The sequence below is a fragment of the Clostridium bowmanii genome, from assembly GCF_018861315.1.
Lineage (GTDB): Bacteria > Bacillota > Clostridia > Clostridiales > Clostridiaceae > Clostridium_AD > Clostridium_AD bowmanii.
In genome coordinates this window covers 1-41,404 of record NZ_JAHLDL010000037.1, presented here as the reverse complement: position 1 = coordinate 41,404, position 41,404 = coordinate 1, and the positions used below count along the sequence as shown (strand labels likewise).

Annotated in this window: 33 protein-coding genes; 28 read left to right on the top strand and 5 right to left on the bottom strand. The window is 29.9% G+C overall.

The window, feature by feature from the left end; translation table 11 throughout:
- The 4 genes from KPL51_RS19320 to hfq form a co-directional block, all read left to right on the top strand.
- On the top strand, window positions 1–1,121 hold a 1,121-nt coding region (locus KPL51_RS19320), incomplete at its 5' end, for a MutS-related protein (protein WP_446681742.1).
- 82 nt (window positions 1,122–1,203) lie between these two features.
- On the top strand, window positions 1,204–3,147 hold the full coding sequence (gene mutL / locus KPL51_RS19315; RefSeq protein ID WP_216165204.1) for a DNA mismatch repair endonuclease MutL: 1,944 nt from the start codon (window positions 1,204–1,206) through the stop codon (window positions 3,145–3,147).
- A gap of 14 nt (window positions 3,148–3,161) precedes the next feature.
- Window positions 3,162–4,100, top strand: coding sequence for a tRNA (adenosine(37)-N6)-dimethylallyltransferase MiaA (miaA, locus tag KPL51_RS19310; protein ID WP_216165201.1), 939 nt, complete (start codon window positions 3,162–3,164; stop codon window positions 4,098–4,100).
- An 82-nt stretch (window positions 4,101–4,182) separates the two neighbouring features.
- Complete coding sequence (gene hfq / locus KPL51_RS19305; protein ID WP_216165198.1) at window positions 4,183–4,431, top strand: RNA chaperone Hfq; 249 nt, start codon at window positions 4,183–4,185, stop codon at window positions 4,429–4,431.
- A 107-nt stretch (window positions 4,432–4,538) separates the two neighbouring features.
- Here hfq and KPL51_RS19300 read toward each other — a convergent pair whose 3' ends face one another.
- Window positions 4,539–4,925: a thioesterase family protein gene (locus KPL51_RS19300; protein ID WP_376770105.1), complete on the bottom strand. Its 387-nt coding sequence runs from the start codon at window positions 4,923–4,925 to the stop codon at window positions 4,539–4,541.
- A 210-nt stretch (window positions 4,926–5,135) separates the two neighbouring features.
- Here KPL51_RS19300 and KPL51_RS19295 point away from each other — a divergent pair, with 210 nt between their 5' ends.
- From KPL51_RS19295 to KPL51_RS19205, 19 genes are all read left to right on the top strand, one after another.
- The gene (locus tag KPL51_RS19295; RefSeq protein ID WP_216165195.1) at window positions 5,136–5,558 is read left to right on the top strand and encodes a VOC family protein; all 423 of its coding nucleotides are present in this window, start codon (window positions 5,136–5,138) and stop codon (window positions 5,556–5,558) included.
- A gap of 323 nt (window positions 5,559–5,881) precedes the next feature.
- A complete protein-coding gene (gene sigY / locus KPL51_RS19290; RefSeq protein WP_216165193.1) occupies window positions 5,882–6,412 on the top strand; it encodes an RNA polymerase sigma factor SigY in 531 nt (176 codons plus the stop codon).
- A complete protein-coding gene (locus KPL51_RS19285) occupies window positions 6,413–6,820 on the top strand; it encodes a DUF5345 family protein (RefSeq protein WP_216165191.1) in 408 nt (135 codons plus the stop codon).
- On the top strand, window positions 6,820–7,038 hold the full coding sequence (locus KPL51_RS19280; protein WP_216165189.1) for a sigmaY antisigma factor component: 219 nt from the start codon (window positions 6,820–6,822) through the stop codon (window positions 7,036–7,038). Before KPL51_RS19285 ends, KPL51_RS19280 begins: the two co-directional genes overlap by 1 nt.
- A gap of 211 nt (window positions 7,039–7,249) precedes the next feature.
- The gene (locus KPL51_RS19275; protein ID WP_216165187.1) at window positions 7,250–7,456 is read left to right on the top strand and encodes a PLDc N-terminal domain-containing protein; all 207 of its coding nucleotides are present in this window, start codon (window positions 7,250–7,252) and stop codon (window positions 7,454–7,456) included.
- Window position 7,457: 1 nt separating this feature from the next.
- A complete protein-coding gene (locus KPL51_RS19270; RefSeq protein WP_216165210.1) occupies window positions 7,458–8,384 on the top strand; it encodes an ABC transporter ATP-binding protein in 927 nt (308 codons plus the stop codon).
- Window positions 8,371–9,126, top strand: coding sequence for a hypothetical protein (locus KPL51_RS19265; protein WP_216165185.1), 756 nt, complete (start codon window positions 8,371–8,373; stop codon window positions 9,124–9,126). Before KPL51_RS19270 ends, KPL51_RS19265 begins: the two co-directional genes overlap by 14 nt.
- 610 nt (window positions 9,127–9,736) lie before the next feature.
- Window positions 9,737–10,789, top strand: coding sequence for a hypothetical protein (locus KPL51_RS19260; protein WP_216165182.1), 1,053 nt, complete (start codon window positions 9,737–9,739; stop codon window positions 10,787–10,789).
- Window positions 10,790–10,827: 38 nt separating this feature from the next.
- A complete protein-coding gene (locus tag KPL51_RS19255; protein WP_216165179.1) occupies window positions 10,828–12,000 on the top strand; it encodes a hypothetical protein in 1,173 nt (390 codons plus the stop codon).
- A gap of 10 nt (window positions 12,001–12,010) precedes the next feature.
- Entirely contained in the window at window positions 12,011–14,698 is a 2,688-nt protein-coding gene (locus tag KPL51_RS19250) for a GAP1-N2 domain-containing protein (protein WP_216165176.1), read from the top strand.
- Window positions 14,699–14,730: 32 nt separating this feature from the next.
- Complete coding sequence (locus KPL51_RS19245) at window positions 14,731–15,705, top strand: hypothetical protein (RefSeq protein ID WP_216165172.1); 975 nt, start codon at window positions 14,731–14,733, stop codon at window positions 15,703–15,705.
- A gap of 16 nt (window positions 15,706–15,721) precedes the next feature.
- Window positions 15,722–17,491, top strand: coding sequence for a vWA domain-containing protein (locus tag KPL51_RS19240; RefSeq protein ID WP_216165170.1), 1,770 nt, complete (start codon window positions 15,722–15,724; stop codon window positions 17,489–17,491).
- A gap of 60 nt (window positions 17,492–17,551) precedes the next feature.
- The gene (locus KPL51_RS19235; RefSeq protein ID WP_216165167.1) at window positions 17,552–20,956 is read left to right on the top strand and encodes a tubulin-like doman-containing protein; all 3,405 of its coding nucleotides are present in this window, start codon (window positions 17,552–17,554) and stop codon (window positions 20,954–20,956) included.
- A gap of 115 nt (window positions 20,957–21,071) precedes the next feature.
- Complete coding sequence (locus KPL51_RS19230) at window positions 21,072–23,417, top strand: hypothetical protein (RefSeq protein ID WP_216165164.1); 2,346 nt, start codon at window positions 21,072–21,074, stop codon at window positions 23,415–23,417.
- A gap of 19 nt (window positions 23,418–23,436) precedes the next feature.
- Entirely contained in the window at window positions 23,437–24,708 is a 1,272-nt protein-coding gene (locus KPL51_RS19225; protein ID WP_216165161.1) for a vWA domain-containing protein, read from the top strand.
- Window positions 24,709–24,790: 82 nt separating this feature from the next.
- Window positions 24,791–25,429 carry a hypothetical protein gene (locus KPL51_RS19220; protein ID WP_216165158.1) on the top strand — a complete coding sequence of 213 codons (639 nt, stop codon included), beginning with the start codon at window positions 24,791–24,793 and terminating at the stop codon, window positions 25,427–25,429.
- 43 nt (window positions 25,430–25,472) lie between these two features.
- Window positions 25,473–26,756, top strand: coding sequence for a TRAFAC clade GTPase domain-containing protein (locus tag KPL51_RS19215; protein ID WP_216165155.1), 1,284 nt, complete (start codon window positions 25,473–25,475; stop codon window positions 26,754–26,756).
- A gap of 1 nt (window position 26,757) precedes the next feature.
- Window positions 26,758–28,509 (top strand): GAP1-N2 domain-containing protein, encoded by a 1,752-nt coding sequence (locus KPL51_RS19210; protein ID WP_216165152.1) that lies wholly within the window; start codon window positions 26,758–26,760, stop codon window positions 28,507–28,509.
- A 30-nt stretch (window positions 28,510–28,539) separates the two neighbouring features.
- Window positions 28,540–29,271 (top strand): TraX family protein, encoded by a 732-nt coding sequence (locus KPL51_RS19205; protein WP_216165149.1) that lies wholly within the window; start codon window positions 28,540–28,542, stop codon window positions 29,269–29,271.
- A 119-nt stretch (window positions 29,272–29,390) separates the two neighbouring features.
- On the opposite strand, the gene KPL51_RS19200 is transcribed toward KPL51_RS19205, so the two are convergent.
- The gene (locus KPL51_RS19200) at window positions 29,391–32,954 is read right to left on the bottom strand and encodes a S8 family serine peptidase (protein WP_216165145.1); all 3,564 of its coding nucleotides are present in this window, start codon (window positions 32,952–32,954) and stop codon (window positions 29,391–29,393) included.
- A gap of 167 nt (window positions 32,955–33,121) precedes the next feature.
- On the opposite strand from KPL51_RS19200, the gene KPL51_RS19195 reads away from it, so the two are divergent.
- Entirely contained in the window at window positions 33,122–34,057 is a 936-nt protein-coding gene (locus KPL51_RS19195; protein ID WP_216165142.1) for a DUF4003 family protein, read from the top strand.
- Between the two features lie 118 nt (window positions 34,058–34,175).
- Here KPL51_RS19195 and pdaA read toward each other — a convergent pair whose 3' ends face one another.
- Window positions 34,176–35,000, bottom strand: a complete 825-nt coding sequence (gene pdaA, locus KPL51_RS19190) for a delta-lactam-biosynthetic de-N-acetylase (RefSeq protein ID WP_216165207.1) — start codon at window positions 34,998–35,000, stop codon at window positions 34,176–34,178.
- Window positions 35,001–35,228: 228 nt separating this feature from the next.
- On the opposite strand from pdaA, the gene KPL51_RS19185 reads away from it, so the two are divergent.
- Together KPL51_RS19185 and yfcE are read left to right on the top strand one after the other, a co-directional pair.
- Window positions 35,229–36,731 (top strand): S24 family peptidase, encoded by a 1,503-nt coding sequence (locus tag KPL51_RS19185; RefSeq protein ID WP_216165139.1) that lies wholly within the window; start codon window positions 35,229–35,231, stop codon window positions 36,729–36,731.
- A 56-nt stretch (window positions 36,732–36,787) separates the two neighbouring features.
- Window positions 36,788–37,330 carry a phosphodiesterase gene (yfcE, locus tag KPL51_RS19180; protein WP_216165136.1) on the top strand — a complete coding sequence of 181 codons (543 nt, stop codon included), beginning with the start codon at window positions 36,788–36,790 and terminating at the stop codon, window positions 37,328–37,330.
- A gap of 59 nt (window positions 37,331–37,389) precedes the next feature.
- Here the strand turns inward: yfcE and KPL51_RS19175 are convergent, their stop codons facing one another.
- The gene (locus tag KPL51_RS19175; protein ID WP_216165133.1) at window positions 37,390–38,628 is read right to left on the bottom strand and encodes an MDR family MFS transporter; all 1,239 of its coding nucleotides are present in this window, start codon (window positions 38,626–38,628) and stop codon (window positions 37,390–37,392) included.
- Between the two features lie 167 nt (window positions 38,629–38,795).
- A complete protein-coding gene (locus KPL51_RS19170) occupies window positions 38,796–39,599 on the bottom strand; it encodes a hypothetical protein (RefSeq protein ID WP_216165129.1) in 804 nt (267 codons plus the stop codon).
- Window positions 39,600–40,037: 438 nt separating this feature from the next.
- Here KPL51_RS19170 and KPL51_RS19165 point away from each other — a divergent pair, with 438 nt between their 5' ends.
- Both KPL51_RS19165 and KPL51_RS19160 read left to right on the top strand, forming a co-directional pair.
- Window positions 40,038–40,895, top strand: a complete 858-nt coding sequence (locus KPL51_RS19165; protein WP_216165125.1) for a DegV family protein — start codon at window positions 40,038–40,040, stop codon at window positions 40,893–40,895.
- A gap of 406 nt (window positions 40,896–41,301) precedes the next feature.
- Window positions 41,302–41,404, top strand: a 103-nt coding sequence (locus KPL51_RS19160; RefSeq protein WP_216160532.1) for a carbamoyl-phosphate synthase domain-containing protein, incomplete at its 3' end; no start/stop codon positions are given.

Sequence of the window (41,404 nt, the reverse complement as noted above, 5' to 3'; positions counted from 1 at the left end):
ATATTGAAAAACACGTAGAAAGAATGAAAAATACTGCTAAGCTAATATCTGAAATTGATTGTTTAAGCTCCTTAAGTACAATTGCTATTGAAAATAATTATGCCAGGCCTGAAATAAACACAAAGGGCGTTTTTAATATTAAAGGGGGGAGGCACCCTGTAGTTGAGAAAATGATGCCACCAAACACTTTCATAGAAAATGACACATATATGGATACAGTAGATAATCAACTATTACTAATTACTGGACCTAATATGGCGGGTAAATCCACCTATATGCGTCAAGTGGCACTAATAACTATTATGGCTCAAATAGGCAGTTTTGTTCCTTGTGAGTCTGCTGATATATCTATCTGTGATAAGATTTTTACCAGAATAGGAGCTTCAGATGATCTGGCTGCTGGTAAAAGTACATTTATGGTGGAAATGTGGGAAGTTTCAAATATATTACAAAATGCAACCAATAAAAGTCTAGTTTTACTTGATGAGGTAGGTAGAGGTACAAGTACTTATGATGGACTAAGTATTGCTTGGTCAGTAATTGAGTATATTTGCAAAAACTCTAATTTAAGGAGTAAAACCTTATTTGCCACCCATTATCATGAGTTAACAAAACTTGAGGGTATGATTCAGGGAGTTAAAAATTATTCAGTAGCCGTTAAAAAAATTCAAAATGAAATTGTATTTATAAGAAAAATTGTTCCAGGTGGGGCTGATAAATCTTATGGAATAGAGGTTGCAAAGCTTGCAGGTCTTCCAAAAGAAGTAATAAGCAGAGCCAATGAAATTTTAGAAGTACTAGAGAATTTTAATAATACAACAGAAATTGATCTAATACATGAGCAAACTTCAAAGAAGAATCAATCAAATAAAATTAATGATCATAATGAGAAAATAAATAATAAAAGTGCTAAGAGGGATAATGGTAATACCTCAATAAAAGAGGTAGCTGTAACTTATGAATCTAAAATAGCAAAAGATGAAGCCGTTCAAATTAGTTTTACAGACATAGAAAAGGATAATTTTTTAAAGGAAATTAAAGATATAAATATCCTTAATCTTACACCTATGGATGGGTTTAATAAACTTTACGAACTAGTTAAAAGGGCGAAGTCGTTATAGAAATAACGTATTTGATATAGAAAGAGAGAAGTTGCTATATAAGTACCAAGTTGCTATAGAAATACAAAGGAAGTGATTTATTATGAGAATCAATATATTGGAAGTTGAAACGTCCAATAAAATTGCTGCAGGTGAGGTGGTTGAAAGACCTTCATCCGTAGTAAAGGAGTTAGTTGAAAATAGTATAGATGCAGGTGCTAAAAACATTATTGTGGAAATTTTTGATGGTGGTCAGACAAATATAAAAGTAATTGACGATGGATGTGGAATACATATAGATGATATAGAAAAGGCATTTTTGCCACATGCTACTAGTAAAATAAAATACGTTGAGGACATCTATAATATACACACATTAGGGTTTAGAGGAGAAGCGCTGCCAAGTATTGCTTCAGTGTCTCGGACTCTATTAAGTAGTAGAACTAAAGAGTCCTCCTCTGGTAAAGAAATATCCAAGAGCTCTGGGGACATACTTTATGTTAAAGAAATAGGATGCAATGTTGGTACAACCATAGAAGTTAAGGATCTGTTTTTTAATGTTCCTGCAAGACAAAAGTTCTTAAAATCGCCTCAAAGAGAAGCAGCCTTAATATCAGATATTTTGGGTAGACTTGCACTAGCTAACAATGAAATTTCTTTTAAACTAATGAATAATGATAAAAAAGTCCTATCTACCTATAGTTCTACAAATCTTTGCGATACTATTAGATACATATATGGTAAAGAGGTTGTAGATAACATTACAGGTTTTGAAAAATTGGGCGATATAATGTCTGTTCATGGATACGTTGGTAATGCAGTAATAAGTAGAGGAAGTCGAAATAGGCAAAGTATTTTTGTTAATAAAAGATATGTTAAAAGTAGTCTAATTACTGCAGCAGTAGAAAATGCATTTAAATCTTTCTTGACTATAAATAAATTCCCTTTCTTTGTAATATATTTAGACATTTTTCCTGAGTATATAGATGTAAATGTCCACCCACAAAAAACTGAAATTAAATTTCAAGAGGATAAAGATGTATTTAAGTTTGTTTTTGGTGCGGTGCATACGGCAATTGGTGATAGTTTAAGAGAAAATTTCACTGTAGGGGAAGAAAAAGATAATAATGAAAGTTACAGTGCCCCAGAAGTTGAAAAAAATACTTTAAAAAAAGATATTTATGATTTTAACAGAATAGTCATAGATGAAAAAGTTAAAGAAGAGTTAGAAAAGAGTGTCCAAATTCCATTGGATTTTAAATATAAAAAGTTAAACAATGAAACAGATAACTCTATGAAATTACATTATTCAAAGCCCAATGGTGAAATAGTTACAAGGGTTTCACAGGGTGAATCTGCTAATGAATTGGCAGATGAAGATACAACTGAAAATATTAGGGAGAATCATGGGAATAATTATGATGTGAGTAAAGAAAAATCAGCGGATGGGATTTCTAGAATTTCAAAGTTTCCTGAGATAAGAATTATAGGGCAATTTAATAAAACCTATGTCTTAGGTGAAGCATATAATGAGCTTTACCTAATTGACCAACATGCAGCTCATGAAAAAATACTATTTGAAAAGTATAAAAGTGAGATTATAAAGTCAGAGGTGCTATCCCAAATTTTACTTACACCAACTGTAATTGAACTTAGTCATGAAGATTACGCCTACTATAATGAAAATGAAGCCGTATTTAAAAATTCTGGGTTTGATATTATTGAATTTGGAGAAAATACAATAAGTATAAGAGAAGTTCCTATAATACTTGGTAAACCGGATATTAAAAATCTCTTCAATGAGATATTAGATAATTTAAAAAATATGGGTACGGGGAAAACTGAAGAAATTAAATATACCCGTATAGCTACAATGGCATGTAAAGCAGCAGTTAAAGCAAATAATCAACTTTCTGAATTAGAAATGAATAAATTAATTAATGATTTAAGATATATAGATGAACCTTTTACTTGTCCACATGGAAGACCTACGATAATAAAAATTACACTAAATGAGCTAGAAAAGAGATTTAAAAGAATACAATAGAAAAAGGTGACAATATGAAAGATTTATTTATTTTAGCAGGTCCCACAGCTATAGGAAAAACAGAAATCTCTATAAAATTGGCACAAAAACTAAATGGTGAGATTATATCAGCGGATTCAATGCAAATATACAGATCTATGGATGTTGGCTCTGCTAAGATTTCAAAAGCGGAGATGAGAGGAGTTCCTCATCATCTAGTAGATATAATAGAGCCTAGTGAAGATTTTAGTGTGGCAGAATTTAAAGAAAGAGCTGGAATTGCTATTGGAGAAATAACTAATAAAAATAAACTCCCAATGTTAGTTGGTGGAACTGGGTTTTACATAAATTCATTAATATACAACTATAGTTTTGCACATACTCATAAAGATGAACAGTATAGAGAGTATCTTACAAAGCTTGCAGATACGCAAGGTAACGAATATGTTCATAGCTTACTTAAAGATATTGATGAACAGTCCTACAATAAATTATATCCTAATGATTTAAAAAGAGTTATTAGAGCTTTAGAAGTATTTAAAGTAAGTGGTAAACCCATGAGTGATTTTGCATCGCAGCAGAACGTTTTAGATATTCCTTATAATGTATACTATTTTGTGTTAAATATGGATAGACAAAAATTATATAGTAGAATAAATTACCGTGTAGACATAATGATGAAAAATAATTTAATCCATGAAGTTATAAGATTAAAAGAAATGGGTTATAATTCAGATATGCAATCAATGAAGGGTATAGGTTATAAAGAAATACTGTACTATTTAAACAATGAAATATCATTAAATGAGGCTATAGAAATGATTAAACAAGGAAGCAGAAATTACGCAAAAAGACAGCTTACTTGGTTTAGAAAAGACCCAAGAGTAAATTGGATTGATAAAGATGATTTTAACAGTGATGATGAGATTGTAGAGTATATTGCAAGTCAGCTATATTCTATGAAAAAATTATAAATTACTATATTTTCATAAAATTAAAAGGATTTTTAGAACATTTATAGAATATTCTAAAAATATATATTGTGGAGGTGCATCTATGAATAAATCTACGAATAATTTACAGGATATAGTCTTGAATGGAGCAAGGAAAAATAGAATACCAGTTACTTTATATTTGACAAATGGTTTTCAGCTGAAGGGTAATGTAACAGGGTTTGATAGTTTCACGGTGATTTTAAATTGTGATGGAAAACAAATGATGATATACAAACATGCAATTTCTACCATAACTCCATTAAAACCAATAGCATTTAATGACATTTCAGAAGAAAGTCCATTACCTTAATAGGTGGAAATATAAAGAATGAAACATAAGACATAATGCACCCTTGAATTTTTAAGGGTGCATTATGTCTTATGTTTCATTTAATTGCAATGAAAATTCTTTGCAGTTTAACGTGATATTTTTTTAATGAATTCTTTTGAATTTACTATGTACCGTATATGAATTCCCTCACCTATTTTACCAATATCATCATATGCTTCTACTTTGAAAAATAATTTTTTTCCTTCGGTCTTTTCTAATATAGATTCAGCGCTAACCTTCACACCAAGAGGTGTTGCTTTTATATGTTTTACACTAATCTCTATTCCAACTGTTGTGAAACCAGCAGGCAATTCCTTTTGGATACAATTTTTTGCCGCATTCTCCATAAGAGCCGTCATAGCTGGGGTTGCATAAACATCTAAATCTCCAGAGCCATAATAACTTGCTGTATCACTGTTGCCAACAGTTTGTTCCATGGTGAATTTTATGTCTTTATTAAAATTAAATTCCAATTTTATCACTCCCAAATTTGCTTGCTGTTTTTGAACTAGACCAATACTTATTATACTAACATCATTATGAAAATCTATCAAATAATTTACTGGGATAATGACGCAAGATTTTAAGAGTATAGGATAGCAGCTCTAAAAAAATATGAAAAGAAGAAAAAACAGTGATTGTATAAACTTGAAAAAGAAAGTCAAAGAGGAGGAGTTGGGAAAATGATTCAATCAATAGTTCATATAGCACTTGTCGTGGAAGATTATGACGAGGCAATAGAGTTTTATACAAAAAAGCTTAATTTTAATTTAGTTGAAGATACTTATCAGCCAGAGCAAGATAAACGATGGGTGGTAATATCACCACCCGGATCAGTGGGAACCATAATATTACTTGCAAGAGCATCTAAACCTGAACAAGAGCCATTTGTAGGAAATCAGTCAGGCGGTAGAGTTTTTCTGTTTTTAAATACTGATGATTTTTGGAGAGATTATAATGAAATTCTCTCAAGGGGAATAGAATTTGTGAGAGAGCCCAAAGATCAATCCTATGGAATGGTTGCGGTGTTTAAGGATTTATACGTGAACCTATGGGATTTGTTAGAGTTAAATGAAGATCATCCAATTTCAAAACGAATCAAGTAACTGTTGAATTAATACATTGCTTGAGGTTAAAGATGATGATGGTAAATATCAACTAAAAGTTATAAAAGATTATAAGCTCTAGATTTAAAAGGGCTTATTTTTGTGCCTGGATTAACATGAAGACTAGAATATAAAACTGAAACCATAAATAGAAAGGATATGGAATAATGGAGGAAATTAATATGTATGTATATCATTTTTTCAAAAGGAAAAAAGAATTTTAAATAAAAATAGTAAAATAAATTAATATTTATGGATTATAATAAATATAGTGAACTTATTAGTGGAAATTTGCGTTAAAGTATTGCTAGGGGTGATTATTATTGGATGAACTAGAGCTTATTAATAAAGCTAAAGATGGGAATAAAAGTGCATTAAATTCGCTTTTAGTAGATAATATTAATATTTTAAAAGGCTACACTATTAAAATGGTAGGAGATCAGCATTTAGCACAAGATATTATACAGGATACTTTACTTAAAGCTGTGATTAATATAAATAAATTTGAACCTAGAGCAAGATTTTCTACTTGGTTAATAAAAATAGCTACTAATGTTTACCGGGACTATTTAAGAAAGCATAAATCCTATGAATTAATAGAGGAGAGTTTAGCTGATAAGAGCAAACAGGTAGAGGATATTGTAATATCAAATTATGAACATCAAGAAATAATGAAAATAATTTTAAAGTTACCTTATGAGAAGAGGGCTGTATTTATTTTAAAGCACTATTATGGCTACAAATATGAGGAAATATCAGAAATTATGGGTTGTCCCATTGGAACAGTTAGGTCAAGGCTTCATAATGCAATAAAATATATAATATGTGAAATTGAAAGAGAGGAGATTATATAGGTGAGGGATTCTGATAAAATTAAAAACACTATAATTGATGAATTTTATAATGAAGAACATGAAAATAATGATAAAAATGCAAAATGTAGTGATGAATATCGAGATTTTAAAAGTAAACTAAATTCTGTCGGCGAGAAAATGGATTTGCTAAATGAAGATATATTCGATTTTGATATAGATACCTTAAGCATAATAGAGCAAGGGGAGTATATAAGAGAAAATAGTAAGAATAAAAAAGAATTCATTATGTTTATATTATCCGCCACTATAATTCTTTCTTTATGTGCCATAGTCGCTCTTAAAATGGGTCCTAGGATATTTATTATTTCACAGATTATTATAGTTACACTAACTCCTTGGATAATAATACCTGCAATAGCAATTAAAAAAAGGGGAAGTGAAGTTTAATGGACTTTTTAAATAATCCACTATTTATAGCGCTAGCCATAGCCATTCCTATTGTATTAATTCAAGGAACTTGGGTGTTTTATGATGCAAGGCGACGTAAAGAAAAATACTATTGGCTTTGGGGTATTTTTGCACTGTTGAATGCACCAGGTAATCTGCTTATTTATCTATTAGTAACACGAGTAATATTAAATAAGAAAAATAAAGGTAGCAGTTAATTTATTAGCTGTTACCTTTACTTATGTTTTATAGAATATTATAAAACTTGTTTGAAAAATTCAAATTAAGGACAAGGAATTATTTTAACTTAAATTTTTCTAAAGTAAAATGAACTTTTTGATTTTCATTGCGTTAAAGTTATGAAAATATGAAAAGGAGCATAACATTTATTGTGTTATCTTCCTAAATTAATAGAAGGAGGAATAATGCATGTTTGAAGGAATGGCTTTAATAGATTTAATAAAATTACTTGCACCTATAATTGTAATAGAAGTAGGTCTTATGGGTTTCTGCTTGTATAGGTTAACTCAGGATAGAGTGAAATTTTTACCTAAGTGGGTGTGGGCATTAATAATAATTTTTATTCAATTAATGGGGAGCATAGCTTTTTTATTAATAGGAAGAGAGCGTGAATAAGATGCTTAATGTTGTAAACATTAATAAAAAGTATGGGGATTTTGAGGTTTTAAAGGACATATCCTTTGAGATAAAAAAAGGTACAATTTATGGATTTCTAGGGCCTAATGGAGCAGGAAAATCTACAACTATGAATATACTTTCAGGGCTAATTGATTTTAATGGTGGAGAGATATATTTGGATGGAGAGGATTTTAAAAAAAACAAAAGAAGATTATTAAAAAAAGTTGGATACCTTCCACAAAAACCGGTATTTTATAATTACATGAATGCAAATGAGTATCTACATTTTATTGGTGAGATATCTAATATGCCAGAGAAAAATATAAGGGAGAGAACTTTAGAAATTTTAGAAGTTGTAAAGCTCACAGAAGTTGCAAAGAAAAAAATAGGACAATATTCAGGTGGAATGAAGCAACGGCTTGGAATTGCAGTGGCATTATTTAATAAACCCGAAATAGTTTTTTTGGATGAACCCACCTCTGCGTTAGATCCGGAGGGAAGAATGGAAATATTAGAGTTTATAAAAAACTTGAAGTCAAGTGGAACCACTGTTTTTATGTCTACGCATATATTGAGTGATATAGAAAGAATTTGTGACCATGTAAGTATTTTGGATAATGGGCGAATATTGGTATCTGATAATTTAGAAAATCTAAAGAACAAATATATTCAGCCTATATTTGATATTGAGTTTGAAAAACCTCCTGAAAAACTGGACAAAGCTCTTTTAAACTTTAAATGGATAGAGAGTGTCTCGATAAATGCAAATAAGGCTTCTATTTATGTTAAGAATTTAGGAATTGCTAAATCTGAACTTCTAAAATTTCTTGCCCCTAGAGAAAATACTATTTTATCTTATGAAATCAGAAAAAGTAATCTTGAAGATATTTTTATAAGGTTGGTGAATAAAAATGACAACATTTAAGGCTTATTTTAAAAAAGAAATAATGGAATCTAAAAGACAATATAAATATATAATACTTGCTATAGGAATAATTGCTTTTGCTGTAATAAATCCAGTTATGTTAAAGTTACTTCCTAAAATATTGGGACAACAATTAAAAGGAGATTTAAGTTCACTTATTGTTGCTACTCCTAAGGCTGCAATTAATGATTATACTAAGAGCCTTTTTCAAATTGGAACCTTATTCATTATATTTACATTGGGAAGTAATTTAAATGAGGAAATAAATGATGAAAAACTTGTGTTCCCATATTCAAAGGGAAGTAAGCCTGCTGGCATAGTACTGGCTAAAATAATTCATTATACCATTGTGGTAACCATATTAACATTTATAGGATTTTTGACTTGTACTTATTATGGGAGTATTTTGTTTAGGGGAGAAAAGGTTGCTATTTCAGGTGTTATGAATTCAGCCCTCTTAATGTCTATATATTATTTTTTCAATATTACCTTAGTAACATTTTTTAGTAGTATTGTGAAAAAAGGTGTAACAGCTGGTTTTATAACTCTTATGATAACTTTTATAAGCGGTGTATTTGTAAATCTAAATACAATCGGAAAATTTATGCCATACAAGTTAGTGGAGGGGGCAAATTTATTTACACTAGAAAATTATTCTTATACTATAGCATTTTCAATTATGTGTAGCATACTATTTATAATAGCTACTATTTTGAAGATGGACAAGGTTGAGGTAATATAAATAGAGATTTTAAGCAAAAACGCCAACAAGGTTTATTTAATCATAACTCTATAAAATATTGACATTAATGTAAATATTAATTATAATATTTATATAACACCTGGTTATTTAAAAGTAGAGCAAAGAGAATACCTATTAACAATTGTTATGTTACCTAAAACAAAAGGGATATCAAAACAAGGGGGTATATATTATGCCAGATAAGGGTAAAAGTAAAGGGACTACAACTAAGAATGCAGGTAAAAAAGGTGAGAAAAAAGAACAAAAAAACAAAGGTCCTAAAAAGTAATAAAAAAACCTGAGCTCAAAGAGTTCAGGTTTTTTACTTTTTAGTAGTGAAATATGGGTAGAATTATTTAAGGTATCTTTAGTAAAACAATAAAATACTAAAATTTTCAATAAATTTACAAAATATATGATAAAAATGGTTGTAATAAATCAATTTTCAAACCATAATTGAAAAAGAGAGTTATTAAAAAATATATGAATATATAATTTATGGTAGTTTGAATGAAAATCTAATAAATCAGAGGATATTGTAATCTACTGTAGAATATATTTAAGTGATAAGTTTTAGTACAAGCACATAAAGGAGTTGGATCCAATAGGAATGATAATAAAGCATAAAGAAATTAATGATTTAAAAGAGGAGATAGAGATAATTCTTTCTATCAAAGATGAAATATCAGATGAAGAAATAAATAACTTCGTAGACTCTTTTCCTTCACTAACTGAAAGTGAAGTTAGGGAGAAAATTGCAGAAATAACTGGTGATGATGAATATTTAATAGAAGAAGTAAATATAGATGAGCGATTTGATGAAAAACAAATAAATTTACAAAATAATGCTCTTGAAATAGCCGAAATAGCTAAGGTGACTGAAATACCTGAAATGATTGGAATTGAAGCAATAACTGAACACAGTCAAATAAAAAAAGAACAAGCAGAACAAATTATGGTGAATAAAATTGAAGAAAGTAAAGAAAAATCAAAACCAACAGTAGAAGCATTAAATACCATGCTAACGGATATAGTGGCCGTAGTAGGTGAAGTTAAACATAACCAATTATTCTTGCAATGGCAGTGGCCAGAAAAAGCAAATAGGGCTAAGGTAGTTTATAGAAGAGATAGTTTTTCTAAAAGTGCCGAGGACTCATCAGCAGTTGCTAGTGTAATAAAAAGAGAAAAAGATGAAGTAGAAGGAGTATTTGTTATTGACAATATAGTAGAAGGAAACTATTATTTTACTATTTATGTTATGACAGAAATAAATGGACAGTTTTTTTATTCAGCAGGCAAACGAAGACTTATGGTGAATAGAAAGCCAATTGAAATATATTATGATTTGAAGATTAAAAGAAGTTTACTTGGCAAGCTTAAATCAGCAGAAATTTTTTTTAGTATGGAAGAGGATGAGGAAATTAAATTACCTGCTATTACTGCTATAGGTAAAAGAGGCAATATGCCAATTCAAAAATCAGATGGTGATGATGTGTGTACTTTTAATGAGGTAGTAATAACTAAAAATAAGCTTTCTGCTTTTGACTTTCCTATAGAGGCCATACAAAACAATATGTACATAAAGCTATTTGTTATGAATGATAAAGAAAGTACTAGGTATAGGATAATATCTCCAGCTAGAGAAAAACTATATTTTAAATAAGTATTATCTAATGGAAGAACTGCTAGGAGGAATGAAATATGAATTTAATAAAAAAATCTACTTATATATGCCCATTTTGCTTTACGGAACATAAATTAAATGAAGTGAGTTTTATATGTAAGAATGAACCAAACAAATGTGAAAATGTTAAAAAGGGAATTGTAATGCCGCCAGTTATTAATGATGCTAAGAATACAATGCCTAAGGATATGTTCTGCGATTGTTGTGGGGAGAAAACAAATGTGAAGGTTTGTCCTACATGTAATGCAGAACTTCCCTACACTATTGGTGAATATAAAGATTTAATTTTTGCTGTAATAGGTGCGAAGGAAACAGGGAAGAGTCATTATATTGCAGTGCTTATAGATAAAATAATGAACGAGATTGGTGCTGCATTTAATTGCAGTCTGCAAGCCATTAACGATGCTACCATAACAAGATATCGTAATGATTTTTATTATCCCGTATTCAGAAACAAAGAAATAATAAGGGTTACGCATTCAGCTAAGACCGACACTTCAGTTAGTCAGCCACTTATATATACCTTGTCTTTTAGAGAGACAAGCACCTTTGGTGGTCTTTTAAAAAGCAAGAGAATAAGTAATGTTGTGACTATAGCTTTTTTTGATACTGCAGGAGAGGATTTGAATGAAGAGGACACTATGAAGTCTGTAAATAAATACATATATAATTCATCAGGTATTATATTTTTATTAGACCCACTTCAACTCACTAATGTACGAAATTCTCTTCCAGAGGGAACACCACTACCAGAACAGAATACTGAAATCGAGGATTTGCTTTCAAGAACAGCTAATCTTATAAGACGTGCAAAGGAAAAAAAAATGACTCAACTTATAGATATACCAGTGGCAGTGGCATTTTCAAAAATGGATGCAGTGGAATGTTTACTTGATCCATCTAGTTGTATTAATTATCCCAGTAAACATATAGGGGCCGGAAAATTCCACATTGCAGATTTTGAGGATGTAAATGGGTCAATGGAATCTCTTGTAAGAAGTTGGGGTGGAGAAAATTTCGCTAATCAGCTTAGTTCAAATTTTAAGGATTATGCTTATTTTGGAATAACTGCTTTAGGTTGCAGCCCGGATAGTAATCATATTAAGAATTTAAGACCTAATAGAGTTGAAGATCCGTTTTTATGGTTGCTATGGAAACATAAACTCATAAAATCAGAAAAGAGAAAGTGAGGATAAAGGCATGAAAATACAGCAATTGTATTATACATCATGTAGAAAAGGCCTTTCCTCTGGAATGGGATTTCAAACCTACTCCATATCTGAGGGAATTACAGAAGCAGAAAGGAAAGAGATAGAGAGCTACTGTATGTATGTACCACCTAGTAATCTTCCTAGTCAACCTACTAAAGATGAAATAGATAAACTATTTCCAATAGCTTTTTCTTATTTTATCCTTGAAAATGGAAAACAAGTAGTATGTCAAGCAAAATATACAGGAAAAGATTATAGTGGACGCTTTGGAAACTACTTCTGCCATATTTTATTGTTTGAAAAGGGAGAACTACCCTTTCATCCTATACAGATGTATGGATCAGAGGTTTTTAAAAATAAGTTAACTACCGAGGAAGAAGATGAGTCGCAAATAGGGTTTTTGGAAGCTTTGCAGCAGGTGCCTTTAGGGAAATCTATAACATTAGAGAGTGTTTCGGAATTCTTAAAAGGCGTTTCTGTTACAAAAAGGAGCAAGAGTTTTAAAAATATGATGAATGCAGTTATTGAATATAACAAGGAGAAGAAGAAAATTGTTTTTTGTGATAACAATGAAAATAATGTTTACTGGATAGCGGCTCTTCAAATGTGTCTTCCTTTAAAATTTTCTCGATTGTTAACTTTCACTACCTATAGCAATGATTGTGAAAATGCAAATTATATTATTTGTGGTACATCAGGAGAAGGAACTAAAGTCAATTTTAAAGATTGTAATAATATTTATAAATATAATGCATTTGATTTTATAAATGGATATAGTAGTGATTTAAATCATGACTTCAATTTTTCTAAATTAGCACAGGTAGGGCTTTCAATATCAAAAGATAGTCTACTACCATTTATAGATTTCATAGTTAAATTTGAATATGATGTCTTGGATGGTCAGGTTGATGATTGTTTGTATCTATATAATATGACTAAAAGAGGCATTGCCAAAATAAATACAGTAAGTATAATAAAGGGAATAGACTTTATTAATAACTATGGCTCAATAGAGTCTTTCCAGGAGATTTTTATACAAATCGAGCCTGTGCTTAAAAAAATAAGTGGAGAGGTAGATATACATAGCGCAGAGGTTATTTCAAAATTTTTATTTAATATAGCTCTGAAAACAAAAAATGAAATTTACATAAAGACTGCTTTTGAATTCTTTTTTGATGCTCTCTATTTTATGGTGGTAGACAGAGATAATATTAAGTTAGATGAGATTATAGAATTACATGACAAGATAAGAGTTTTAAATAGCAATAAGATAGATGAGTTTATAAGATATTCCTTCGATTTTTATAGAATGGATGATCTGTACATATATATGGAAGGTGCAAAGGCAAGGCATGCTCAGTTTTATTTATACACACTATTCGGAAATTTTATTTTCCATAGCTATAGGGTAGGTACTATTACAAGCTGGGAAAGTATAATTAAAAATACTGCACTAGTGAAATTAATTGATAGATGTATTGAAATTTTAAGCTTAAGCAAAGATGAGATGAAATTTATAACTAAATCTATTTACAAGAATGATGAGTATTTTTCCAATTTTATGGTTATGTGCTATAAAAGTGCTGTAGTAAGTGGGGATAATGGAAAAGAAAGAATGGTTGCACAACTTTTAAAGGAAGCAATAAAAGAGAATGATGAAGAGTGGGCTTTGAAAATTAGGGAAATATTGAATGGTATAGATGGCGGTGAAGAACTATTATTTAGATATTTCGTTTATGAACTCAACTTTGCTGAAGATAAGAGTGAATATTTTTGGGCTTATTGTGATTCCGTTTTTAATAAAATACCAAGATATAAACAAAAATATTTTTCGAAGGCTGCCTTGGAATTACTGAATAGCATAGAAAATAGTGAGGAGAATTCAAATGAAAACACTAAAATTCTTAAATATACACTAAATCACCGTTTAAAAAGTAATATAGACGCGTCTTTATTACTTTGTTTAATCAACAATTTTGAAAAGCAATTAGAGGCAACGTATCCAAAAGAAGAAATTGCAATAATTATTTCAGAAATAATATATCTTAAAAAATCAAGGGAGATTACTACAGAGCCTAATGTAACAGAACTTGTTTATTTTGGAATGAAGCTCCAGCAGGGCATTAATGTAATAAAAACAGTATGTGAAAAAGCTAAATTAAATTTTGAATATATAGACAGGCATACATACAAAAAATATTTACAATGGTATTTATTTAACATATATATAAATGGTGTAGATGAAAATTTGAAAGTAGATTATGAAAAAATAACTGATTCTATTTGTGTACAGGTGTATGAAGAAATGTATTATGAAACACTACTAAAAACCTTGGAAGATATATTAAGTCAAGAGAAGATTTATAAAAGGTTTTTAAAGGAAAATAAATTAGAAGGATATGAAGTGTTTTTTGATTTTGTAATTTATGTTTTCAGAAATATGGATGGTTTTTCAAATGATATATCGGAATATATAACTAATAAAATAATTGGTATTTTAAGTAATAGTTCCCTGCGTGAAATGAAGAAATATGAAAATTATATGAGCGAAAGGATTAGTACAGTGAGAAATAAATCAATGATAAGTAAGCCATGGAAGCGCATATGTAAGGTGGTTCATGGAAATAGAGAAATTTCTATAATTCAAAGAGGAATAAAGAAGTTAATTCGTAAATAGGGAAAATACTGATATAATGGGGGGGAATGGTATTGAGCATTTTTAATGATATAATGAGATTTATTTATAAAATAATAGTATATCCTATTAAGTTTATTTTGTTTGAGATTATATATTTTATAGAGAAAAATTTAATTAATAGGAATATGTCAGATATATGTGAAGAATGTTATGAAAAAGTAACATTACCCTATTATGTTTGTCCAAATTGTAATAACAGGTATCCTGCGCTTATGCCTACATTTAAGCATATTTTCTATTTTAAGTGCAGTTGCGGTAATAAATTGCCGCTAACTGCATTAAGCGGAAAAAACAAATTGAAAACCTTTTGTAGAAAGTGCAAAAGTGAAGTATCAATGAATAAAGTGAAAAAAATATGTATACCCATTATTGGGACTAATGCATCACTAAAAACAATTTTTATAAACAATATGATTGATACCATAGAATGGAAATTTGATAAGCCACCCTTCAAAGCCTATTTATCAACACCAAAAACTCAGAGGTTTTTCCTCGGAAAAAACGAAATAAAACCTTCTAGAAAAATTTATGTTTTTGATGCAAATGAGAAAGATTTAGTATTAAGTGATAGGGTGAAAAAGTATAGATATTTTAACTATTATGATGGAATAGTATTTATATTTAAACGTGAAGAGATTACAAATATAAATATAGAAGTGGACAATGAATTAAATTTAAATGACATATTTGATATTTTTATTTTAAATCTTCAAAAGAATTATGGATTAAGGCCTGGAGAAATAATTAATAAGGCGGTAGCAATTATAATTGATAATCCTATTTCTACTATGAGTAGCTGGAATAAATATATTGAAGAAAAATTTAATGCTAAAATTAAAAACAATTTTAGTAATTATAGATTTTTTTACAACGATAATTCTAATTTGAGAAATCAGGGGAAAAATGAGGACAAGTATTATGAAGCAGGAGTGTTTCAATGGATTTTAGGTCAGGTAGATAATAAAATATTGCGGTACACGGAGTAAAAAGGAGTAGAGCTAAATGAGGCATAATAAAAAAAACAATAGATTATTAGTATTTATGATAGTGATAACACTTCAAATATCCTGCACTCTAAGTGTTTTTGCAAAGACTGGTGCTGGAGTTTCAAATTTAGATATGATTTTCGTTTTAGATGCCAGTGGGTCAATGAAAACTAGTGATCCTCAGGAAATCAGAACAGAGGCCATTAAAATGTTTTTAGATATGTGTGGAGTAGAGGGAAACAAAGTGGGTCTTGTGGCTTATTCTGATAATATTATTAGGGTACATAATCTAGACATTATGAATTCAGCGGGTGATAAAGATAGTGTAAAGAGAATGACAACGTCCATACCCTTTGGGCAAAAGACGGATACAGGCATGGGTATAAAAGAAGCTGTAAAACTTATGGAGAGCGGACATGAAATTGCCAATAAGCCTATTATTATTCTTTTATCTGATGGTAAAAATGATCCTGAGAGAAGTATGGCTGAGTCTTTAAAGGATTTAAATGATGCAACAAATATTGCTAAAAGTAAACAGTATCCCATATATACTATAGGCTTAAACTACGATGGTACTGTAGATAAGGCGCAATTAGAAAGTATATCAAGTAAAACCAAGGGTAAAACGTATATAACTAATAAAGCAGAAGAACTTACAAAGATATTAACTGATATTTATGCGGATAACTCAAAAATTAATATTCAGAATGCTGGAAGTATCAGCGCAAATGGTAAATTTCAAGATGTAGCTTTAAATATTCCCAATAATAATGTAATAGAAGCAAATATATCTTTACTTTCTAATAAGCCTATTGAAATAAAGCTAGTAAATCCAAAGGGCCAGCAGGTAACTATTCCTTCTAAGGATATAATTTTTACTTCTTCTAATAAATATTCTATGTTAAAAATCTTAAAGCCAGTGCAAGGTGACTGGATAATCAAAGTTAAGGGAATTAGTGGAGATAAAATAAATATAAGCTACATTTTCAATTATGATATTGAGCTAGTGGCTAAATTTAATCCAGTGGCACCAAAATCTGGAGAGGTAATGAAAATAGAGGCTAATTTTTTAAGCAATGGACAAGTTATTGATGACAATGAGCTTTATAAAGACATGAAAGCAAAACTTATAGTTAAAAATTTGAAGAGTGGAGATATAAAAGAAATTCAGCTAGCAAACACTAATAATTTATTTAGTGGAAAATATACTCTGACGGATAATGAAAAATATGAGGTTAAGGTAAGAGTTGATGGAAAGAGTTTTTATAGAGAAACATCACCTATAACAATTGGAGGAGGAAATATAGTAAAACCTTCTAATAATACTAAGGTGGAGAAATCAGAGGAAAGTAGTAGTAAAAAAAATACAGTTGGTATTATTGGTGCTGTATTGGGTATCATTGCGCTAATTATAATATTAGCAACACTAATACTTAAAAAGAAAAATAAAGCGGCAGGTTTTGGGCGAGTGATGTTGCAGATTAGAGATATAAGCACTAGTGAAGTATCACCTCCACAACATAGAAGTTTGCATACTTATAGTGGAAAGTTCAGTCTTTATGACGTACTGGGACTTAAAGAGGAATTTTCAGAAGTACGGAATCTTAAGTTTTATTTTAAGGTTGATGATAGTATCGAGATAGTAAATAATTCGCAGTGCAGTATTCAAAAATCTGGTAGAGTTTTATCAAAGGATATTAAGACAAAGTTATATAATGGTGAAAGAATTGTAGTTCTTTTAAATAAATCATCTAAAAGTATAATTGTGGAGTTCTATAGTAACTAATTTTGTGGAAATCGAGAATTCAGAGCTTTGAACTTAAAATTGAAAGTGAGGGAAATTAATATGAATGCAAATATAAGAGAGCATATACAAGAGCTAAACGTAATGACTGGTGGGGGAATCATTAGTGATAAAATACGTGTAGATACCATTGAAAATCCTATGCTTATCATAGGACTTGGTGGAACAGGCATAGATGCAATGCTTCGATTAAAATATCAAATAAATAGAAGATTTAAATTACCTGAAGATTCATTAACAAAAATAAAAAAAGAGAAGCCTGATAAAATAGAATTTTTAGGCTTTGAAACTAATATGCAGGAAAAAAACAAGAAGTATAAGGGGATTGGTCTGGACCCTCAAAGTGAATTGGTTATGTTATCTAATGCAGAAATTGGAGCTATTTTAAGCGATAGAAAAGTTATGGATCAGTGTATTTCAGAGTGGTTATCTCCAGAGCTTAATATATCAGATGGAATGAAGGGTGCTTGTGGTGTTAGGCAAGCTGGAAGACTATTGCTTTTTACAAAGATAAATGAGGTTGTTGAGAGTATAGAGAAGAAAATAAATACTATTATGAAAGATAGTAAAGAAAAGCTATATGTGTTTATGCTTACTGGAATTTCTGGAGGAACAGGAAGTGGGTGTTTCCTTGATATTGCATACATAGTTAGAGGAATAATGGAAAGAAAATTTGGTGGCTATGGTATAGATAGAGTAAATATTTTAGGTTATTTATTTACTCCGGACGTTAATATATCTAAGGGCCTGGGAATACACGAGAGAAATTATATAATGAAAAATGGATATGCTGCCTTAAAAGAATTAGATTATTTAATGAACATATCTGAAAGAGGAGATAGATTTAAACAAAAATATAAAAGTGCTTTAGAAGTTGATTCTGGGGCTCCACCTTTTGATTTATGTCACTTGATTTCTGCTACAAACAAAGAGGGTAAACTATTAAGTAATGCTTATGATTATTGCATGAATGTTACTGCAGAAAATATTACGAACTTTATGGCTAGTGAGGAAAGACAAGCTGGGCAGGAGTTTGCTATACATGATTATATAAGTAATATCGAGCAAAATATTAAGAATATGGAAAAACCTTATTCCGCTAATTATAAATATAACATTATAGGTGCATCTTCAGCAGTTTTACCTATTGAGGAGATAACTACTTATCTTGCTTATAAAGTTTTTCAAAAGATGGATATAATGTTTGAAAAATCACCAACAGAGCAGGATGTGGATCAATTCCTTAGAATAGTGAAGCTTGACAAGGATTCAGTAGAGGCAAGGTTTGAACGTGAAAATTTAGGGCGCATACCTATTTCAGGATATAAAAATAGAGACAAATATGATTTTGCAAATGTTATTAAAAAACAAGCAGTAAACATGGATGAGGAGCTTAGTGAATACTTAAGGGATATTTGTGATGAATATTTAAAGGTAAAAAGGCAATACCCTGGTGAAATATCTGTAGTATTAAATGAGCAAATAGATAGAATGTTTCAAGATGCAGCAAAGGGACCCTTCTATGCTTCAAGGATGCTATTTTCAAATGAAGGCTTTAATATGGTGAAAACTTTAGAGGTAATAAAAGAATCATTAGTAGAAAAGCATAGAAGAATACCAGATAACATTAAAAACCTTAGAGAAGATGCTGGAGATAAATTTAATGCAGCTAAAAAAACTATTTTATTTACTAAAGAATCAAAGAAAAATGATTACATTGAAGCTAAAATAGAAGAATATTATGCAAGGACAGAAGAAGAAAGAACTTTAAAGATGATAGAATTCTATCAATATGCTATTGAAATCATAAGTGATTCAAATAATAAAATATATAAGGTTTACACAGAAATTTTAAATGAATTAAATAAGGTGCTTAAGGATGATGGAAATATTCTTGTTAAAGGTGAAGAAGTACAAATTAATAATGGAAAGACCTATTATTGGAATCTTATTAATGTACCAGATGTTGTAAAAACTATAGATAAAATGGTTTATGATGAAGACACAGATGATTTAATAAGAAGATTTACAGTTAAGCTTTCAAGAGAATCTCAAAAATGGATTGATGATCAGCATATGGATATAGTGGGCTCTATCTCAAATTTTGTATCAGAAGAGTTCGGCGATATAATAACAAAATCTATGGAAGATTTTTTAGTCATGAAGTATGGAGAAGAAAAATCAATTGAAAGATTAATTCAAACCGAAATTGCGCCAAGACTAGACGAGGATGCAATACCAGTGTTTCAGCTTCAAGATGCAGGGGGTTCACTAATTTTCCCATCTTGGAATATGGTTTCAGTGCCAGCTAAAACTCCAAGAATATATAAAGGAATTAAGGAATATAAAGAAAGCAGTACATTAGGTCATTCTGTAAATATTAAGAGAAGTAAGGTTTCAAATAAGATATTCTGGTTAAACACAGAAAATGGAGTACCCTTATATGCTTATACCTCAATTAGACAATATGAGAAAATTTATGAAGAATCTATTTTCACTAAAGAGGGAGTAGGAAGACACCTTATCCAAACAAGAGAAAATAATTGGACATATTTACCATCACCTATTCCTGAAAAGTCTTGGGGAACTAGTTATCACAATGAAAGGGTGAAAAAGTACAACAGTGAGATAAGACAGTTTTTTGATAAAGCTATGGATTATGGATGTATAGAGCGAGTATCAGAAATAACAAATTCACAGTATAAAGTTATTGTCACTAAAGAGTTTAATATAGAACAATTTTTATTAGCATATGATTTAGCAATTGAAGAGGAAAGAACTCCTAATGTAGCTGAAATAAGGAGATGCATTGGAGAACTTAGAAAATTATTGGAGAATAAATTAGAAAACATTGAGGACTATGATTTACAAATGTATTATATCTTTGATAGTAGAGATGAAGAAGTTGCAAAGGAAAACTTAATAAGAAGTCCAAGATTAATAGAACTTTTAAAAATAGAGATAGAAAAATATGATGTTATAAAGGAGCAGATTAATAAACTTGGGAGATTTATTGAATGTAACGATAAAAAAACAAAATTAATAGATAACTTTATTCAAGCTATGTATACAGAAACTATTTGTAAAAAGGGTATTGTGTATATGTATGATAAGGATGCAGATGAAAGGACAGAAATAGAACCATTTGTTAATCTAATGAAGCAAAGGCAATATGACCAGTACTCAATTTATAATAAATATTGTGAAATTGATGAAAAACATAGAAAGGTCATTGAAGCTAAGTCAGATAAAAGATTAGCTGATTTATCAATGGAAGAGGGAACTACTACATTGTACAGTAGAATAAAAGCTATGATAGAAACTTATAGTAAGGCTATTGAAGAGTTAGATTACAGAAGGTATGAACTGGAAAATGGACAAGATATGTATAGTTTCTATGTTAATACTTATGAGAAACTAAAGGAGATTAGGGCAAATTTAGAATAGCTTAAAGCTAAGTGTTCTGAATTAAGAGTTAAGAGTTGAGTGTAACTTGTAGTGAGTTACCCCAGCTCAATATAAATTTTAAACTCTTAATTAAAAAGGGTGGTGAGGTTAGAAATTGGAAAATATCTTAAAAAAATATGCAGAGGGGTATTGTTTAACTACGGATAATATGGTGTGCAGAGAAGATGAACAGAAAATTGCAAGTAGTCCAGTTATTTTTGTGTTCATTGGAGATAAGAGTAAGGAAGCACTAGAGGCTGTATATGAGGATGTAAATAAAAAATGGGATAATAGTAAAGGCATAATGTTTTTTAATGTATATCACAAAGAAAAATTTCAAGCAGAAAATGTTTTTAATTTTAAGGCTGTATTAGATGACACTGATATAGTAGAAAAAAAAGCTTTTAGATGTGGTATAGCTGATAATTTTTATAAAAATGAAAATGGACTTATAGCTTTAAATGAAGAAATAATGAAGATGAAAAATAAGCTTTTGGAGTGTGGTACACTTTTTAATTCTTTTGAGAGAGTAAATATTTCGGTGGTAAGTAGAGCAGATGATGCTATGAATATTTTAGTAGCGGAAATAAGTCTATTAATTAAAAATAAATTTTCACAGCATTTTAGGATTGTTTTAGCAGATTTTTATGGTTTATTAGTAGAAAAGAATCAGGAGGATGCGTTTTTTGATGCTGCCTTAGCCTATAGCTTTTTTAAGGAACTATCCTATATGCAAAAAAGTGATTTTACTTTTAAAGAAGATATAGAGGTTTTTGGAAGTGACAGGAAGCTACCAGTTATCAATGAAAATAAACCTATATTTGATTTAGTATATTTACTTAGCGATACTAATGAAAAAGGTATAATTTCCAGTGGAAGTCTGCTGGACAATTACGAAATCATTTCTTATATAAGTCTTATAAAAAACAGAAATGTTAGTATCGACACTTATTATGATATGGAGAATCAATACTATGATAATGCTAGGTTTAAAAAGAATATTTCACGGGATAATGAGAGTTTTACTCTAGTTACGGCAGGACTTGCAAAGATCAAGAGACCTAATAGTACGGTTGCGCTTATGGCAGTAAATGCATTCTATGATGAGTTGATAAATAAAATGAAGCAGTGTTCAAATAAAAACAAAGAGGATTTTCTTAAAGTTTTTATGCTAGACGACGAAAGTTTAGGTTTTAAAGCTAGTAGAATGTTACCTAAGGATAAGAGTGTAGAAGATATGAGGGGGATTATGGTAATAAATTCTAATATTTCAGTTTTGAAATTAGGGAAGCTTACATTAAGGGAAGCTGAGCAAATGATATATGGGAATAGCTGTGAGCATTTTTTTAATGAAAATTTTGAAAGTGATATTGATGATAGATTTGTAAATATAAGTCTTAATAAAGAGTTGCGAGATTGTGTCAAACTTTTAATTGAAGATGAAAAATATGGTTTATATGGTACATATAGCTTAACAAATCCACTAGAAGCTCTTCAGGATATAAGACTTAAGTGTGTAGATATAGATAAAAACATTGAAGCTATAAACCAAGAAACATATGAATTATATAATAAAAGAGTCCAAGCACCATCTCTTTTTAAAAGTTTATTTTCAGCCAATGCCGTTTTAAATAATATAAAAAAAGACCTATTTAAAGAAGTGTATGTAAATAAACTTTACATACTAAAACTTAAGATAGCTCAAAGAATTCTGAGATTAAGTGAAGACGTTATTATTAGTGTTCATGAAGAATTAGAAGAAAAAATTAATTACATTGAAAGTATAAAAAAGTGTATCGAAGATTATGCAAACAACGATATTGTTCAGCAAAATGAATATATAGCACAAAATATAAGAGAATATTACACGGTTATAATTAACAAAATTGTGAATAAGTTATCAGAGTGTTATGGAGAGAATTTTTATTTCCAAGAAAAATTTCTAGGGGATATAAATAAGTTTAGGGATGATAAAAAGCAACTTATTGAAAAATTATGTGATATTTGTAACAGTTATATTTTATGCGAATCTGAATTCTCAAAATCCTTTGAGGATGAGTTAAATGAAAGAGCCAATGTATCATTAGAATTTATAGATAATAATGTATTATCCAAAGATGAATTGTATAAAAGACTCTATGGTATATTAGAGGAAAACTCTTTTGTAAAAGCCTATATTATGAATTATAATGTGAATAAATATGAGGAAAAATATTTCTTTGGTGATTACAGTAGTGATTTTATTAAATATGCCGTAAATGTTGAGCGAGAGGGTAAAAGTTACAATATAGGGTATGTTCATGAAAAAAGAGCTAGTGGTATAGAAAAACTTAATTTAATGGGTGGATTTACATTAGGGGATGTAATTTATATTAAAAACGCAGCAAGATACTATAATTCTTGTATAGATAATGGATATAAGCTCCATAGAATAGATGCGTCATCACTTCCAGATATTTAGATGAAAAGGGGGGGCTTTTGTGAAGGATAAGAGAATTAACGGACTGATGATTTTCATGAGTGGGGTAGGAGGAATTATAGGTTTCATATTGAGTGAAATACTTCTAAATGCTTATAGATATACACTTCCCGAAAGTATACTCATGGGATTATATTTTGGTATTATAGCTTTTTTTGCAGGTCTTATGTGTATTATCGCAGAGGCTATCGCTCCAAGACTTAATGGTTATAATTGGAAAAATAATTATTTTAGAACATCTTTAAAGTTTTTAATACCTTGCACATTTGTACTTTTATTTATAGTTGGTGGATTATTTCAATTTATTTATGGGCTTAACAGTAACAATAAAAAGGTTAATGATATATTGATTTTAATTGATACATCTGAAAGTATGAAGAGTACAGATCCCAATAATGACAGATTTGAGGCTACCAAAAATCTTATTAAAAATATGAATGAAGAAAAAAGATTCTCAATTTACACCTTTAATAATGAAGCTTTAGAAATATTTCCAATGACTAAAGCTACAGAAAAAACTAAAGAAGCAGCAATAGAGAAGCTAGAAACTCTAAAAGATCCTATAGGTCAAACAAATATCAAGGCTGCTTTAGATAATGCACTAATGGAAATACAAAGCAGCGCAGAGGTTGATAGGCATGCCATTGTATTATTGTTATCGGATGGAGAAGATAGTTTTGATTTAGATAAGAACTTTGAAGAAGTTATAAAACCTCTTCAAGATAATAAAACTTCTGTTTATACGGTAGGTATGGCTAAGGTTAATAATTTTAAAATGCTAAAAAAAATATCTAACGAAACCAGTGGGAATTATTATAGCGTTTCTGAAAGCAAATATTTAAAGAATATTTTTAGCGAAATTTATAAATATAGAGACCAAAGGTTACTGGTAGATAAAAGAAATGGTTTATTTGGTAGCATTAAATTTTATGCTGTAATGAGAATAATATTTATAACACTTATAGGTGCTCTTATATCAGCGGCAATAAGTTTTATGTTCGACAATAAATATCTTTTGAAAGGCTTTATTACAGGAGGAGTAGTGGGTGGTTTAACCTCTGGAATTGTTTTAGAATTAGGATTTAAATTTATACCCTGGGCTGGAACTATTCATAGGTTAATCGCAGTTGTAATGCTAACAACTATATTTACTCTATTTTCAGTATCTGTAGATATAAATGATAAAAAAACTGGTTCTTTTAAAGATAGAAATTCAAAAATAAATTATGATTCATATTCGGAAACAAGCGATAATAATACATTTGGAGGATAGAAGGCTTTAAAGATTTTGTACTATGAAAAGTTTAATTAGGAATTTGAAAATGAATGTACCTTATATAGTTAGGAGTTTTATTATGAATATGAGAGAATTAGAAGGCTTAGAGGAAGGAATAAAATCATTAAAATGTGAAATGGAAAAGGAAAGATTCATTATAAAATGGAAGTGGACTGAAGGTTGTGATATAGTCTATATATTTAAGTCTAAAGCATTAGATGATATAGGAATAGAGGCTATAACTAAGCAAAATACAAAGATATTTACTAGAGAAGAATATGCAGAGTTTAACGGCTATACTGAAAGTATAAGGGAGATCAATCAATACAAAGTTATGATTTTTAAAGGTGAGCAAATTAATGGTGAACTTACTCTTGTAAAACAACAAGATGGAGAAAATGAAGTAATTGTTTGTACTGGAAAACCCAATATCTTTTATAAAATCATAGAGCATAAATCATTATTTAGTAAAAGCAAAAAAATAAATATGAGAATAATGTGTGATGCTCCTTTAAAAAAAGAGGTACTATGTTATGTAAAAAAACATGGAAATTATCCTACCAGTAAGGATGATGGAATTAGATTTGATTTTATAGGAGATTTTAATCCAGGGATAAATGAAATGCCTGGTATAGAAATCAGCAGGGATGAATTCGTTAAGATATTCATAAAAGACATTAATAGGTATGGAAGTGCTTATAATTTGAGAGAGCTATAAGAGGGAGGTGAATACCTGATAATTTTTATTAATCAGGTACTGTATGGGTATTTTTGATATTTTAGCATTAGGTAAAAAGAATATATTAGATAAAAAAGATAATTTCAAAAAATCCAAGGAAAACCATAATACATACGATATTAAATGTCCATTTTGTTTTAAAGCTTTTAATAATGAAGATGTTCACTTTAGGGTAAGTCATGATGAAGATGGAGACCCAGAGTATGAAAAACAGATTGACGAGATCTTAAATGAATACAATAGAAAAATTGGAAAAGCCACATTAGGAGAAATAAATGCTATTGTTAGAGCAGTAGATTTGCCAGAAAAAAATTGGACCAAGGTGGATAATGCTATTATTGAATTAAGAGATAATTATGATAAAATTACGAAGGAGAGACTGTGTCCACATTGCCATAATGTGATCCCTATAACTTCAGGCAGAGGGGATACAAAAATTATTTCAGTGATAGGAGCATCACAAGCGGGGAAGTCTGTTTATATGACTTGTCTTTTGTACTATCTTGAACGCCGCGTTGCGGAGAAGTTCAAAGCCTCTATTATACCTGGAAGCTCGGAGTATAATGAAGATATAAAGCAAAATCAGAGGATAATATTTGAATTTAATAAGATGTTAGAGCCCACTCCAAAGCAACATATTGATCCATTAATTGAAACTTTTAAATTTAAGGATGAGACTAAAAAGCCAATAACTTTTGTATTTTATGATGTACCGGGAGAAGGTATGACAGATAAAGACTATATTGACAAACACGGAGACCATATTCAGAATTCTGATGGCATTATATTCCTAATAGATCCATTACAAATGAGAACCTTAAGGAAAAAGATAAATTTAGCAAATAAAGCAAAAGGAGATTTCACGGATAAATACCAAGAACCTAAAGAAATTCTTGTGTATTTATTTGAAAATTTTATATCTAAGCAGGAAAAAACTATAACGGATATACCCACGGCAGTAGTAGTTACTAAGAGTGATATGCTAGTTAGTTTAAACGATGAAGAGTATATAAATGCTAATAGTAACGCATTTAGAAATTGTAATCATGATGGTATCTTTAATCTAAATGAATTTGAAAATATTGATGGAGAAATTAGGAGGTTTTTAGCTAAAGTAGACACACCTTTTAAAGGTGCCATGGATGCATATTTTAGAAACACAGGTTTTTTTGCAGTATCATCATTAGGTTGCAATCCAGAAAATTGTAAGATCAATAGCGATTTTATTATATCGCCATTAAGAATAGAGGAGCCTTTTTTATGGCTCTTGAATCAAATGGGCTACATTAAAGAAGGAAGGGAATAGTATGATTCAGCAACATTATTATACAAGGGAGAGAAAAGGGTTATACAGTCCTACTCCAGGATATGATACTATTTCCAAAAGTAAGGGATTAGAAGATAAATTAATAAAGGAGGTGCTTCATAATTATTGTTTTTACGAAGCGCCTTTTGAACTTATACAGGTAGATGATTTAAGGGAATATCCAAAAGCGCTTATGTGTTTTAATATACCATCTGGAGAAATGATAATTGGATGCTCAAGTTTTGCTGGCAAAGATTATACAGGTCAAAGAAACAGATATTTTACTCATAACTATGTAGTAAGTGAAATGCATAAGGAAGTTTATATAAGAAATCCTGAGAAGATTTTTCATGCGGAATTTAAAATGCAAAATTCAAATTATACCGTGCAAGATGATTATAGTCAGGAACCTAGTGAAACTTTTTTAGAGGAATTAACTGATATACCTATGGATAAACAGAGCTATGAATTTTTAACGGTGGATAAGCTTTTTAAGAGATTATGTATACAAACTAGCATGTATAAGAAACTTTTAAGTGCATGTTTTGATTCTGTATTAAATAATAGAAAAATATATATAGTGCTTAATGTGACTGCACAGGAGCTATCAAAATACTCAAAACAGTTAATGGAGTATATATATAGGGGACTTCCATACGTGGTCAGAAGAAAAATTGGGTTTATTACTTATGTGAAAAATTCAAAAAGTAAAGAATATATAAATCTTCAGTTTGTGGCTAAGGAAGGAATAAGGCTCTCTAATGTAGAACAATCTTTTGCATATGTTTTTGATTTTAAAGAGGAAAAACATCTAAATGTAAAAACGTTAGAAAAAGATAATGATTATTTGAATTATATTTGGGATAATTTAGAAGACGAAAAAGTGTTGAAAGAATGTTTTCATAAGGATGATGAATATATTAAAGAAAGGCAGCAGGAACAAGGAGTTAGTCTACAAGAATATAATCAAATATTTATAGTTAATTTTGAAAAAAAAACACCACAAGAGGATGGAATACTACAAAATATTGAAATTCAAAGCTGTGAATCTAAATGCAAAGAACTTGAGCTGAATATATTAAAATATATAGATATATCTGAAATATCTAAGAGGCAAATAAAGAGTTTTGTTATGGAAGAAAAGTATAAAAATAATGATATATATATGATTGTATATTATCTTCAGAGAATATTAGGAAGCAGTGTAGATAGAGAAATAAGTCTTAATGAAAAAAAGATTTGTGAGCTGTCAATTAAAATGATGCCAGAAGGTTATGAAATATCTGCTATACTATTGAAAGTAAAAGAGAGAATACAATATTTCTATGAAAAGAATATTTCAAAAGAAACGTTTAGAAAAATTATGATTGGTTTTGTAGAGTGTAATATTCATAATGCAATGGGTCACACTTCTGAAAAAGAAGATGACTTTTCCCTAGAATTTTATATGAATTATAACTTTCAGGGGCTTTTTAATTATTTATTGGAGCATGGTGGGGTAGATAAGGCTCGCGATTATATACTATGGGCAGTTAGTGACTTTGTAGAGTTAAGGGAAAAAGAAGTTTGCTTTAGTTTTTTCGAAGCTCTTAAAATTTACATTGAGAATGATGATAGTAATTTCTTTAAGGATAAAAATTTTAAAAGCAAATTAATGCAAAAAAATAATGTGGCCATGATTGGTAGGATCAAGGATTTAGAACTAGATATGTGTGAAAGAATAAAGAGGTTTATACTAGGACTTAAAAGATAGGAAAAATCAATTTAAGTGGGGGCTGTATTTATGAGCAGTAGTATGTTAAAAATTATAGCATATGCACTAATGTTAATTGACCACATGGGGGCAGCACTTTTTCCAGAGGCTATAATTCTAAGAATGATAGGGAGATTATCGTTTCCTATATTTTCCTACTTAATTGCTGTAGGATATACTAAAACAAATTCATTTTCTAAATATTTACGAAGTTTATTCATATTTGGAGTTATATCACAAATACCATTTTCATTAGCCTTTAGTGAAGGGGTTAGTGTAACGAGTTTTTCAGGCTTTCTCGGATTTTTAGTAGGAAGTCCAACTCCACATATGAATATTTTTTTTACTTTAGCCATCGGATTAATAGCAATACGTGTCTGGGATAAAGGTCAATCGAGATTTGGTAAAATAATAGCTATATTAGCATTAGGTATAGTAGCGCAAGCCTTTAGTACAGATTATGGAATTTATGGAGTTGCTATGATTCTTGCATTTTATATTTTTAGAGATAGCAAAGCAAAAACGGTAATATCGCAAACATCTGTGTTTATAATGTTTTATGCATCGCAAATTATATTAGCTATCTTAAGTTATCCAGGTATATCGATTAAGTTAGTTTGGTTTAATCAAGCATCATCGCTATTAGCCCTGATATTTATATTTACCTATAACGGTAACAAAGGTAAAAATTTAAAATACTTTTTCTATGCTTTTTATCCAACTCATTTATTAGTAATAGGATTAATTAAAAATTTTATGTAGTTAATAATTATGATATAAAAAAAGTATGTATTACGTAATTAAATTTACATAATACATACTTTTTTATATATTAATAACATTTTTGAAGCTTTTGATGTTATACCATACTAGGTGATGATTTATTTAAATACAGATACTATCTTGGTGGATGTATTTCCTGCTATGTCTACAGTTTTAACCTCAATATAATTCATTCCTACATGAAGTTTTACCTCAGTTACAAAGTTTGCAGTTTTAGCATATATATCTGCAGTTGTGGATATTTCATTTCCATTTACAAATAATTTAAATCCATAGTTATTATCTAAGACTTCACAATTCATTTTAAATATCTCAACATCCTTTACAACAGTTATTATTTTATCGATGCCAGGTGTATCAATATCTTTAATAGTTAACTTTGGCACAACAAAATCGCAATAAAGAGTTAATGCATAGTCAAACTTGTTATCCTTTTCATCTACAGCGGACACTAGAACTTTATTTTGTCCGTCTATCAATTTAATTTTCTTAGAAAAAGTTAAATTTGAGTTTACTGTAACTTCTTCCCCTTGTATTTTAAAGGATTTAACGGAAGTGGATAAGTCACCATTTAAAATAGCAGAAGTGGTTTTGTAGAAACTGCCTTCTCTTTTAACATCAGTAAAATTAATATAAAGCTTTTCATTCTTGAAAATTACATTTGTTAAAGCAGCTCCTATAACATTATCTTTTATATCATAAGCCTGTACTTCTATTTTGTGTTTGCCTGGAGTTAAATTCTCAAAATTATAGAAAGATTCCATTATGTTTTCAGCTACAACCTTACCATCCACAATAATGTTGAAATATCTCATATCTGACATAAGCTTAAAATCCTCGGAATAAGTTAGTTTAAAATTACCTGAAGGTAGTACTGTACCCGATTTAGGAGAAGTAATTGTAAGGGGCTGGGCTTCTATGATGGTTTCATATTTAAGGGTATTGCCAGCATAATCAGTGCAGTAAATTAATACATCATTTTTACCATTTTCTAGATCTAAATTGAAAAAATAATTTCCACTAGTATCTTTAGATAAACTTAAAGAGGTACTTCCGGTTTTATCACTGCAATACATATCATTTAGCATTATTTTAAAATCCTTTATTCCAGATAAATTATCTGTTGCTTTGAATTTTAAAACATGCTTTCTTGAAGTCACGAAGCTTTCAGAAGTCATTGATATAATTGGTTTAGTGGAATCTACTTTAATTGGTAGTTTCATTGTTTGATATTTAGAAGCAGTTGACAAACCTATTGAAGCTTTAACTCGAAAATAATATTGCCCATCTTTAACTGTTTCATATTTTCCATTAACCGAATTATAACTAGTTAAATCCCATATGAAGACAGGTGATTCCTTATAATTATCATCTTGAAGTATATCTATAGGTTCAGGTGACCACAAGGTTTTATACAAATTATTTTCTACTCCAAGGCCTCGCACTACATTTCCATTTTCATCAACTATGTCAATTATCATTGTTTTTGCATTTCTAAGTAAGGCAACTTTAGGATTTACTCTTAATTTTCCATTTGCAGCAGATACAGCGATGGTGGTTTCGTCAACTATTGGGAATAGTGTATCTTTGTCTACATCTACTACACCAAGAAGGGACTCATCATCATTTTCACTCAATTGGTAAACAGCAGTTTGTCCTAGATACGAACCACTATCCCAAATAGGTTTATCCATTATTAAAGATTCATCCCATTTGCCATAGAAACCCATATAAGGAACTCCTAGTGTTTGCCCTTCATTTGAAGTAGATTCAAATGTTAAGAAACCCTCTAAAAAGATTCCTTTAGGAGTAACTTTTGGTATATTTAAGGATACGTTTAGATTTACTGTAGAACCAGCAGGTACAATTATTTTATCCTTGTCCAAGGAAACAGTAGCATCTTTAAGTATTAAGTCGCTTGCTTCGTCATTCTTATCATATAGAACAACATTTGGTGTTTTAATGGTATAATTCTCATCTTTAATTCCATAATTTCTAAATGTTAAGGTGAATTGTTTCGTAAGCTCATTAATCTGCTTTAATTCAACTGTAGAGTTACCTTTTTCATCAACCACGGTAACATTTGATTTAACAGCTGAAGCAGCATCTGCAAGTCCTGCGCCTTGTCTCCTTGGAGAAAAGGGAACTAATCCTTCTAATGAGTAGGTATCAATTTGAGGCTTTGCTGTATTTATAACTAGTTGTTTTGCAAGTCCCGCCTTTTCTTTTGGTGTTAAGTTGTCTAATTTTAATTCTTTTATATGCTGTAATACTAATGCAATAATACCAGCTATATGAGGGGATGCCATAGAAGTTCCTGACATATACTTATATTTATTATCATTTACAGTGGAGAGTATATCTCCACCAGGGGCTGTTACTTCAGGTTTAAATTCTAAGTCAGAAGTAGGGCCCCATGACGTGAAGTCTGACATCTCTCCTTTAGTTGGGTTAACAATATTTATTTTTTTATCTGGAAATCTAATTCTTGTTCCAACTTTTATAGCATTTTGCATCTGAGTTCCATCTTCGTTAGTTATAAACATAGATGGAATTTTAACCTTAGCATCAATAGCCATGCTGATATATCCGCTTTCACCATCTCCATTATATATAATGATGGCTATTGCACCTACGGCTTGAGCATTTAATTTCTTTTCTATAAAAGTAATATCTCCTCTTTTAATTAGTGCTACTTTTCCTTTTATATTTCTATCTTTAATATCTTCAGGTGTTCCAAGGCCACAGTCAACTATATCATAATCGCCTTTTAAAATTCCTATTGGAGTAATTTCTGATGAAGAATAGGCGATGCTTTTGCATTCATTACCTACTTTATAAGTTAATGCTTCAGCTATAAGCATGCTATTTTGAATAGAAGCCACACTTAGGGCTTCTTTTGCTATGCTTGGAGAACTGATAACCGATGTATCTACTATGTCTGCAACTTTTTCAGGAGAAGTTGAGTATGCAGAGTTACCGGCAGATACTACAACAACTACACCTTTGTCTTCAGCATCCTTAATAGCTCTTTGAATAGGTGCACTATTTTCTGTAAAGCCTGAATCAGAGCCTAAACTCATATTTATTACATCGGCACCGAGTTTTACGGAGTCGTTTATAGCTTCAACCACATCTTCATCATTGCAACTAGGGTAATCAGGGTCATTTGAGAAAACTTTCATTGCAAGGAGTTGTGCTTCCGGTGCAACACCTTGAATTGCTTCGAATTTTGATACCTCGGTTGAAATTCCATTTGCAGCTACTATACCAGCTACATGCATTCCATGCATGCTACCATCATCAATTATATGTTGATTTTTATCTGCGTAGTTATACCCATAGGGCACTTTATCTGTAAAGTATTTTCCCTTTCCTTCTGGATTTTTATTTTTTAGTTTTGCCTTAGAAGGGTCAGTAAGTCTCATATCTTTATGTCTATAATCAATGCCACTATCAATTATAGATATTACCATTCCTTCACCTTTATATTTAGAAAACTGCCATTCTTTTAGTACGTTAGTTAAATCTTTTGCTGAGGACATGGTTTCGTTATAAGCAAGTCCCTTAGTTAGTTCTTTTGCTGAAGTATTCAGTATTAGAAAATTTGAAGATAAAAGAGTAATGGTAAGAATTAAACTTAAAAGTTTGTGTCTTTTCATAATTCCACCCCCTATATATAAATAAATAATATAACATTATATCACATTAATGGAAATAAATAAATATGAGGTTGAATTTTTGATTTAATTATGTTAAAGTTTTATAAATTACATAAATATTTTCAAAACAATTCATTATTTTAATAATTATAAAGGGGGCTATTATTATGCAACAACTAGTGGAAGAAAAACTTGATAGACTAATAGACATATTTCAACAAGTATCTACACAATATAAATGGGAAGGATCTTTAACCAATCATTTTGCAGCTTTGACTTATACATTAAATAACATAGCTTTTGATAAAGAGAAGATTGAAGATGTGAGAAAACATATTAAAGATACTACGGGGGCATTTTCTAATTATAGAGGTACTTCTAAGATAATTTTATCCTCATTATTAGCATCTCAATATGATAATCCAAAATGTGAATTTGATAAAATGTTGAATTATGATAAAAAGATGAAGGAAGCGGGATTTAAGAATAATATGTATTTACCCATAGCAAATTATGCTCTTTTGGCTACCTGTGGTGAAGAAGGTGCGGCTGCAAGAATTGAAAAAGCCAAAGAGATATATACTGAAATGAAAAATAACCATCCATGGCTAACTGGTGGAGATGATTACCCACTTGCTATACTTTTAGCCAATTCAAATGATTCTGTTAATAGTATTGTAGAGAATATGGAAGAATGTTATAATTTACTTAATGAAAATGGATTTGGAAAAAATAATGGACTTCAACTATTATCTCATATACTAGGATTTCGTAAAGAGGATAATAAAAGCAAGGTTTTAAGATGTAAAGAAATATTTGATAAGTTAAAAGAAAATAAAATGAAGGTATATTCTACTGGGTATGCCATAATAGGATTCTTATCTATACTAGGCGATAATGGGTATGAGGCAGTAGATCAAGTTATTGAAGTTGTAAAAATTCTTAAGTCTACTAAAAAATACAAGTGGTTAAGTAAAGAAAACCATTTATATACTGCTGCGGCCTTGGTTAGTGATGTATATATAGAGAATATAAAAGACCAAAAGGATCTTATTCAAACAACTATTGGAATTTCTATTGAAGCGCTAATTGCAGTACGTTAAGAAAAGTACATGTTTAGCATAGCAAGTTGTACTTTTTAGTATCTTTAATTAAAATTTTTTTAGAATTACTTAGCGAAAGGAAACGCAATTGTAGTAATATATACTTTTCTTTTTTGTATTAATGTTTAGTAGGTAATTCATCTAGTGTTTTTAGAATGTATCCTTGGCTCTCCCACTCAGTAATTACATCATCTAATATTTCAGCATTGGTCTTTGATACTGCGTGTAGTAGCATAATTCCACCATTGTGGGTTCTTTGCAGAATGCGTTTTTTTGCACTTTCATGAGAGGGCTGTTTATTAGTAAGCCAATCCATATAAGCAAAACTCCAAAATATAGTTTTATACCCGTAGTTTTGAGTATACTGTAAGGATAATTCACTATATTTACCCATTGGAGGTCTAAAATATTTAGATATCTTTTTCCCGGTAATATTCTCAAATGCTGCTTCTACATCAGATAATTCACTATTGAATTTTTCTTGATTTAATATAGAGGCCATGGAAGGATGGCGAGCACTGTGGTTGCACACTAAGTGTCCTTCGGCTACCATTCTTTTTATTAATTCTGGATTAGAAGTAATGTAGGGTTTTACAACGAAAAATGCTGCTTTTACATTATGTTTTTTCAAAACGTCTAAAATGGGAGAGGTATATCCAGCTTCATAGCCCTCATCAAAAGTTAAATATAAGATTTTTTTTGATGTGTCACCTAAATAATAACATTCATAGTTTGATATAATTATACTGGTTTCTTTAGGTCCATCTGGTGGAGTATTGTCATTGCGGGGTTGGAAGTACCAATTATATTCTTTAGTACTTAATCCATTTAGGGTTTTATTGTTACTAAAAACATTTTTGAAGAAATTTATTAGGCTAGGCATCTTTGAAATAGTCTTGGTCTGATAAGTAATACAATTATTTTTAGTGTCCATAATTGACATAGGGCTTAATTCGGAGCTATAAACAATATTTGATAAACAGCTAACTGAGAGAATTGAAGAAATAATAACACTCAATATTTTACTTTTAACAATAATCACCTCTAGTTCGTTCTATTTAGATAAATTATTTAATAAATCATGGTCATAGTATAAGTAATTATAGAAAAATCATACTTTAATTTTTTAATTAATGTATACTATTAATATGTCTACATTGGAGGTGGCTAAATGGAATTAACTTTAGAACAACGAAGAATGGTTCATAGTAAGCCATCAAGATATAGTTTAATTAAAGGAAATGAAGGCTCAGGAAAGACAACAGCAGCTATTTATAGAAGTCTTTATTTAAAAAACAATTATTGTTTATATGAAGAGGATAAAATATTAATGTTAGCGGCTAAAGATGAAGATATAAAGTATATTGAAAACATATATAACGTAGTAGAAAAGGAAACTAGGTTAGATTATTTAACTCTATTTTCTAATAGTGAAAGAAAATTTCATGTGGTTACATTAGAGAGGCTCTTATATAAATATTTTTTAGAATATAAAAATGAATATAAATTAGAAAATGTATTAATTATAGATAATGATAAAAAAAATAACATTATGAAAAATTGTATATTGGAAATTAAGAAGATATACCCAAAGCTAAGAATATTAAATACTGACTATGTTGAATTTTTTACTGAAGAAGTAAAATGGATAAAAAGTTGCAGCCACTTAAAAATAGATTCCTATCTAATGGCAATTAGAACAGGAAGAAAATGCAAAAGAGGGCAAGGACCTCAAAGAATTCAAAAAAATTCTACTGCTAGGAAAGCAATTTATCAGCTTATGAACATGTACAATGAAGAGCTACGACGCGAAAATTTAGTTGATAATGAAGACATTAATTTATATGCTCTACAGATAGCACAAACAATTACAGGTGACAAGTATTCTCATATTGTAATAGACAAAAGTAACAATTTAACTAAGGTGCAGCTTGATTTTATTAATGCATTATTTAATGAGAAATCTTATTCTAGTATGATGTTTCTTGTTGATATAGATAGGGGACACAATACTAATTCATATATGGTAAAGGGCAAAAGAGTTAATGCCAGGCCTCTAGGGGAAAAGGCAAAGTCTCATTTATTTAAGAATATTTATAGAAGACAAGAAAAGCTGAAAAAAAAGTCTGTAGAAATAAGTAGCAAAAGTTTAGAACTTAATTCATTAGAGAACTTTCAATTTTGTGATTTAAGACACAGCAGAGCATATGAATTCATGAGAGATTATAGTAGAATATCAGATGTTATAGTAAATGATGAAAAAGGCGATTATGAGTATGTAAATGAGGAATTATTGGAACTACCTGTATATAGTGATATAGCGGCAGGAGAACCTATACTTATCAATTCTGAAATGGAAGGCAAGTTTTACCTTCCAAAGTATTGGCTAAAGGGAGTAAAAAATGCCTTTATTTTGAAAGTTAAAGGGGACAGTATGATTGGGGCTAATATTAATAATGGCGATTATGTAATAATACGGCAGGAAAATGCTGCAAATAACAAGGATATTGTAGCAGTTGATATAGGTGGGAATGCTACTTTAAAGAGGCTTTCTATAGAAAAAGATAGAATACTGCTTTTGCCAGAAAATAAAAAGTACAACCCGATTGTAGTAGATAGCGAAGATACATACATTATAGGTACGGCTATAGGTGTTATAAAACATAAAAACTAATTAGTCCCATAATTCAGTGTAAATAATTAGATACATCCCAAAGGAGTTCAATAGTTATGAAAATATTTATTATTTCTGACATACATGGTTCACTTTTCTTTTTAAAAAAGGCATTAGTGCGTTATAAAGAAGAGGGAGCCAGTTACATAGTAATGCTCGGTGATGCATTATATCATGGACCAAGAAATCCATTGCCAGAGGATTATAATCCGCAAGAAGTAGCGAATCTCTTAAATGAATATAAAGATAAGATAATAGCGGTTAGAGGAAATTGTGATAGTGAAGTAGATCAAATGCTCATAGAGTATCCTATGATGGCTGATTATTCTATAATGTTGTGCAATAACAGAAGATTGTTTTTGACTCATGGACACATATATAATCAGGATAATATGCCCAGTTTAAGCGAAAATGATGTTTTGGTTCATGGTCACACCCATGTTCCAGTAGCTGAAAAACACAATAAAATATATATATTAAATCCAGGTTCACTATCTTTACCTAAGGAAAACAACCCTAATTCTTATGCAATACTCCAGGATAACCTATTCCAAATAAAAGATTTAGAGGGAATTGTTATAAAAGAATTAAATTTATAAATAATAATACCCCAGGACACCCTGGGGTATTATTATTTGAGCACCAGCAATTACGAAATCTATACTTCTTTTCTCTTTTCATTTAAATATAGTAAATACATACAAGCTGAAGCTAAGATACCAAAGAAAAATACAAGCAGCCATGCGGAGTTTACTTTCCTATTTCTAATAAATAAACCCATCATAAAGGGGCCAACCGCAAAGCCTGTACCAGTAATTAAGGGTATAACTGCATTAAATCTACCTCTATGGGACATTGGAGTATGATTTGCAATATATACTCCAGAATTAGTGGCAGATAGTATTTCACCAATGGTCCATATGATTGTAGAAATAACAAAGACGGTAAATGTTTTTGCGAAAAATAACATTCCAAAACCTATAGAGAAGAATAGACCAGCTAGGGTGACATTAAATATAGGTCTGAATTTTCTTGTAACAGCTGTTATAATTGTGGTCATAGTTACTACAACTACACCATTGATAGCCATTATGGAGCCATAAAGCTTTGGGCCATCCACACTAAAAAGTTTTCTCATTTGCATTGGTGTAATGAAACCAAATTGAGAGTACATAAATGAAAAAATCATTGAGACTGTGGCAAAGGCTATAAGGTAAGGTCTTTTTAATAGCACACATAATAAGCTACCTTCTTGAGCTTTTTCATTTTCATTATATAAATCAGTGTTGAATGTAGCTTCCGACTTTGATATAGAGGGAAGTGTCTCCTCTACAAATACAGAAACTAATATTAAGGATAATATAGTTGTAGCAGCATCGCCTAAAAATAAAATTTTTAAATGATTATTGTATAAAAACCCTGCAATTAGTGGACCAAGAGAAAAACCTATATTAATTCCTAAATATAAAAGTGAGTATGCTGCTTTTCTATTTTCTGTATTTGTTAAATCTGCCATCATAGCACTGTTTGCTGGTTGAGCAGCTCCTCCAAAGAAGGATGATAGAATTAGAAGATAGGGTATTGTTAATGAGGTACCCATAAAGGCACAAGGAATAAGGCATAGCGCTGCCAAACCTTGAAAAATAATAATGATGCTTTTCCTTCCAATATAATCTGATAACTTTCCGCCTATTATTGAGCCAGGTATGGAAGAAAGTGCTGCCATCATTAAAAAGAGACCTACAGTTTCAGTGCCAAGACCTAAGTTGATAGTAAGAAATAGTGTTAGAAATGGATGTACAAAACTACCCATACTGTTAATAATTCTAGCAAAAAATACAACATAAATACTTCGAGGCAAGCCAGAATATGTTTTTAAAACATTTGAAATTTTCATTAGTTCCCCCTTACTCATTTTATAAGTAATAGTTATTAGTAAAATACATTTACTATAGTTTACTAAAATTCTGTAAAAATTTCCAGTTATATTGTGATTAAATAATAAAATAAAAGGATAGCCTTTTGGCTATCCTTTTATTTTATTATAAAATTAATTATTTTTATTTATTTTCTAAGAAAAAAGCTGAATTTTTCTTTTTCATCAACCGAAATAGAGATATTTCGGTTGTGAAGTATATCGCCATTAGCTTGAACTTGTCCATCGCATATATTTGCATAATCAGTTTTGCCTTCTTCTATCCAACCCATAAACACATATGAATGGGCAGGCGAACCAGCTTTGTTAGGGGTATCTGTGGTAAAACAAATATCTCCTTTTTCTAATTTAGTAACGTCAGTATTCTTTTTCCATTCAAGTGCAGTTAAATCAATTACCAACTGTTTAACAGTTGATGTCTCATTGGGTACCGCAATGGCATTAGATCTCAAAACTTCTGACAAGACATATACAGTAGTACCAGTTTTACTTCCACCATTTAATTGGATTGCTTTTTTTAGTGTTGATATTCTATTTGTTTTTTTATCTAAAAAATCATAAACTTTCTGCTCTGTTGCAATAGGTTTCGCAGTATTATCAATAGTGTTTTTTGTAACTACTTTATTTACAACTGCATCTGTTTTAGGTTTCATGAAAGGTGTGTTCATTAATATAGAAAATATAATTATAGCTGCTACCACTATAAAAAGTCCTAAAACAATTACATTGTTTTTAAGTTCGTTTTTGTCAGCTAACTCATGCATTTCTTTTATGTACTTTCCACTTTCATCAGACTGTTTTAACTTAGAAAAACCACTATGCTCAGTATTAGAACTTTGTTTTTCTAAATTTTTGCTATTTGAATATAAATTATTTATAATTTCACTATTTTCTTCATTTGTATCCTTATTTGTTTTTTTATCATCATTCATATTTCTCTGCTTACAAATATAGGTAGGCATATTAACAATTAACCTATATTTTGCAGCACCTCCCTTTGTTTTTATATTGGGTATATTAAAGCTCTAATTTTAATAATTATTGATTTAAGCTGAAAGACCATATATATATATTTATATCACCCACTTTTTACACTATAAGTATAACATATGGTGAGGTATTTGAGTAATATTAGTAGGAGTTTAAAGTAATTTAATATTTTGTGAAATATATTACATTTATTGTAGCTGAAAGTTTAATATAATTGCTGATTCTATTAAACTTTAGCAAGAAATTTTACTGACTAACTAAATGTAAAAATATAGGCTACTAATTTCAGTTGAAATAATGATGTTGTGGGGTACTAGTGTACTGTTTAGCGCAATACTGTAGTATAATATACTTATTAATTAATAAGTAGGTGATGAATAATGACTGTAAAAATAGTAACTGATAGTACTTCATATATAGGTGAGGAACTAAGGAAAAAATTTGACATTTCTATAGTTTCGCTAAGTGTTATTTTTGAGAATGAGGAGTTTAAAGAAATTCATATTGAAAATGAAAGTTTTTATGAAAAACTACATAGAAGCGAAGTTATTCCAACGTCATCACAACCATCATTAGATGAAATGTACAATGTTTTAGAAAAACATGTAAGAAACAATAATGAAGTAGTCGGCGTTTTTCTCTCATCTGATATGAGTGGGACCTATTCAAATGCGTGCCTTGCAAAAAGTATGATTCTTGAAAATTATCCAAATGCATTAATAGAGATTAGAGACTCTAGATCAAATTGTATGCAATTAGGATTTGCAGCATTAATAGGTGCGAAAGCGGCCCAAAAGGGGAAAACAATAAGTGAAGTAGTTTCTATAGTAGAAGATAATATAAAGAGAAGTAGATTTCTCTTTATACCTGATACTTTAGAATATCTAAAAAAAGGTGGCAGAATAGGCGGTGCAAGTGCACTCTTAGGTACTATTTTTCAAATTGTGCCTATTCTTACTGTAGTAGATGGAAAAACACAATTATTTAATAAAGTAAGGACTAAAAAACGTGCAATACAAACTATGATAGATAAATTTATTGAAGATACAACTAAACATGGACTAGGAGAGGTAATGATACATCACATAAATGATGTGGAGGGGGCATTAGCTTTTGCAAAAACAGTTGAGGAATGTATAGGTAAAAAAATAGATATAGCTCCAATTGGGCCTGTAATAGGAACTCATGTTGGACCTGGTGCATTGGGGATTGTGTATTATACTGAGAAGAATTTATAATATAGATAAGTTTAAGAACATCTTCTATTCTATCAAACTTGAATAATTTGCAACGGAAAAGTTTGTTTATGCATTGACAAATTGTAAAATTTAAACTAAACTAAAAAGAAATTATAAATATAACTAAAAGCGAAGTACACTTTTAAGTTAGTCCTGTGAGACTAGAAAGGAGTATAGATGATTATGCCATGTTTTTTTTGTGTCGCAAATTTTGAATTTAATATTATTAAATATGATACAACTATCAACATTCAAAATAAAACTCGAAATGTGAGTTCTATTTTGTTAATAAATGAGATTATTATATTAAGAAGAATAATAAAAAGATTATTTAAATAATCTTTTTATTATTCTTTATTTTTTTTTATAAAAAAAATACTTTTATTTTGATTTAGGAGGCTTTATGATGAAGGGCAAGTTGATTTTAGAGAATGGAATAATATTTGAAGGTAATATATTTGGGTATTTAGAAGAAAGTGTGGGGGAAGTGGTTTTTAATACGGGGATGA

Bases quoted from the DNA above. Each gene is read 5' to 3' on its own strand.
- KPL51_RS19265 (WP_216165185.1), top strand. From the start codon at position 8,371: ATGACAACATTTAAGGCTTATTTTAAAAAAGAAATAATGGAATCTAAA.
- KPL51_RS19235 (WP_216165167.1), top strand. From the start codon at position 17,552: ATGAATGCAAATATAAGAGAGCATATACAAGAGCTAAACGTAATGACT.
- KPL51_RS19240 (WP_216165170.1), top strand. From the start codon at position 15,722: ATGAGGCATAATAAAAAAAACAATAGATTATTAGTATTTATGATAGTG.
- KPL51_RS19275 (WP_216165187.1), top strand. From the start codon at position 7,250: ATGTTTGAAGGAATGGCTTTAATAGATTTAATAAAATTACTTGCACCT.
- KPL51_RS19175 (WP_216165133.1), bottom strand. From the start codon at position 38,628: ATGAAAATTTCAAATGTTTTAAAAACATATTCTGGCTTGCCTCGAAGT.
- KPL51_RS19270 (WP_216165210.1), top strand. From the start codon at position 7,458: ATGCTTAATGTTGTAAACATTAATAAAAAGTATGGGGATTTTGAGGTT.
- miaA (WP_216165201.1), top strand. From the start codon at position 3,162: ATGAAAGATTTATTTATTTTAGCAGGTCCCACAGCTATAGGAAAAACA.
- KPL51_RS19250 (WP_216165176.1), top strand. From the start codon at position 12,011: ATGAAAATACAGCAATTGTATTATACATCATGTAGAAAAGGCCTTTCC.
- KPL51_RS19255 (WP_216165179.1), top strand. From the start codon at position 10,828: ATGAATTTAATAAAAAAATCTACTTATATATGCCCATTTTGCTTTACG.
- KPL51_RS19185 (WP_216165139.1), top strand. From the start codon at position 35,229: ATGGAATTAACTTTAGAACAACGAAGAATGGTTCATAGTAAGCCATCA.
- KPL51_RS19215 (WP_216165155.1), top strand. From the start codon at position 25,473: ATGGGTATTTTTGATATTTTAGCATTAGGTAAAAAGAATATATTAGAT.
- KPL51_RS19220 (WP_216165158.1), top strand. From the start codon at position 24,791: ATGAATATGAGAGAATTAGAAGGCTTAGAGGAAGGAATAAAATCATTA.
- KPL51_RS19280 (WP_216165189.1), top strand. From the start codon at position 6,820: ATGGACTTTTTAAATAATCCACTATTTATAGCGCTAGCCATAGCCATT.
- KPL51_RS19195 (WP_216165142.1), top strand. From the start codon at position 33,122: ATGCAACAACTAGTGGAAGAAAAACTTGATAGACTAATAGACATATTT.
- KPL51_RS19260 (WP_216165182.1), top strand. From the start codon at position 9,737: ATGATAATAAAGCATAAAGAAATTAATGATTTAAAAGAGGAGATAGAG.
- KPL51_RS19200 (WP_216165145.1), bottom strand. From the start codon at position 32,954: ATGAAAAGACACAAACTTTTAAGTTTAATTCTTACCATTACTCTTTTA.
- yfcE (WP_216165136.1), top strand. From the start codon at position 36,788: ATGAAAATATTTATTATTTCTGACATACATGGTTCACTTTTCTTTTTA.
- KPL51_RS19205 (WP_216165149.1), top strand. From the start codon at position 28,540: ATGAGCAGTAGTATGTTAAAAATTATAGCATATGCACTAATGTTAATT.
- hfq (WP_216165198.1), top strand. From the start codon at position 4,183: ATGAATAAATCTACGAATAATTTACAGGATATAGTCTTGAATGGAGCA.
- KPL51_RS19165 (WP_216165125.1), top strand. From the start codon at position 40,038: ATGACTGTAAAAATAGTAACTGATAGTACTTCATATATAGGTGAGGAA.
- KPL51_RS19170 (WP_216165129.1), bottom strand. From the start codon at position 39,599: ATGAATGATGATAAAAAAACAAATAAGGATACAAATGAAGAAAATAGT.
- KPL51_RS19210 (WP_216165152.1), top strand. From the start codon at position 26,758: ATGATTCAGCAACATTATTATACAAGGGAGAGAAAAGGGTTATACAGT.
- KPL51_RS19295 (WP_216165195.1), top strand. From the start codon at position 5,136: ATGATTCAATCAATAGTTCATATAGCACTTGTCGTGGAAGATTATGAC.
- pdaA (WP_216165207.1), bottom strand. From the start codon at position 35,000: ATGTCAATTATGGACACTAAAAATAATTGTATTACTTATCAGACCAAG.
- mutL (WP_216165204.1), top strand. From the start codon at position 1,204: ATGAGAATCAATATATTGGAAGTTGAAACGTCCAATAAAATTGCTGCA.